The organism is Saccharopolyspora hordei, assembly GCF_013410345.1.
Classification (GTDB): Bacteria; Actinomycetota; Actinomycetes; order Mycobacteriales; family Pseudonocardiaceae; genus Saccharopolyspora; species Saccharopolyspora hordei.
Window position 1 is genome coordinate 3007917 of record NZ_JACCFJ010000001.1, and the last position, 54945, is coordinate 3062861.

General features: G+C 72.2%; 54 protein-coding genes and 1 riboswitch (2 of these 55 running past the window's edge). Of the genes, 23 read left to right on the forward strand and 31 right to left on the reverse strand.

Annotated features, from left to right (window positions below):
- The 3 genes in view from HNR68_RS14015 to HNR68_RS14025 are tightly spaced (each overlapping or abutting the next) and all read right to left on the reverse strand, a layout consistent with a single transcriptional unit that may run on beyond the window.
- A protein-coding gene (locus HNR68_RS14015; protein WP_179721146.1) for an ABC transporter permease subunit crosses the window boundary here: on the reverse strand, positions 1-670 show its 5' portion. It extends 113 nt beyond the left edge of the window; only the first 670 of its 783 coding nucleotides appear in the window; the start codon lies at positions 668-670; its stop codon lies off the left edge, out of view.
- On the reverse strand, positions 667-1614 hold the full coding sequence (locus tag HNR68_RS14020) for an ABC transporter permease (protein ID WP_179721148.1): 948 nt from the start codon (positions 1612-1614) through the stop codon (positions 667-669). The genes HNR68_RS14015 and HNR68_RS14020 overlap by 4 nt, the downstream gene beginning before the upstream one ends.
- On the reverse strand, positions 1614-3134 hold the full coding sequence (locus HNR68_RS14025) for an ABC transporter substrate-binding protein (RefSeq protein WP_179721150.1): 1521 nt from the start codon (positions 3132-3134) through the stop codon (positions 1614-1616). The genes HNR68_RS14020 and HNR68_RS14025 overlap by 1 nt, the downstream gene beginning before the upstream one ends.
- A gap of 355 nt (positions 3135-3489) precedes the next feature.
- Positions 3490-3661: riboswitch (cobalamin riboswitch) on the reverse strand.
- A gap of 110 nt (positions 3662-3771) precedes the next feature.
- On the opposite strand from HNR68_RS14025, the gene lexA reads away from it, so the two are divergent.
- Positions 3772-4425 carry a transcriptional repressor LexA gene (gene lexA / locus HNR68_RS14030; protein ID WP_179721151.1) on the forward strand — a complete coding sequence of 218 codons (654 nt, stop codon included), beginning with the start codon at positions 3772-3774 and terminating at the stop codon, positions 4423-4425.
- A 15-nt stretch (positions 4426-4440) separates the two neighbouring features.
- Here lexA and HNR68_RS14035 read toward each other — a convergent pair whose 3' ends face one another.
- Complete coding sequence (locus tag HNR68_RS14035) at positions 4441-5778, reverse strand: enolase C-terminal domain-like protein (RefSeq protein WP_179721153.1); 1338 nt, start codon at positions 5776-5778, stop codon at positions 4441-4443.
- A gap of 62 nt (positions 5779-5840) precedes the next feature.
- A complete protein-coding gene (gene kdgD / locus HNR68_RS14040) occupies positions 5841-6764 on the reverse strand; it encodes a 5-dehydro-4-deoxyglucarate dehydratase (protein WP_179721155.1) in 924 nt (307 codons plus the stop codon).
- Positions 6765-6915: 151 nt separating this feature from the next.
- Between kdgD and HNR68_RS14045 the strand changes: the two genes are divergently transcribed.
- From HNR68_RS14045 to HNR68_RS14060, 4 genes are all read left to right on the forward strand, one after another.
- On the forward strand, positions 6916-7791 hold the full coding sequence (locus tag HNR68_RS14045; protein ID WP_179721157.1) for a LysR family transcriptional regulator: 876 nt from the start codon (positions 6916-6918) through the stop codon (positions 7789-7791).
- A 148-nt stretch (positions 7792-7939) separates the two neighbouring features.
- Positions 7940-9304, forward strand: coding sequence for an MFS transporter (locus tag HNR68_RS14050; protein ID WP_179721159.1), 1365 nt, complete (start codon positions 7940-7942; stop codon positions 9302-9304).
- Between the two features lie 15 nt (positions 9305-9319).
- Entirely contained in the window at positions 9320-10462 is a 1143-nt protein-coding gene (locus tag HNR68_RS14055) for an L-talarate/galactarate dehydratase (RefSeq protein ID WP_179721161.1), read from the forward strand.
- A 115-nt stretch (positions 10463-10577) separates the two neighbouring features.
- Positions 10578-10898: a nucleotide pyrophosphohydrolase gene (locus HNR68_RS14060; protein ID WP_179721163.1), complete on the forward strand. Its 321-nt coding sequence runs from the start codon at positions 10578-10580 to the stop codon at positions 10896-10898.
- Positions 10899-10914: 16 nt separating this feature from the next.
- On the opposite strand, the gene dctA is transcribed toward HNR68_RS14060, so the two are convergent.
- Entirely contained in the window at positions 10915-12324 is a 1410-nt protein-coding gene (gene dctA / locus HNR68_RS14065) for a C4-dicarboxylate transporter DctA (protein WP_179721165.1), read from the reverse strand.
- A gap of 37 nt (positions 12325-12361) precedes the next feature.
- Positions 12362-13498: a glycerate kinase gene (locus tag HNR68_RS14070; protein ID WP_179721167.1), complete on the reverse strand. Its 1137-nt coding sequence runs from the start codon at positions 13496-13498 to the stop codon at positions 12362-12364.
- Between the two features lie 143 nt (positions 13499-13641).
- Between HNR68_RS14070 and HNR68_RS14075 the strand changes: the two genes are divergently transcribed.
- Positions 13642-14541: a LysR family transcriptional regulator gene (locus tag HNR68_RS14075; RefSeq protein ID WP_179721170.1), complete on the forward strand. Its 900-nt coding sequence runs from the start codon at positions 13642-13644 to the stop codon at positions 14539-14541.
- A 112-nt stretch (positions 14542-14653) separates the two neighbouring features.
- Positions 14654-15739, forward strand: a complete 1086-nt coding sequence (locus HNR68_RS14080; protein ID WP_150069827.1) for a tartrate dehydrogenase — start codon at positions 14654-14656, stop codon at positions 15737-15739.
- Between the two features lie 72 nt (positions 15740-15811).
- On the opposite strand, the gene HNR68_RS14085 is transcribed toward HNR68_RS14080, so the two are convergent.
- Entirely contained in the window at positions 15812-16216 is a 405-nt protein-coding gene (locus HNR68_RS14085; RefSeq protein ID WP_179721171.1) for a DUF5997 family protein, read from the reverse strand.
- 61 nt (positions 16217-16277) lie between these two features.
- Between HNR68_RS14085 and HNR68_RS14090 the strand changes: the two genes are divergently transcribed.
- Positions 16278-17021: a LysR substrate-binding domain-containing protein gene (locus HNR68_RS14090; protein WP_179721173.1), complete on the forward strand. Its 744-nt coding sequence runs from the start codon at positions 16278-16280 to the stop codon at positions 17019-17021.
- 10 nt (positions 17022-17031) lie between these two features.
- On the opposite strand, the gene HNR68_RS14095 is transcribed toward HNR68_RS14090, so the two are convergent.
- Positions 17032-17916, reverse strand: a complete 885-nt coding sequence (locus HNR68_RS14095; RefSeq protein WP_179721175.1) for an NAD(P)-dependent oxidoreductase — start codon at positions 17914-17916, stop codon at positions 17032-17034.
- A 75-nt stretch (positions 17917-17991) separates the two neighbouring features.
- Positions 17992-18729 (reverse strand): alpha/beta hydrolase, encoded by a 738-nt coding sequence (locus HNR68_RS14100; RefSeq protein WP_179721177.1) that lies wholly within the window; start codon positions 18727-18729, stop codon positions 17992-17994.
- 38 nt (positions 18730-18767) lie between these two features.
- Between HNR68_RS14100 and HNR68_RS14105 the strand changes: the two genes are divergently transcribed.
- On the forward strand, positions 18768-18977 hold the full coding sequence (locus tag HNR68_RS14105) for a hypothetical protein (RefSeq protein WP_179721179.1): 210 nt from the start codon (positions 18768-18770) through the stop codon (positions 18975-18977).
- 78 nt (positions 18978-19055) lie between these two features.
- Here the strand turns inward: HNR68_RS14105 and HNR68_RS14110 are convergent, their stop codons facing one another.
- From HNR68_RS14110 to HNR68_RS14125, 4 genes are all read right to left on the reverse strand, one after another.
- Positions 19056-20330: an SLC13 family permease gene (locus tag HNR68_RS14110; protein ID WP_179721181.1), complete on the reverse strand. Its 1275-nt coding sequence runs from the start codon at positions 20328-20330 to the stop codon at positions 19056-19058.
- Between the two features lie 121 nt (positions 20331-20451).
- Positions 20452-21705: an MFS transporter gene (locus HNR68_RS14115; protein ID WP_179721183.1), complete on the reverse strand. Its 1254-nt coding sequence runs from the start codon at positions 21703-21705 to the stop codon at positions 20452-20454.
- Between the two features lie 50 nt (positions 21706-21755).
- Positions 21756-23063 (reverse strand): FGGY-family carbohydrate kinase, encoded by a 1308-nt coding sequence (locus tag HNR68_RS14120; protein ID WP_218888301.1) that lies wholly within the window; start codon positions 23061-23063, stop codon positions 21756-21758.
- Positions 23064-23145: 82 nt separating this feature from the next.
- Positions 23146-23928 (reverse strand): class I fructose-bisphosphate aldolase, encoded by a 783-nt coding sequence (locus HNR68_RS14125; RefSeq protein ID WP_179721187.1) that lies wholly within the window; start codon positions 23926-23928, stop codon positions 23146-23148.
- Between the two features lie 160 nt (positions 23929-24088).
- On the opposite strand from HNR68_RS14125, the gene HNR68_RS14130 reads away from it, so the two are divergent.
- From HNR68_RS14130 to HNR68_RS14140, 3 genes are all read left to right on the forward strand, one after another.
- Positions 24089-25084, forward strand: coding sequence for a dihydroxyacetone kinase subunit DhaK (locus tag HNR68_RS14130; RefSeq protein WP_179721189.1), 996 nt, complete (start codon positions 24089-24091; stop codon positions 25082-25084).
- Positions 25085-25094: 10 nt separating this feature from the next.
- Entirely contained in the window at positions 25095-25766 is a 672-nt protein-coding gene (gene dhaL / locus HNR68_RS14135) for a dihydroxyacetone kinase subunit DhaL (protein WP_343050141.1), read from the forward strand.
- Positions 25767-25905: 139 nt separating this feature from the next.
- Positions 25906-26670 carry a GntR family transcriptional regulator gene (locus HNR68_RS14140; RefSeq protein ID WP_179721191.1) on the forward strand — a complete coding sequence of 255 codons (765 nt, stop codon included), beginning with the start codon at positions 25906-25908 and terminating at the stop codon, positions 26668-26670.
- Between the two features lie 41 nt (positions 26671-26711).
- On the opposite strand, the gene HNR68_RS14145 is transcribed toward HNR68_RS14140, so the two are convergent.
- The 3 genes from HNR68_RS14145 to HNR68_RS14155 all read right to left on the reverse strand — a co-directional run bounded on the left by HNR68_RS14145 (position 26712) and on the right by HNR68_RS14155 (position 30313).
- The gene (locus HNR68_RS14145; RefSeq protein ID WP_179721193.1) at positions 26712-28013 is read right to left on the reverse strand and encodes an MFS transporter; all 1302 of its coding nucleotides are present in this window, start codon (positions 28011-28013) and stop codon (positions 26712-26714) included.
- A 19-nt stretch (positions 28014-28032) separates the two neighbouring features.
- Entirely contained in the window at positions 28033-29031 is a 999-nt protein-coding gene (locus HNR68_RS14150; protein WP_179721195.1) for an alcohol dehydrogenase catalytic domain-containing protein, read from the reverse strand.
- A gap of 235 nt (positions 29032-29266) precedes the next feature.
- On the reverse strand, positions 29267-30313 hold the full coding sequence (locus HNR68_RS14155; RefSeq protein WP_170301633.1) for a LacI family DNA-binding transcriptional regulator: 1047 nt from the start codon (positions 30311-30313) through the stop codon (positions 29267-29269).
- 236 nt (positions 30314-30549) lie between these two features.
- Between HNR68_RS14155 and HNR68_RS14160 the strand changes: the two genes are divergently transcribed.
- The gene (locus HNR68_RS14160) at positions 30550-31986 is read left to right on the forward strand and encodes an Nramp family divalent metal transporter (RefSeq protein WP_179721197.1); all 1437 of its coding nucleotides are present in this window, start codon (positions 30550-30552) and stop codon (positions 31984-31986) included.
- Entirely contained in the window at positions 31983-32342 is a 360-nt protein-coding gene (locus HNR68_RS14165; protein ID WP_179721200.1) for a hypothetical protein, read from the forward strand. The genes HNR68_RS14160 and HNR68_RS14165 overlap by 4 nt, the downstream gene beginning before the upstream one ends.
- Before the next feature lie 53 nt (positions 32343-32395).
- On the opposite strand, the gene HNR68_RS14170 is transcribed toward HNR68_RS14165, so the two are convergent.
- Positions 32396-32707 (reverse strand): putative quinol monooxygenase, encoded by a 312-nt coding sequence (locus tag HNR68_RS14170; RefSeq protein WP_150069835.1) that lies wholly within the window; start codon positions 32705-32707, stop codon positions 32396-32398.
- A gap of 26 nt (positions 32708-32733) precedes the next feature.
- Positions 32734-33747 carry a LacI family DNA-binding transcriptional regulator gene (locus HNR68_RS14175; protein ID WP_150069836.1) on the reverse strand — a complete coding sequence of 338 codons (1014 nt, stop codon included), beginning with the start codon at positions 33745-33747 and terminating at the stop codon, positions 32734-32736.
- A 149-nt stretch (positions 33748-33896) separates the two neighbouring features.
- Between HNR68_RS14175 and HNR68_RS14180 the strand changes: the two genes are divergently transcribed.
- Entirely contained in the window at positions 33897-35237 is a 1341-nt protein-coding gene (locus tag HNR68_RS14180) for a Gfo/Idh/MocA family oxidoreductase (protein ID WP_179721202.1), read from the forward strand.
- Between the two features lie 27 nt (positions 35238-35264).
- Positions 35265-36239: an NAD(P)-dependent oxidoreductase gene (locus tag HNR68_RS14185; RefSeq protein ID WP_179721204.1), complete on the forward strand. Its 975-nt coding sequence runs from the start codon at positions 35265-35267 to the stop codon at positions 36237-36239.
- Here HNR68_RS14185 and HNR68_RS14190 read toward each other — a convergent pair.
- From HNR68_RS14190 to HNR68_RS14235, 10 genes are all read right to left on the reverse strand, one after another.
- Complete coding sequence (locus HNR68_RS14190) at positions 36200-37597, reverse strand: Nramp family divalent metal transporter (protein WP_179721206.1); 1398 nt, start codon at positions 37595-37597, stop codon at positions 36200-36202. The two genes, HNR68_RS14185 and HNR68_RS14190, sit on opposite strands and share 40 nt — an antisense overlap.
- 246 nt (positions 37598-37843) lie before the next feature.
- Positions 37844-38785 (reverse strand): phosphoglycerate dehydrogenase, encoded by a 942-nt coding sequence (locus HNR68_RS14195; RefSeq protein ID WP_179721208.1) that lies wholly within the window; start codon positions 38783-38785, stop codon positions 37844-37846.
- Positions 38782-39951, reverse strand: coding sequence for an exo-alpha-sialidase (locus HNR68_RS14200; RefSeq protein WP_179721210.1), 1170 nt, complete (start codon positions 39949-39951; stop codon positions 38782-38784). Before HNR68_RS14200 ends, HNR68_RS14195 begins: the two co-directional genes overlap by 4 nt.
- On the reverse strand, positions 39948-40715 hold the full coding sequence (locus tag HNR68_RS14205) for an HpcH/HpaI aldolase family protein (RefSeq protein WP_150069842.1): 768 nt from the start codon (positions 40713-40715) through the stop codon (positions 39948-39950). Before HNR68_RS14205 ends, HNR68_RS14200 begins: the two co-directional genes overlap by 4 nt.
- Before the next feature lie 91 nt (positions 40716-40806).
- Positions 40807-41754 carry an aldo/keto reductase gene (locus HNR68_RS14210; RefSeq protein ID WP_179721212.1) on the reverse strand — a complete coding sequence of 316 codons (948 nt, stop codon included), beginning with the start codon at positions 41752-41754 and terminating at the stop codon, positions 40807-40809.
- Positions 41751-42584 carry an ABC transporter ATP-binding protein gene (locus HNR68_RS14215; RefSeq protein WP_150069844.1) on the reverse strand — a complete coding sequence of 278 codons (834 nt, stop codon included), beginning with the start codon at positions 42582-42584 and terminating at the stop codon, positions 41751-41753. Before HNR68_RS14215 ends, HNR68_RS14210 begins: the two co-directional genes overlap by 4 nt.
- Complete coding sequence (locus HNR68_RS14220) at positions 42581-43387, reverse strand: ABC transporter ATP-binding protein (RefSeq protein WP_179721214.1); 807 nt, start codon at positions 43385-43387, stop codon at positions 42581-42583. The genes HNR68_RS14215 and HNR68_RS14220 overlap by 4 nt, the downstream gene beginning before the upstream one ends.
- Positions 43384-44286 carry an ABC transporter permease gene (locus HNR68_RS14225; protein WP_179721216.1) on the reverse strand — a complete coding sequence of 301 codons (903 nt, stop codon included), beginning with the start codon at positions 44284-44286 and terminating at the stop codon, positions 43384-43386. The genes HNR68_RS14220 and HNR68_RS14225 overlap by 4 nt, the downstream gene beginning before the upstream one ends.
- On the reverse strand, positions 44283-45218 hold the full coding sequence (locus HNR68_RS14230; RefSeq protein ID WP_150069847.1) for an ABC transporter permease: 936 nt from the start codon (positions 45216-45218) through the stop codon (positions 44283-44285). Before HNR68_RS14230 ends, HNR68_RS14225 begins: the two co-directional genes overlap by 4 nt.
- 1 nt (position 45219) lies before the next feature.
- The gene (locus HNR68_RS14235; RefSeq protein WP_343050143.1) at positions 45220-46665 is read right to left on the reverse strand and encodes an ABC transporter substrate-binding protein; all 1446 of its coding nucleotides are present in this window, start codon (positions 46663-46665) and stop codon (positions 45220-45222) included.
- Positions 46666-47108: 443 nt separating this feature from the next.
- On the opposite strand from HNR68_RS14235, the gene pdxA reads away from it, so the two are divergent.
- The 4 genes from pdxA (at position 47109) to HNR68_RS14255 (ending at position 50305) form a co-directional block, all read left to right on the forward strand.
- A complete protein-coding gene (pdxA, locus tag HNR68_RS14240; protein ID WP_211840661.1) occupies positions 47109-48113 on the forward strand; it encodes a 4-hydroxythreonine-4-phosphate dehydrogenase PdxA in 1005 nt (334 codons plus the stop codon).
- Positions 48114-48125: 12 nt separating this feature from the next.
- Complete coding sequence (locus HNR68_RS14245; RefSeq protein ID WP_179721218.1) at positions 48126-48935, forward strand: DeoR family transcriptional regulator; 810 nt, start codon at positions 48126-48128, stop codon at positions 48933-48935.
- Between the two features lie 93 nt (positions 48936-49028).
- On the forward strand, positions 49029-49661 hold the full coding sequence (locus tag HNR68_RS14250; RefSeq protein ID WP_150069850.1) for a maleylpyruvate isomerase N-terminal domain-containing protein: 633 nt from the start codon (positions 49029-49031) through the stop codon (positions 49659-49661).
- A 56-nt stretch (positions 49662-49717) separates the two neighbouring features.
- Positions 49718-50305, forward strand: a complete 588-nt coding sequence (locus HNR68_RS14255) for a DUF1707 SHOCT-like domain-containing protein (protein ID WP_218888304.1) — start codon at positions 49718-49720, stop codon at positions 50303-50305.
- A gap of 15 nt (positions 50306-50320) precedes the next feature.
- On the opposite strand, the gene HNR68_RS14260 is transcribed toward HNR68_RS14255, so the two are convergent.
- Positions 50321-51163, reverse strand: a complete 843-nt coding sequence (locus HNR68_RS14260) for an SAM-dependent methyltransferase (protein ID WP_150069851.1) — start codon at positions 51161-51163, stop codon at positions 50321-50323.
- Positions 51164-51272: 109 nt separating this feature from the next.
- On the opposite strand from HNR68_RS14260, the gene HNR68_RS14265 reads away from it, so the two are divergent.
- Positions 51273-52211, forward strand: coding sequence for an aldo/keto reductase (locus HNR68_RS14265; RefSeq protein WP_343050144.1), 939 nt, complete (start codon positions 51273-51275; stop codon positions 52209-52211).
- A gap of 9 nt (positions 52212-52220) precedes the next feature.
- Here HNR68_RS14265 and HNR68_RS14270 read toward each other — a convergent pair whose 3' ends face one another.
- On the reverse strand, positions 52221-52676 hold the full coding sequence (locus HNR68_RS14270; RefSeq protein ID WP_211840664.1) for a MarR family winged helix-turn-helix transcriptional regulator: 456 nt from the start codon (positions 52674-52676) through the stop codon (positions 52221-52223).
- Between the two features lie 317 nt (positions 52677-52993).
- On the opposite strand from HNR68_RS14270, the gene HNR68_RS14275 reads away from it, so the two are divergent.
- Both HNR68_RS14275 and HNR68_RS14280 read left to right on the forward strand, forming a co-directional pair.
- On the forward strand, positions 52994-54340 hold the full coding sequence (locus tag HNR68_RS14275; protein WP_179721220.1) for an MFS transporter: 1347 nt from the start codon (positions 52994-52996) through the stop codon (positions 54338-54340).
- Positions 54341-54425: 85 nt separating this feature from the next.
- Positions 54426-54945: the 5' portion of a 4-hydroxyphenylacetate 3-hydroxylase family protein gene (locus tag HNR68_RS14280; RefSeq protein WP_179721222.1), read on the forward strand. 920 nt of this gene lie beyond the right edge of the window; 520 of the gene's 1440 nt are visible here — the first part of the coding sequence; its start codon is at positions 54426-54428; its stop codon lies off the right edge, out of view.

Below are 54945 nucleotides of genomic sequence, written 5' to 3' on the forward strand. Positions count from 1 at the left end.
CGTCAGAGTTGCGCTCCACCAGCACCGCCCAGTCGCTGGCCGAGGGGGCCAGCCCGAGCCCGAGGAAGTTCGCCGAGGCCAGCAGGTACAGCACCAGGCTGAGCCGGGTCCCGGCGTCGACGAGGACCGGGCCCAGCACGCACCGCCCGACGTAGCCGAGGTGGATCCGCCACCACGGTTCGCCCTGCATCGCCATCGCCTCCACCGCCGCGCGGCAGCCGGGCGCCAGCGCGGCGCTGCGGACGAGGCGCACCACGGCCGGCAGCTGGAGCAGCGCGATGGCCAGCGCCAGCGGCGCCGCGCCCCGCCACCCGGCGGCGGCCAGCACCATGAGCACCAGCAGCCCGGGGAGCGCGAGCAGGAAGTCCAGCACCCGCAGCAGGGGCGTGTCGACGCCGCGGCTGGTGACCAGCAGCGCCAGCGGCACCCCGACCAGGTAGGACAGCAGCAGCGACGCCCCGGTCAGCGCGACCAGCGAGCTGCCGCCGCTGAGCGCGAGCGCAAGCACGTCGCGCCCCAGCACGTCGGTGCCGAGCGGGAACTGCGCGTCAGGTGGCCGCAGCGGCCCCGCCGCGGAGTCCACCGAGCCCGCCAGCAGCGGCCCGACCACCGCGGTCAGCCCGGGCACGCCGAGCAGCACCGCACCGACGACCGCCGTCACCGACCTCATGCGACCACCTCGCGCTGCGGGACGAGCCGGTGCGACACGACGTCGGCGACGAGGTTCACCGCGATCGTGGTGGCGGCGAACACGAGGGCGTAGCCCTGCACCGCGGGCAGGTCGCGGGCCATCACCGCGTCGACGAACCCGGAACCGGTGCCGGGCAGGGCGAACACCGCCTCCACGACCACGACCCCGCCGAGCAGCCCGTCCACCGCGCGGGCCAGCTGCTGCACCGCCGGGGCCAGCCCGTTGGGCAGCACGTGCCGGAACAGCACCGCGCGCTCGGGCAGGCCGTGCATCCGGACGTGCGTGGCGAAGTCGGCGCCGTCGGCCTCGGCCACGCCGACGCGGACCTGGCGTGCCAGCGCGCACAGCTGCCTGCACACCAGCACGCCGACCGGCAGCACGAGCACCGCGGGCTGCGCCAGCAGCTCCCAGCCGGAGGCGCCGGCCGCGGTGGCCGGCAGCCAGCCGAGCTGCAGCGAGAACAGCGCGACGAGCAGCAGGGCGAGGGCGAACTCGGGAACCGAGTCGAGCACCACGACCGCGCCGGTGAGCACCACGTCCAGCCGGGAACCGCGGCGCCGCCCCGTCACGACGCCGACCGCCACCGCGAGCGGGACCACCACCGCGAGCGCGAGCAGCGCCAGCACCGCCGTGGTGGCGAGCCCCCGGCCGATCTCCTCGGCCACCGGCACCCCGGTCAGCAGCGAGCGTCCCAGGTCGCCGTGCACCGCGCCGCCCAGCCATTCCAGGAACCGCTCCCACACCGGCCGGTCCAGCTGCAACTGCGCGCGCAGCACCGCCACCTGCTCCTCGGTCGCGTGCTCACCGAGCACGACCACCGCGGTGTCGCCCGGCAGCAGCGAGGTGAGCGCGAAGACGGCGACCGCCACCGCGACCAGTTGCAGCGCGGCGACCACCAGCCGCCGCAGCACCAGCACCGCCATCAGCCCAGCGCGGCCCGCTCGAACCGCGCCCAGTCCAGCGAGTTGGGTGGGGCCGCCCGCAGCCCGGACACCGAGCGCGACACCGCCACGTTCCAGTCGCTGAAGCCCCACACCAGCAGCCCGCTCTCGTCCCGCGCCAGGCGCTGGGCGTTCCCTAGCAGCCGGGCACGCTCGGCAGCGTCCACTGTGCTCAGCGCCCGGTGGAACAGCGCGTCGAACTCCGGCGACCGGTAGCCGGTGTAGTTGGCAGTGCCCGCACCGCTGCGCACCCGTTCCGCCAGGAACGTCGTGACGGGCAGCGACGCGGTCCGGGTGAGGGCGGCGACGCCGTGGGTGCGGATGTCGGAGAAGTACGTCTCCGCCGGGCCGATCCGCGGGGCGACCCGCAGCCCGATCTCGGACAGCTGCTGGGCGATGAGCGTCGCCGCCGATTCGAAGCAGGGGTCGACAGAGCTGGTGAGCAGGTCGACCGCGAGCCCTTCGGCCCCGGCCTCGCGCACCAGCGCCCGGGCGCGGTCGACGTCGCGCTCGCGCTGCGGGAGGTCCGGCGGGTAGTGCTCCAGGCCCTTGCCGAACAGGTCGTTGCCGACCTGCCCGTGCCCGTTCAGCGCGACCGCGACCAGCGCGTCGCGGTCCACACCGGACAGCGCGGCCCGCACCAGGCGCGGGTCGTGGAACGGGGGCCGGTCGACCTTGAGCGCCACGGCCTGCATGGTGCCGTGCGGCGCGGCGAGCAGCTCGGCCCGGCTGTCGCCCTGCACCAGCGCCGCGGAGTGCGCGCTGATGTCGTGCACGTAGTGCACCTGGCCGGACAGCAGCGCGGCGACGCGCGCGCTCTCGTCGTTGATCGGCACGAACTCCAGCTCGTCCAGCGTCGGCCTCCCGGCCCAGTGCCCGTCGAACCGGGTGAAGACGGCGGGCCGACCCGGCTGGAAGGAGACGAACCGGAACGGCCCGGAGCCGACCGGGGCGGTGAACTCGGTGGTGCCGGCCGGGACGATCTCGGTGGCCGGGGCGCCCCACGCCGAGGGGAACTCGAAGTTCGGGGCGCGCAGCACGAGTTCAAGCTCGGTGGCCGAGCGGGCCCGGCTGGCCGCGAAGTCCACGTCGAGGAACTGCTTGCGCGCCGGTGATGCCGTGGCGGGGTCGGCGATGCGGCGGTAGCTGTAGAGCACGTCCTCGGCGGTGACCGGGCGGCCGTCGTGGAAGCGGGCCTCGCGCAGGCGGATCGACCACCGCGTCCCGGTGGCGTCCGGCTCCCACCACTCGGCCAGCCGCGGCACGACGCTCATGTCGTCGGCGTAGCCGACCAGCGTGTCGAACAGCGCCTTCGCCCGGGCCTGGTCGACGAACAGCGAGCTGGTGTGCGGGTCGAGCGACTCCTCCCCGCCGCCGATCGGGAACGCCGCGCGCAACCGCCCGTCCGGTCCGCTCGCGGCACCACCGCAGGCGGTGAGCGAGGCGGCCGTGAGCGTGCCCAGGGCGCCCTTGAGCAGCGTGCGCCGGGTGACGGTGGTCATCGCTCCCCCTCCTCGGGCCGCACCTGGTCCGGGTCGGCGGCGCGGCGGTCGCGCGTGGTCAGGACACGGTGGACGGTCGTTCCCCGGCCGCGCCGCACGGCTGGGCGCAGCGGGGGCGGGGTGGGCTGGACGAGAGGCACAGGAGTTCTCCACGGATGGCGAGCGGGTCCGAGCGCACTGGGGCCTCGGCCGGGCACGGGCGCGGTCCGTCCGCAGTGGACGACCCACGGCGGGGAAGGCGTGCTGGTGCTACGTGGTGGGCAGCGTGGGGTGGTGCCAGCTGTGCCGGACGGCGAGATCGTGAGCAGCGCGCCGCTGCATGTTCCGCGTACCTCCTCCGGGGCTCCGCGACCCCGTGCGAATCGGCACGACGGCGTCAGTCTCCTGACTCGTGGATCGTCGCTGCGCGCCTGCCTTCCCACCGCGGCAGCGGCAGTGGCGCACGTGGCGGCAGCTCCCCACTCACAGTGGCGGGACCGTGCCGGATTCGCACCGGCTTCCTGCGCACCGTCGCATGAACTCCAGCGGCGACGGTGGCACCGGCGGGGACGGGTGTCAAGGGCGGTGGACGGAGATCACGCGCACCCCTGCCGGGCCAGTGCGCCGGGCGGCGGTGCCGACCTCTACCATCCGGAGGGTGGCCGCCTACGACTTCGACGCCTTCGAGCACCTGGACCCCTCGTCCCTGCCGCTGCGCCAGCAGCGGATCCTGGCCGCCATCCAGGACTTCGTGACCAGGCACGGGTACTCGCCGAGCACCCGGCAGATCGGCGACGCGGTGGGCCTGCGCTCGACCTCGTCGGTGTCGAAGCACCTGAACGCGTTGGAGGAGAAGGGGTTCCTGCGCCGCAGCCCGTCGGTGTCCCGCCCCATCGACGTGCGCGCGTTCCTCCAGCCGTCGGCGGTCCGCGAGGGCGACTCGGTGCCGGTGCCCGTGGTCGGCGACATCGCCGCCGGCACCCCGATCACCGCGGACGAGCACCTCGACGAGGTGATCGACCTGCCCCGCGAGCTCACCGGCCGGGGCACCGTGTTCGGGCTGCGGGTGCGCGGTGACTCGATGGTCGACGCGGCCATCTGCGACGGCGACATCGTGGTGGTGCGCCAGCAGCAGGAGGCCCACTCGGGGCAGATCGTCGCCGCGATGATCGACGACGAGGCGACGGTGAAGGTCTACCGCCGCCGCGGCGGTCACGTCCTGCTCGAACCCCGCAACCCGGCCTACGAGGTCATCGACGGTGACGACGCGGTCGTCCTCGGGGTGGTCGTCTCGGTCCTCCGCAGCGTCTGAGGTCCCGTCGGCGCGCTAGTCGCGGTCCAGCGCCGGGCGCTTGGGGTCGAAGGTCCAGCCCGGGACGAGGTGCTGCATCGCCGCCGCGTCGTCGCGGGACCCGAGGCCGTGCTCCAGGTGGAGCTGGTGGGCCGCTTCGACGCGGTCGAGGTCCAGCTCGACGCCCAGGCCGGGGCGGTCGGGCACCTCGATGCGCCCGTCGGTGATGCGCAGCGGCTCCCGGGCGATGCGCTGGCCGTCCTGCCAGATCCAGTGCGTGTCGATCGCGGTGATCTCGCCGGGCGCGGCCGCGGCGACGTGGGTGAACATCGCCAGCGACACGTCGAAGTGGTTGTTGGAGTGCGAACCCCAGGTCAGGCCCCAGTCGTGGCAGAGCTGCGCCACCCGCACCGACCCGCTCATCGTCCAGAAGTGCGGGTCGGCCAGCGGGATGTCCACCGCGTCGGCGCGCACCGCGTGGTGCAGCTGCCGCCAGTCCGTGGCGACCATGTTGGTGGCGGTGCGCAGCCCCGTCGCGCGGCGGAACTCCGCCATCGTCTCGCGACCCGAGCAGCCGGCCTCGGCGCCGCACGGGTCTTCGGCGTAGGCGAGGACGTCGCGCAGCGCGCGGCCGAGGTCGATCGCGGTGGCCAGCGGCCACGCGCCGTTGGGGTCGAGGGTGATCCGCGCGTCGGGGAACCGCCGCGCCAGCGCGGTGACCGCCTCGGCCTCGACCGGCCCCGGCAGCACCCCGCCCTTGAGCTTGAAGTCGCGGAACCCGTAGCGCCGCTGCGCCGCCTCCGCCTGGCGCACGATCGCCTCCGGTGTGAGGGCTTCCTCGTGGCGCAGCCGCAGCCAGTCGTCGTCGGGCTCGTCCGCCGGGCTCCGGTAGGGCAGGTCGGTGCGCTCCCGGTCACCGACGAAGAACAGGTACCCGAGCACCGGCACGTGGTCACGCTGCCGGCCGTCACCGAGCAGCTCGGCCACCGGCACCTCCAGGTGCTGGCCGAGCAGGTCGAGCATCGCCGATTCCAGCGCGGTGACCGCGTGGACCGTCACGCGCTGGTCGAAGGTCTGCACCCCGCGGCCGCCCGCGTCGCGGTCGGCGAACCGGGTGCGGACCGCGGTGAGGACCGCACGCACCCGGCCCACCGGCTGGCCGACGACCAGCTCCGCGGAGTCCTCGAGGGTGCGGCGGACCGTTTCCCCGCCGGGCACCTCGCCGACCCCGGTCCGGCCTTCGGAGTCGGTGAGCACCACCAGGTTCCGGGTGAAGTGCGGGGCGTGCGCCCCGCTGAGGTTGAGCAGCATGCTGTCGTGCCCGGCGATCGGCACCACCCGCATGCCGGTGACCACGGGCTGCGTGCGCGCCATCCGTCCCTCCGTCCTCGGTGTGCGTGGCGCCGGGAACCGCCGCGGCGCCGGGGGTTGCCGCCTCAGCGCAGGTCCGTCACGCGCTCGACCAGGTCGCGCAGCGCGCTGAGCTCGGCGTCGTCCAGGTCGACCAGCGGCGGCCGCACCGGGCCCGCCGGGCGGCCGACGACCCGCATGCCGGCCTTGACGATGCTCACCGCGTACCCGGCGCGCCGGTTGCGGATGTCGCAGTACGGCAGCACGAACTCCTCCAGGTACCGGTACACGGCCGCGCGGTCGCGGTCGCGCACCGCCTGGTAGAAGCGCAGCGCGAACTCGGGCACGAAGTTGAACATCGCCGAGGAGTAGGTGGTCACGCCCAGCTCCAGCAGCGGCAGCGCGAACGTCTCCGCCGTCGGCAGCCCGCCGACGTAGGTGAGCCGGTCACCGAGCCGCGCGTACAGGCGGGTCATCTTCTCCACGTTGCCCACGCCGTCCTTGAACCCCACCAGGTTCGGGCACTGCTCGGCCAGTTCGGCGACAGTGGTGTCCGCGAAGACCGCGTTGGCCCGGCTGTAGAGGACGACCCCGAGCCGGGTGGCCGCGCAGACCGCGCGGACGTGCGCGGCGAGCCCGGCCTGGTCGGCCTCGGTCAGGTAGGGCGGGAACAGCAGCACCCCGGCCGCCCCGGCGCGTTCGGCGGCGCGGGCCATCTCCACCGCCATCGCGGTGCCGTACCCGACCGGGGCGATCACCGGCACCCCGTCCGGGGCCTCCTCGACGGCGGCCCGCACCACCTGCTCCACCTCAGCGGGGGTCAGCGAGAAGAACTCCCCGGTGCCGCCCGCCGCGAACAGCCCGGCCGCGCCGAAACCGCCCAGCCGGCCGATGTTCTCGCGGTAGGCGGCCTCGTCGAAGCTGAGGTCGGGCCGGAAGTGGGTCACCGGGAACGACAGCAGTCCGCTGGCCAGCTGCCGGGCCATGTCGGTGGGCGAGTACGCGGACATCGGCGATCTCCTCCGTGGGCGTGCGACCTCGTCGCGGCGGGGCGGTGACGAGCCGGAGCGGGGCTCAGGCGTCGTCGCGGTCGACAGTAAGGTGACCCATCGATGCCCGTCCAACTCAAACAAAGCATCCACTGATACCGGGTCAGCATCGATGTTCACGCTCAACCAACTCACCGGTTTCGTCGCCGTGGCCGAGGAGCAGCACTTCGGCCGGGCCGCGCAGCGGCTGCGCATGACCCAGCCCCCGCTGACGCGGCAGATCCAGCAGCTGGAGAAGGAGCTGCAGGTCCAGCTGTTCGACCGCACCAGCCGCACCGTGCGGCTGACCCCGGCCGGGCGCGCGTTCCTGCAGGACGCGCGACGCCTGCTGCACGAGGCGGAGAACGCCGCGCTCTCGGTGCGACGCGTCACCCTGGGCCAGAGCGGCGTCATCCGCGTCGGGTTCACCGCGACCTCGGCCTACGGCGTGCTCGGCGGTCTGCTGGCGACGGTGCGCGAACACCTGCCGCACGTGGACGTGGTGCTGCACGAGCTGGTGACCCGGGACCAGGCGGAGCGGCTCTCGGGCGGTTCCCTCGACCTCGGGCTGGCCCGCCCGCCGGCCGCCCGGCCCGAGCTGGAGTCCCGGCTGCTGCGCGCGGAACCGCTGCTGGCGGCGCTGCCGGAGGGCCACCCGCTCGCTGCGGGGTCGGACCCGCTGGACCTCAGCGAGTTCCACGGTGCCGACGTGGTGATGTACTCGCCGACGGAGGCGCGGTACTTCCACGAGCTGCTCGTCGCGACCTTCGGCCGGGCCGGGGTGCAGCCCACCTACGTGCAGTACGTCAGCCAGATCCACACCGCTCTCGCGCTGGTGCAGGTCGGCCTCGGCAGCGCGCTGGTGCCCGCCACCGCGGCGCGGCTGCACCTCGACGGCGTGCACTTCCGCCCGCTGCAGCTGCCCGAACCCGACCCGGTGGAGCTGCACCTGGTCTGGCGCCGGGCCAACGACAACCCGGCCCTGCACGCGCTGCTCGACCTGCTCTGACGCTCCACCGTGGACTGCGTCGCGGGTCGTGCGCGACCGATGCGGTCAGGGTATTGATCGATGTCCATTCGGTGTTGGACCGGAATCGGTGCACCGCCTTACTGTCCTGGTCACTGCGGAGCGCTCCGCAGCGACCGGGAGGACACCGATGTCTGACACCGCAGCAGCTCCCGAGGTCGGGCGGGCCGGCACGACGACCGGCCGCCGCGTCCCGACCCGGTACTTGGTCCTGGCGCTGATCTTCATCATCACGGCGCTCAACTACGCCGACCGCAGCAGCCTGTCGATCACCGGCACCAGCCTGCGAGCCGACCTGGGCTTCAGCAGCGTGCAGCTCGGCTACATCTTCTCCGCGTTCAGCTGGGCCTACGTGATGGGCCAGCTGCCCGGCGGGATCCTGCTCGACCGCTTCGGCGCCCGCCGCGTCTACGCCCTGAGCCTCGCGCTGTGGACGGCGGTCACCGCCGCGATCAGCCTGGTCGGCCTCATCACCACGCCGGTGCTGGTGTCGGTGGCGGTCGTCTTCGGGCTCCGGCTCCTGCTGGGCGTCTTCGAATCGCCCGCGTTCCCGGCGAACGCGCGGGTGGCCACCGCCTGGTTCCCGACCGCCGAGCGCGGCCGGGCGACCGCGGTCTTCAACTCCGCGCAGTACTTCGCCACCGCCCTGTTCGCCCCGCTGATGGGCTGGATCACCCACCAGTTCGGCTGGCGCTGGGTGTTCGTCGTGCTCGGCGCGCTCGGCCTGGTGCTGGCGGTGGTGTGGCTGCGCTGGATGGACACCCCGCGGAACCACCGGCGGGTCACCCCGGACGAGCTCGAGACGATCCGCTCCGGCGGCGGGCTGGTCGACCTGGACGCGCCGAAGGGCTCCGTGCAGCGGGCCCGGCTGGACCGGCGCACCATGGCCCGGATCTTCTCCACGCGCCCGCTCTGGGGCGTCTACCTCTCCCAGTACGCGGTGAACGCGCTGACCTACTTCTTCATCACCTGGTTCCCGGTCTACCTGGTGGAGGGCCGTGGGCTGTCGCTGCTGGAGGTCGGGTTCGTCGCGGCGCTGCCCGCGCTGTGCGGCTTCGCCGGCGGACTGGCGGGCGGCTTCCTCTCCGACGCCCTGCTGCGCCGCGGGCACTCGCTCACCTTCGCGCGCAAGCTGCCGTCGGTCGTCGGCATGGTGCTGGCGACCAGCATCGCCCTCTGCAGCCTCACCGACAGCAGCGCGCTGATCGTAGCGATCATGACGCTGGCCTTCTTCGGCAAGGGGATCGGCTCGCTGGGCTGGGCCATCACCACCGACCTCGCGCCCCCGCAGGCCGCCAGCTTCGTCGGCTCGACGATGAACGCGTTCGGCAACGTGGCGGGCATCGTGACGCCCATCGTCATCGGTTACACCGTGCAGGCCACCCAGTCCTTCGACGTGGCGCTGTGGTTCGTCGCCGCGCACGGAGCGCTGGCCCTGGTGGGCCTGGCCGTGATGGGCACCATCAAGCGCATCCAGTTCGACGAGCCGGACTGAGACGGAAGGAAGTCCATGACCACGACCGGATCCGCCACCCTGGACCGGATCGAGCGCGTGCGGATCTCCTCGGTGACCGTGCCGCTGCCGACCGCGATCAGCGACGCCAAGGTGTTCACCGGGCGGCAGCAGCCGATGACCGAGGTGGCGGTGCTGTTCGCCGAGATCACCACGGCCGAGGGCCAGGAGGGCGTCGGCTTCAGCTACTCCAAGCGCGCGGGCGGCCCCGGCCAGTACGCGCACGCCTGCGAGATCGCCCCGGTGCTCCTCGGCGAAGACCCCAGCGACATCGGCAAGATCTGGGACGAGCTCGTCTGGGCCGGCGCCTCCGTGGGCCGCAGCGGGCTGTCGGTGCAGGCGATCGCGGCCTTCGACGTCGCGCTGTGGGACCTCAAGGCCAAGCGGGCCGGCCTGCCGTTGGCCAAGCTCCTCGGCGCGCACCGCGACTCGGTGCGCTGCTACAACACCTCCGGCGGTTTCCTGCACGCGCCGATCGAGGAGGTCGTCGACCGGGCGGCGGAGTCGGTGGCGCGCGGCATCGGCGGCATCAAGCTCAAGGTCGGCCACCCGGACAACGCCGTCGACCTGGCCCGGGTGACCGCGGTGCGGGAGGCGGTCGGCGACGGCGTGGCGCTCATGGTCGACGCCAACCAGCAGTGGGACCGCCCCACCGCGCGGCGCATGTGCCGCGCCCTGGAGCCGATGGACCTGGTGTGGATCGAAGAACCGCTGGACGCCCACGACTTCGAGGGCCACGCCGTGCTCGCGTCCACCTTCGACACCTCCATCGCCACGGGGGAGATGCTGACCAGCGTGGCCGAGCACCGCGAGCTGATCCGGGCGGGCGGGGCGGACGTCGTCCAGCCCGACGCCCCGCGCGTCGGCGGCATCACCCAGTTCCTGAAGGTGATGGCCCTGGCCGACGACCGGAACCTCCAGCTGGCCCCGCACTTCGCGATGGAGATCCACATCCACCTGGCGGCGGCCTACGCCAGGGAGCCCTGGGTGGAGCACTTCGAGTGGCTGGACCCCCTGTTCGACGAGCACCTGCGCATCGAGGGCGGCCGGATGCACCTCTCGCCGCGCCCGGGCCTCGGCGTGACGATCAGCGACCAGGCCCGGTCCTGGACGGTCGCCGACCACGAGGTCCACGCCTGATCCCGCTGCGCAGGTCGACGCCCGTGAGCACTTTCCGGGGCTGTGGCACCGGAAAGTGCTCACGGAAAAGCGACCTGTGCGCGCTGCGGAGGGGCTGCCGACTACGGTGGTCGGCATGGACAGCGTTGACGGGCTCCGGGACAGGTTGCGGGACTTCGCGGCGGCGCGGGACTGGGAGCAGTACCACACGCCGAAGAACCTGGCGATGGCGCTCAGCGGGGAGGCCGGGGAGCTGGTCGCGGAGCTGCAGTGGGTGGACGACGCCGGTGCCGTGGCGGGCCTGGCGGAAGGCGGGCTCAAGGACCGGCTGGCCGACGAGGCGGCCGACGTCCTGCTCTACCTCATCAGGCTGACCGACGTCTGCGGCATCGACCTCGTCGAAGCCGCCAACGCCAAGATCGACCGCAACGAGACGCGCTTCCCCCCGACCGCCTGAGCCGGGCGGTCGGGGCTCAGCTGCTCGCGCTCGTCGGGGTGAGCCCGTCCGCCGACGTCTGCTTCGGCACGTCGGAAGACCGGGGCGGTGCTTCAGGTTCCTGCGCCGTCGCTCGCTCTGCGGAGGTCCGGTCGGCGAGGACGCGGCGGGCGCGCTCGACGTCGAGTGCCCCGTCCCACTTGGCGATCGCCAGCGTCGCCACCGCGTTGCCGTAGAAGTTGACCAGCGCTCGGCACTCGGACATGAACTTGTCGATGCCGAAGATCAGCATGATGCCCGCCGCGGGGACGGTGCCGATGGTCGACAGGGTGGCGGTCAGCGCGATGAATCCGCCACCGGCCACCCCGGCCGCGCCCTTCGAGGTGAGGAGCATGACCGCGAGCAGGCCGATCTGCTGGCCGACGCTCAGCGGGGTGTTGGTGGCCTGGGCGATGTAGACGGCGGCCAGCGACAGGTAGATCGCCGCGCCGTCGAGGTTGAAGCTGTAGCCGGTGGGCACGACCAGGCCCACCGTGGTGCGGTCGGCGCCCATGAAGGTCATCTTCCGCATCAGGCCGGGCAGCGCCGGTTCGGCGGTGGAGGTGCCGAGGACGAGGAAGAACTCGTCCTTGAGGTAGCGGAACAGCTGGAAGATGTTGAGCCGGACGTAGAGCGCGAGGAAGCCGCCCAAGACGACCACCACGAACAGGACCGAGGTGGCGTAGAACAGCGCGATCAGCGAGCCGAGACTGGTCAACGTGGACAGTCCGAACGCCCCGACCGCGTAGGCCATGGCGCCGAAGGCGCCGAGCGGGGCGGCCTTCATCACGAAGCTCAGGACCTTGAACACGACCTCGGTCAGCCGCTTGACCCCGGCGGCGATCGGCTCGCCGATCGGGCCGACCGCCTTGATCGCGATGCCGAAGAGCACGGCCAGGAAGATGATCTGCAGGATGTCGCCCTCGGCGAACGCGCCGAAGAAGCTCTCCGGCACCAGGTGCGTGAAGAACTCCCACCACTGCTGGGTTTCGCCGGTCTCGACGTACTGCTGCGCGGTCCCGCTCACCTGGATCTTCGACGGGTCGGCGTTGACGCCTTCGCCGAGCCGGACGACGTTGATCGCGACGAGCCCGATCACCAGCGCGACGATGGTGCCGATCTGGAAGTAGGTCAGCGCTTTCAGCCCGGTGAGCCCGACCTTCTTCAGGTCGGCGACACCGGCGATCCCGCCGATGATGGTCAGGAAGACGATCGGCCCGATGAGCATCTTCATCGCGGCGATGAAGGTCGTCCCGATCGGCTGCATCGCCTCGCCGAGATCCGGCCACCGCCAGCCGAGCAGGATGCCGACGACGATCGCGACCAGGACCTGGAAGTAGAGCTGCCGGTACCAGGGCTTCGCCCCGGTTCTCCCGGGCGGCAGCGGTTTTTGTGCGGTCTGCGCCATTGCATTCTCCTGCACGTGGTCGAGCGGCGGTGGTCGGTCATCCGAAAGCTGGTTCGGGAGCGAGGAGTTCAGCGGCGATCCGTTCGCCGAGCTGTTCCAGCAGCGGTTCGGCCTCGCGCAAGCAGCGGTTGGCGTCCGCTTCGACGTCGGTGAGCGCGAAAGCCGCGGTGAAGCCCGCTGCGGTGAGCTCTCCACGGGTGAGCTGGTTGCGCCCGGCTGCTGCCACGACGGGGATTCCGGCCGCGCGAGCGGCCGAGGCGACCCCGGCGGGCGCCTTGCCGCGCAGGGTCTGGTGGTCCAGCGAGCCTTCCCCGGTGACCACCAGGTCCGCGCCCGGGAGCTGCTGGGCGAACCCGGTCAGCTCGAGGACGAGCTCGATCCCGGAGCGCAGCTGCCCGCCGAGGGCCAGCAGCGCGAATCCGGCGCCGCCCGCCGCTCCGGCACCCGGGTGGCCCGAAACCGCCGTGCCGGTGGCGTTCTCCAGCAGCTCCGCCCAGCGGCCGAGGGCGGGTTCGAGTTCCGCGATCGCGCCCGCGTCGGCGCCCTTCTGCGGTCCGTAAACCGCTGCGGCGCCGTTCGGTCCGAGCAGGGGGTTGTCGACGTCGCAGGCCACGACCAGCCGGGCTGCGTCCGGCCCGGTCAGGCGCGGGTGCAGACTGCTGAGATCGACGGCGCGGACGGCGCTCAGCAGCGAGGTCCGGTTTCCCGCCCGGTCGAACAGCCGACCGCCGAGCGCGGCCACGATGCCCGTTCCGCCATCGGTGGTCGCGCTGCCGCCCAGCCCGACGACGACGGTGCGGTGGCCCGCGTCGAGGGCGGCGGCGATCACCTGGCCGGTGCCGTGCGAGGAGGCCGCCATCGCGGTGGCAGGTGTGGTTCTCGGGATCCGGCCCAGGCCGGAGACGTCCGCGAGCTCCACGACCGCAACGCCGTCACGTTGGACGTAGCCGGTCTCGACGGGGCGACCGAGCGGGTCCGCGGCCGTGACCGGGACGCGGGTGAAGCCCGCCGCTTCGAACGCGTCCAGGGTGCCTTCACCGCCGTCGGCCACGGGCCGTTCGCGGACGGCGGGGAGGGAGTGGTGGCGCCGCAGTCCGCGGGAGAGCGCGGCGGTCGCGCGGGCCGCGTCGATGGAACCCTTGAACGAGTCGAGAGCCACGACCACCTCGTGCATGCATCCTCCTCGCCCTGCGAACGTGGGCACCACAGTGACCGCGGACGCGGTGCGCCGTCCAAGAGAAAGTCGCTACCCGACTGATAGGTTCTGCTGATCAGTGGGCTCTGACCTGCCCATACGTCGCGTGGAGGAGTGCGCCCATGGACGTGCGCCAGCTCGAGTACTTCCTGGCGATCGTCGACCACGGCGGTTTCGGCAAGGCGGCGCAAGCGCTGCACGTCGCCCAGCCCTCGCTGTCGCAGGCCATCTCCGGTCTGGAGCGCGAGCTCGGCGTGCAGCTGTTCCACCGCATCGGCAGGGGTGCCGTCCTCAGCAGCGCCGGAACCGAGCTGATCGGCCCGGCCCGGCAGGTCATCCGCGACCTGCGCACGGCCCGGTCGACGATGGACTGGGTCCGGGGAGCCCGTCGCGGCCGGGTCGAGCTCGTGACGATGCCGTCCCCCGGGATCGAGCCCCTCGGCACGCTGACCCGCCTGCTCGCCCAGCAGCACCCGGGAGTCACGGTCGGCGCCGACGCGGCCTTCACCCCCGACGAGGTGGTGCAGAAGATCAAGCAGGGGGCCTGCGAGCTCGGGCTGATCGGAACGCCCGGACCGCTGCAGGCCCCGGGCGTCGACGTGCTGCCCCTGGAAGCGCAGGACTTCGTCCTCGTCGGGGCACCGGACGCGGACTTCCCGAGCGGTGATCCGGTCCAGCGCTCGGCGCTGACCGGTGCGCGCCTGATCGTCTCGCCGCCGGGCAGCCACATGCGGCAGATCGTCGACGAAGTGCTGGCGGACGGCGCGGACCTGCAGATCGTCGCCGAGGTGGCCCACCGCACGTCGATCCTCCCGCTGGTGATGCACGGCACCGGTCTGGCCGTGCTGCCGTCCGCGTGGGCCCCGCTGGCCCGGCGCGCCGGTGCCCGCGTCGCCCGCATCGACCCACCGGCGCAGCTGCACGTCGCCCTGCTCAGCCGGTCGGCCCCGCTGACCCCCGCGGCGCGGGCCTTCCTCGCCGTGGCCCGCTCCTACCGGCCCGCGGACCACCTGGGTGCGTGACCAGCCGGGATAACCGGAACCTATGAATGGCATCGCGAAAGCGTGTTGGACGTCCGCAGCCCCGCCGGGCTTGACTCGGTGCACCAGCACCCGACACCAGGGGAGTCGCTCGATGTCAGCTCAGCCCACGACCCGCACCTTCAAGATCGCGGCGGTTCCCGCTGACGGGGTGGGGACCGAGGTCGTCGCCGCCGGGCGCGCGGTGCTCGACGCGCTGGCCGCGGGATCGGGCGGTGCGTTCGCCTTCGACTGGACCGAATTCCCGTGGGGCTGCGGGTACTACGAGCGCACCGGCCGGATGATGGACGAGGACGGTCTGGAGGCGCTGCGCGAGTTCGACGCCATCTACTTCGGTGCCGTCGGCTGGCCCTCGGTGCCCGACCACACCAGCCTCTGGGGATTGCGGCTGAAGATCTGCCAGAACTTCGACCAGTGGGCCAACATCCGGCCGGTGCACTTCCACCCCGGCATCACCTCGCCGCTGCGCAAGGCCGACCACACCCCGCTGGACTGGGTCGTCGTCCGGGAGAACAGCGAGGGGGAGTACGCGGGCCTCGGCGGCCGCAACCTCTCCGGCCGCGGTCCGGGCAACGAGGTCGCGCTGCAGACCGCGCTGTTCACCGAGCGCGGCTGCGAGCGGATCATCCGCTTCGCCTTCGACCTGGCGCGCACCCGGCCCCGGAAGAAGGTCTCCTCGGTCACCAAGAGCAACGCCCAGCAGTACGGGATGGTGCTGTGGGACGAGACCTTCGTCCGCGTCGCCGCCGACTACCCGGACGTCGAGACGGAGAGCGTGCTGGTCGACGCGATGTCGGCGAAGTTCGTGCTCAAACCGGAGGACCTCTCGGTCGTGGTGGCCTCCAACCTCAACGCCGACATCCTGTCCGACCTCGGCTCGGCGCTGGCCGGGAGCCTCGGCCTGGCCGCCAGCGCGAACCTGAACCCGGAGCGCCGGTTCCCGTCGATGTTCGAACCCGTCCACGGGTCCGCGCCGGACATCGCCGGTCGAGGTCTGGCCAACCCGATCGGTGCGATCGGCAGCGCGGCGCTCATGCTCGACCACTTCGGACTGCCCGACGAAGCGGTCCGCGTGAACAAGGCGATAGAGGCGACCACCGCGTCCGGCGTGCTGACCCCGGACGTCGGCGGGACCGCCAAGACCTCCGACGTCGTCGCCTCGGTCATCGACCACCTCTGACCGGCCGCGGGTGCGCGACGCCGTTGCGCACCCGCACATTCCCCGCGCTGAACCGACGGGGAGGACTAAGGATCAGGCGCGCCGCTGGTCGGCCCTGGCGCGCTTCGCCTCGGCCTTGTCCTTGATGCGCGCGGCTTCGCGCTTGACCTCCAGCTGGGTGGCGCGCTCCTGCTGGAGCCACTCGGGGTTCTCCTCGCGCAGGGCGTTGATCTCGTCGGTGGTCAGCGGGTCGGTGATGCCCGCGCGGGTCAAGCCGCCGATGGAGATGCGCAGCCGCGCGGCCACCACCTGGCGCGGGTGCGGGCCGTTGCGGCGCAGCTCGCGGAGCCACTCCGGCGGGTCGGCCTGCAGGGCGTTGAGCTCCTCGCGCGAGATGGCGCCCTCCTGGAACTCCGCGGGGGTGGCTCCGAGGTACACGTTGAGCTTCTTCGCCGCGGTCGCGGGCTTCATCGTCTGGGAGGTCTGGAGCGCCTTCATGCCCTCCAGGGTATCGACCGCACCCGCACCACCTGCGGTGACGCCCGGTAACCTGGCCCGCGTGACTGGTTCGGACGAGCAGCCCCCCTTCACGCTCGCCTACGTGCCGGGCGTGACGCCGGGCAAGTGGGCGCGCAAGTGGGCGGAGCGGGTGCCCGAGGTGCCGCTGGAGCTCGTCCAGGTGCCCGCCGCCGGTGCCGCCGACGTGGTGCGCCGCGGCGAGGCGGACATGGTGCTGCTCCGGTTCCCGACCGACCGCGCGGGCCTGCACGCGATCCCGCTCTACACCGAGACGACCGTGGTGGTGGTCCCGAAGGACCACGTGGTGGCCGCGGTCGACGAGGTCTCCGGCGACGACCTGGCCGACGAGGTGGTGCTGCACCCCCTCGACGACACCCTCGACTGGTCGGGCCCGCCCGGACGACCGGCGATCGAGCGCCCGGCCACCACCGGGGACGCCGTCGAGCTGGTGGCGGCCGGGGTGGGCCTGCTCGTGGTCCCGCAGTCGCTGGCCCGCCTGCACCACCGCAAGGACCTCACCTACCGGCCGGTGACCGACGCCCCGCAGTCCCGCGTCGCGCTGTCCTGGCCGGAGGAGGAGACCACGGACCTGCAGGAGCAGTTCATCGGGATCGTGCGCGGCCGCACGGTCAACAGCACCCGCGGTCGCCCGCCGACACCGCCGCAGGACAAGCGCAAGCGACCGGCCGAGGCCAAGAAGCCCGCTGCCAGGGGATCGTCCGGCCGGAACCGGTCGCGCGGCTCGGCCGGACCCCGGCGCGGGAAACCGCGCCGCCGTTCGTAGTCCTTGCCGGTCAGCGCCGGGGGGTTTCCTCGAAGCTGGCGAAGTAGGCGGCTGCCATGTCCTCCGCGGAGTGGCCCTGCTCGGCGGCGCGGTTGAAGCGCCGCGCTCCTGCTTCGGCGACGTCGAGGCGGACGCCGCACGCCTTCCCCTCCTGGACGATCAGCTCGGCGTCCTTGGCGGCGGTGGTCACGGCGAAGCTCGGCGGGGTCAGCCGGTCCTCGAGGATCGCCCTGGCCTTCGCGTGCAGGTAGCCCATGTCGAGCGGGCCGCCGCTGATGATGTCGAAGAACCGCTGCGGCTCCACGCCCAGGCCCTTGGCCAGTGCGAGGGCTTCACCGGCGGCGTTCGTGACGGCGAGCACCCAGCTGTTGGCCACGAGCTTGAGGCGCGTGGCGCTCGCCTCGGCACCGTCCTCGCCGGTCCACACCGTGCGGGAGCCGATGGCCTCGAACACCGGCGTCACCACGTCCCGGCTCCCGCTCGGCCCGGCGGCCAGGACGACGAGCTGCCCCTCCTCCGCGGGCTGGCGGGTACCGAGGACGGGGGCGTCGAAGAAGACGAGCTGCTGCTCGCGGGCCAGCGCGGCCAGCTCGCCGACGGCGTCGATGCCAGCCGTGGTCGACTGCACCCACGCCGTGCCGGGGCGAGCGCCCGCTCGCCGCATCACGTCGAGCGCCGCGGGGCCGTCGTGCACCATCGTGAGGACCACATCAGCGCCTCGGACGGCCTCGGCGGGCGTGTCGGCGACGTGCGCCCCGTCGGCGGCCAGCGGCTCGGCCTTCGCCCGCGTGCGGTTCCAGACGCGCACGGTGTGACCGGCGCGAGCGAGGTTGCGGGCGATCGCCGCGCCCATGATCCCGGTGCCAAGAACGCTGGTGGTCAGCGTGTCGGTCATGTCGATCTCCTCGGTCTGGCGGTGCGTGCACCGCCAGACAAGCAGCCGGTCGGTGACCGTGCCAGGCAGGGTCCGTCAGGGTTGGGCGTCGATGCGTCGGAGGCAGTCGAGGGTTGCGGCGACGATCTGGCGCTGGGCGTCCGCGCGGCTGGTGGCGGGTTGTCCGTCGCCGGACTGCGGGCCGTAGTCGCCGAAGTGCGTGTGGACGGCGCCCTGGACGGCGACGAACTCGGTGCCCGGCGGCAGCGGTGCCCGCCGGACGTCGGCGGGCGTGGAGAGCCCGTCGCGGGTGCCGTAGACCGAGGTGACGTCGAGGTCGCGAGCGCCGCGGAGGTCGATGTCCGGGTAGGAGGCCCACAGGAGCAGGCCGTGGACCTGATCCGGGTGGTGGGTGGCCAGCCGGGCCGCGGCCGGACCGCCGAGCGAGTGCCCGCCGACCACCCAGCGCTGGGCGCGGCCGAGCACCTGCTGCCCCTGCTCGGCGTGGAGGATCGCCATGCCGAACGGCGGTTTGAGCACGACCACCGGGTAGCCCGCCTCGGCCACGGGACGCAGCAGGGGCAGGTAGGCGCGGGAATCGACGCGAGCCCCCGGGTAGAACACCAGCCCGGTGTCGCGGTGCCGGGCCCGGGGGACGAGCTCGATCTCGGTGGCGCGGTCGACGACCGCGACCGCCGCGTCGGAGCGCATCGCGTCCTGCGCGGCAGGGGTGGCGGCCAGGGGACGTGCGTAGAGGAGGACCGCGCACGCGGCGGCCGCGGCCAGCACGGCCAGCGAACGCGTGATCCAGCGGCGGTGTTCTGCGAGGTGCATGGGGTGGGGTCTCGTGAGGTGTGCGTAGGGTCGACGGCGTGGTCGTTCAGTTGCGCCCGGGTCGGCGCTGGTTCAGGGTGGTGCTCTCGGCGATCGTCCTGGGAGTGGTGGTCGGCATCGGGCTCGGTGCGTGGGAACCGATCGCCGCGATGCACCCGGCCTACGCGACGACTCTCGTCGGGACCGGTGCGGTGGCAGCGGTCGGTGTGATCACCGGGTTGCGGCGGCGCGGTACCAGCAAGCGGTGATCCCATGCTACGCCGCTGATCAGCAGTCTCGAGCGCCGCTCCGGCGCCTGGAGAGTCCGATGAGGACAGCGCCCTGGGTCACCCCAGACCGGGCAGCACGAACACCACCCACAGCGCGGCCGGGACGGCGGCGACGATGATCGCGCCGTAGCGCAGCAGCTGCCGGAAGAACACGTCGCGGTCGACGCCCTTGGCGTTGGCGAGCACGATCGCGCCGTTGGTGGAGAACGGGCTCACGTCCACCACCGTGGAGGCGACCGCCAGCGCGGTGATCATGCCGACCGCCCCGATGCTGCCCTCCTGCAGGAACGGGACGGCGAGCGGGATGAGCGCGCCCATGAGCCCCACCGACGAGGCGAAGGCAGACACGATGGCGCCGATGTAGCAGAGCAGGAGCGCGGCGAGCAGCGGCACGCCGATGTTGGCCACGGAGTTGCCCACGTAGTCGATCGTGCCCATCGTCTCCAGCACGCCGACGTAGGTGAGCACCCCGCAGATCAGCAGCACGGTGGGCCACGCGACCTCGCCGGGAGCCTGCTTGCACATCTTGGGCGAGAGCACGCTCAGGACCACGGCGATGGTCATCGCCACGAGCCCCACGTCGAGGCCGAACCCGAGCGTGGTGACCACCAGGACCACCAGGCCGACCAGCGTGAGCACCCGGTCCCGGTTCAGCCCGATCTCCTCGACGGGCTCCTCACCCCCGGCGCCCGCGCCGACGGTGACCAGCTGCTTCACCTCGGCCGCGCGCCGCAGGCGCAGCCCGCCGAACACCACGAACACGACCGCGGCGATCACGGCGTTGACCACCAGGCTGCCCAGGAACAGCACCACCGGGTCGCCCGGCAGCCCGCTGCGGTCCAGCACGCCGTTGACGATCGTGCCGTAGATGCTGATCGGGGAGAAGCTCCCGGCCTGCGTCCCGTGCACCACCATCGCGCCCATGAGCAGCGGGTTGATCCGGTACTGCGCGGCGAGGTTCAGCGCGATCGGCGCGACGATGGCGGCCGCGGCCGGGCTGACGGCGCCGATGGCGGTCAGCACCGCGCCGATGCCGAACATCACCCACGGGATCAGCGCGATCCGCCCGCCGACCAGCCGCACGGCCTGCCGCACCAGCCAGTCGGTGGTGCCGTTGGCCCGCGCGATGGCGAACAGGAAGGTGACGCCGACCAGCACGACGAACAGGTCGCCGGGGAACCCGGCGAAGATGTCGTCCTCGGACATCCCGCCGACCAGCGTGCCGACCAGGAAGGCCGCGGCGAACGCCAGCACGCCCATGTTGATCGAGAGCGTGGTGGCGATGACGAACGCGGCGACCAGCACCAGGATCGAAATCAACTCGGGCGGCACCGTTGCCTCCTTGCCGGGCGAGCGACCGAGCACCGTGGTGTGGTGCGCGGCACAGTGGCTGACTGGCCAGGCCACTTTCAGCGATCCGCCCGCCGAAGTCAATACCGAATGGCCAACTGGCTCAGCCACTGCCGGGGTCGGTCGGGGAGGTCAGGGTCCTGCTGAGGATGGCCGCCAGGAGGTAGAGGGCCGCGAAGGTCCAGATGATCGCGGTCATGTTCGCCGTGCCGCCGAGGAGGCCGACGACGGCGGGACCGACGAAGGCCGACAGGCCCGCCGCCAGGCTGTAGACCGCCAGCGCGCTACCGGTGTCGCCCGGGCGCACCAGGCCGGGCATTAACGCGGTCAGCGGGACGAACCCGGCCAGGCCGATGCCGAAGACGGCCCAGCACAGCAGGGTCACCGCGAAGTTCGGCCCGACCAGTTGCGGCACGTAGTAGAGCAGCAGGATGCCCACCGCGCACATCGCGCAGCCGAACCAGGTCACCGTGCGCCGCCAGCCGAAGCGGTCGCCGACGACGCCGAAGAGCAGGTTGGCGAAGACGTTCGCGGTGTAGACGCAGGTGACCAGGAGCAGGTAGCTGCTCTGGGAGAAGCCGATGGTCTCGGTGAAGTGGATCGGCGCGACGACGAACAGCGCGAAGTTCGGCGCGGTGTTCACCAGGCGCACGAAAGCGCCTGCGCTGACCCGCGGTTCGCGCCAGAGGATGGTGACGCCCTTGACCAGTTCCCGCAGCGACGAGCCGTCCTCGTCCTTGGTGGGTCCCGCGTCGGCGAGGTCGCGCACGCCGAGCAGGGCGCACAGCGCCCCGAGGACGACGAGCCCGAGGCCGATCCAGAAGGTGCCCATCTCGCCGACGACGGGGATCGCTGCGCTGGCCACCAGCGAGCCGAGGGTGGGCAGCCCGGTGCCGAAGACGAACCAGAACCAGCCGACGGAGGTGCCGAGCTGGCGGGCGGGGGCGGCCTTGGTGAGCCAGACGAGGAAGGCGTAGGCGAAGAACGGGTAGCCGACGCCGCGGAGCCCGTACACGACGGTGACGAAGACCTCCGAACCGCTGGGGATGGCCAACGTCAGCAGGACTGCTTCGAAGGCGACCCACAGCACCGCGCCGACCAGCATGACGCGCCGTGGCCCGAGCATCGCCGAAAGCGTTCCGGCGAACCAGGATCCGAGGGCGACGAACACGCCGTACGCGCTGATGGTCACGGCCACGTGGCTCTCCCCGAAGCCCTCGCCGATCAGGAACGGGGAGAGGTAGTTGCTCTCGACGCCGTCGCCGATCATGAACAGCAGGACGCCGAGGAAGCCCCAGGCGAGGTGCGCGGGAAGACCCAGCCGGTCGAGCGGGGACTGACGTGCAGAGGACGGCATCGACCATCCTCCTTTCGTTGCGGGAAAAGGAGGTTCTGCTTCGGAGCGGTTCAGCGGGAGCTGGCGGTGTTCAGCGATGCGTGCTGCGCGAGCGCGGCCGCGGGGTCGACTTCCCAGCCGATCGCGGAGGCCGCGAGCAGTGCGGCGCCGACGGCGGTCACTTCGGGCTCGGCGATGGTTTCGACGGCGGTGCCGGTGACGGCCCGCTTGGCCTCGACCCACCCCCGGGAACGCGCCCAGCCGCCTGCGGCGTAGACCGGGGCGCCGGGGGAGTGCGCTGCGACGGCTCGGATGGCGCGCCCGCCGAGAGCGGCCAGCGCTCCGAGGACGGCCGACGCCCGGGAGATCGGTGCGGCCGGGGCGTCCGGCGCGTAGCTGGGTGCGCCGCCGCCGGGGCCGCCCGGGGTGAACGCGGTCGAGAACAGGTGGTCATCGGGTTGCAGATCACCGGCGATGATCCGCTGGAGCGCTTCGGAGACCGCGGGGTCCTGCGCGGCCCACTGCACGTTCCGGGCCAGTTCCTCGACCCGCAGCAGGGTCGTGCCGCGGTGGCGGATGCCGGGCGCGGTATCGATGCGCTCACCGGGATCGAGCGCGGGCTCGGGCGACTGCGCGACCACGACCTCGGCGGTACCCATGGAGTCGAGGACCGCCCCGGGGCGCAGCCGGTCGACGCCCCAGCCGCCGACCGGGTGGTCGTGCCCGCCCGCGACGACCACCGCACCCGGGGTCAGGACGTCGCGCAGGCGCTCCGAGCGCAATTCGCCGACCACCGCGCCCGTCGGCAGCACTTCGGGGAGCAGGTGCGGCGAGCCCAACGTCAGCCGGACCCGTTCGGCGACCCAGGACCGGGTCGTGGTCCGCCAGGCCGCGGTGCGCGCGGCCAGGGTGTCGCTGAGGAAGCGGGTGCCGGTCCACCGGGAGGAGGCGAAGTCGGTCAGCGCCACCCACGACGCAGCTCGTTCGGCGCCCGGCTGCCGCATCGCCCACGACCAGCCGACGAGGGTGCGGGCGGGATCGGTCGGCACGCCGATCCCGCCCGCCGACCCGAGCTCGGCCCGGAGTTCCCGGAACACCCCGGCGCGGCGCGGGTCGAACCACGCCAGCGCGGGCGTCAGCGCTCGTCCGGCCGGGTCGACGAGGACGCCGTCCTCCCCGACGCCGGCCGCGCTGATCGCGGCGACCGCGAAGCGCTGCCCGCAGGCCTCCAGGACCAGCTCCTCGACGAGGTCGAGCAGGGCGTCGGCGTCGATGGACGGGTCGTCGTCCGGGCGAGGGGTCGCTCGGCGCACCCGGGCCACCGCGCGGCCCGTCACGTCCAGCGCCACGACCTTGACGTTGGTGCTGCCGACGTCCAAGCCGACGACGACGCGAGCCCGTGCCGACGATGTGCCCACTTCCCGCCATCCCCTCCGATCGACCGGTGGCCGTCCCGCTCCGTCAGTCGGCGAACTCGACGCTGCGGGTCAGCGTTGCGATCTCGGACATGACCTTCTCCGCCGCGGTGCGCTCCCGCTGCCAGATGTTGCGCCCGACGATAACGCCGCGGGCACCGGCGCGGATGGTCTGCGCGACGGCGTCGACGGTCTCGGCGGGTTCGCCGGACAGCGGGCCGCCGGCGATGACCAGCGGGACCTGGAGCTCCTCGACGAGGCGGCGGGTGCGCTCCTCGCCCGGGAAGGCGATCTTGATGATGTGCGCGCCGAGGTCGTAGGCGATGCGGGCGACCTTCTCCTCCTCGACGACGACCTCCTCGGTGCGCGGGGCGCCGATGAGCACCGGCTCCAGGACGAGCGGGATGTCCCAGGCGTCGCAGGCGGTCACGACCTTGCCGACCCGGTTGCACAGCGCGGCCCGCTCGGCGCGCGAGATGTTCCAGGGGAACAGCATCTTGACCGAGTCGACGCCCATCCGGACCGCTTCCTCCACGGTCGTGATCAGGCTGTGCGAGCCCCCGCCGTCGAGCTGGGTGTGGTCGTAGTAGGTGTCGATGGTCAGCACGCGGGTCAGCTGCGGGTTGCGCGCGAAGAAGGCTTCGGTCTGCTTGACCTGGCCGGGGGTCATCATGAACCCGGTGATGTCGCTGCCCGCCCACGACTCGAACGGTGCCGACGGCGTTTCCAGGCCTTCGATCCGGTTGAAGATCAGGCCGTGGTCGACGGGCATGATGATCGCGGCGCGATCGCTGGGGAGCGTGCGGCGCATCCGGTATTCCATGGACATCCCAGGTCCTGCTTCCTCTTTCGGAGCTGCCACCTCGGGCCCGCGTCGGCCGGGGGTGGGAGATCTCGATGGATCTGACTTGTACGTACAGTCTGTACTGTACGAACAGTAAGCGCTAGCGTGGGGTCGGTCAAGACGCTGACCGAAGGAGGACCGCGCAGTGCGCCGTCAGATCCTGAACAACCCCGAAGACCTGGTGGACGAGGCGTTGGAGGGCCTCGCGCTGACGCACCCGTCGACGATCGCCTACGACCGCGAGGCCGGGATCGTCAAGCGGGCGCACCCGGCCCGCGACAAGGTCGGCCTCGTTTCCGGTGGCGGATCCGGGCACGAACCGCTGCACGCGGGCTTCGTCGGCGCGGGCATGCTCGACGTCGCGGTGCCCGGCGCGGTCTTCGCCAGCCCGACCGCGCTGCAGGTGCACGAGGGGACCATCGCCGCCGACTCGGGGCGCGGTGTCGTGCAGATCGTCAAGAACTACACCGGGGACGTGCTGAACTTCCGGATCGCCGGGGAGCTCGCCGACGACGACGCGGTCCGGACCGAGGTGGTCCTGGTCGACGATGACCTGGCCACCGACACCGCCGATGGCGGTCCCGGCCGCCGGGGCACCGCAGCGGTGCTCGCCGTCGAGAAGATCTGCGGCGCGAGCGCGGAAGCCGGTGCCGAGCTCGGCGAGGTGGCCGAGCTCGGGCGGCGGGTCGCGCGCAACGCCCGGACGTTGAGCCTCGCGCTCAGCGCGGGCACCCACCCCGGGGAGACCGAGCCCGCTTTCGAGCTGGGTGCCGACGAGGTGGAGCTGGGCGTCGGCATCCACGGCGAGCGGGGCACCGGCCGGGTCCCGTTCGCCGACGCGGACGCGCTGACGGAACTGCTGGTGGAACCGCTCGTCGCCGAGCTCGGACCGGCTCGCGGCTCGTCGGTCATCGCGATCGTCAACGGTCTCGGCGGGACCTGCCCGCTGGAGCTCAGCGTCGCCGCGCGCGCGGTGCACCGCTCCCTGGCCGGCCGCGGTATCGCCGTGGCCCGCTCGCTCGTGGGCAGCTACGTGACCTCGCTCGACATGCACGGCATGTCGGTGACGCTGCTGCCCGCCGACCTCGACCTGCTCCCGCTGTGGGACGCCCCGGTGCGCACCCCCGCTCTGACCTGGTGAAGGAACTGCTGTGAACAACGCGGACATCGCACTCGCCCCGGACTTCGGCCACCGCTGGGTGGACGCCCTGCTCGAGACCTTCCTCGGCCGCGCGGACGAGCTGGGGGACCTGGACCGCCGCTCCGGCGACGGCGACTTCGGCACCAACATCGCCTCGGCCCTGCGCCGCGCGCAGCGCAACATCGACGCCGACCGACCGCAGGACTACGCGGGCTGGCTGACCGCCGTCTCGCGCGGATTCCTCGGTACCGGCGGCACGAGCGGGCCGCTGTTCGGGATGTTCTTCCGCGAGCTGTCGCGGTGCGCGGCGGGAGCCGAACCGACCCTCGCGGAGTTCGCCCGCGGGCTGGCCGCCGGTCTGGCGACCGTGCAGCGCTACGGCGGCGCCGAAGTCGGCCACAAGACCATGGTCGATGCCATCGCCCCGGCGGCCGAGCTGCTCGAAAGCCAGCTCGGCTCGAACGACTCCCCGGACCTCCTCCTCGCGCGGGCCGCGCAGGCCGCAGTGGACGGTGCGCGCAGCACCGCCGACCTGCTCGCCAAGCGAGGTCGGGCCAGCTACGTCGGCGAGGTCGCGCGCGGCGTGATCGACCCGGGCGCGGCCGCGGCCGCGATCGTGCTCCAGGCCGCTGCGGCGGCGCAGGTCGGCGGCCGGGCGGACACCTCCTGGCTCAGCAGCTGAGCACCCGTACGGCCGGATGCGGACGTTGGCCGCATCCGGCCGGACAGGACGTCGAGTCGACCGCCTCGGTCCGGACTGTACGGACTAGGATGGTGCGCACCCCCGGGCGACCGGTCGGGGCAGCGGAGGGAGTGCGCGGATGACAGCCGAGGCGATCGACCGCCAGTCGACGACGCCGTACTACCAGCAGCTCGTCGCCGTGCTGGAGCAGCGGATCGCCAAGGGTTCGATCCCGCTCGGGGATCGGCTGCCGAGCGAGAACGAGCTGTGCGCGGAGTTCGGCCTGTCGCGGGCGACCGTGCGCCAGGCGCTCCAGCTGATGGAGTCGCGGGGGCTGGTCACCCGGGTGCCCAACCGCGGCGTGTACGCGAGCGAGCCGACCGGCGAAGGTGGCTGGGGCATCCAGGGACCGGAAGGGTTCCTGGAGAACGCGATCGGGCACCAGAACCGCTCGGTGCAGACCGAGGTGCTGCGCCACGGCCCGGTCATCCTGCCCGCCCACGTCTGCCGCGCGTTGCAGGTGCCGACCGACTCGGCCGGGTTCGAGCTGGTGCGGCTGCGCTCCCTCGACGGGGTTCCCGCGCTCTACAGCATCAACTACAGCCCGTCCGATCTCGTCCCCGTCATCGCCGGTGCCAAGGACGTCCTGGCCGGGCAGGCCTCGCTCAGCGAGCTGCTTTCGAGCGCCGGGTACGCCCTGGGCGGAGCGCACCGGGCGATCCGCGCCGTGTCGCCGTCGCCGGAGATCGCGGAGGCGCTCCAGGTGTCCGAGTCGGAGCCCATCCTGCACATCCGGTCGACCTCGTGGACGCCCGCCGGGAAGCGCTTCGACATCTACGACACCTGGGTGTGCAGCGACGTCATCCCGCTGGAGGTCAACGTCAGCGTCACCGGCGCGAAGTGATGCCCCGCCCCGCCGACGAGCAGGGCGGGGCGGGAGGTGGGTCAGCTGGTGGTCAGGGCCTGGCTCTCGGCGACCGCGCGCTGGGACTCCTCCGGGATCTGCAGCCACCGGACGGCGATGCCCGCCACGACGTAGAGCGCGGCGAAGATGATGGTCACCCCGCCCGCTCCGACGAGGTCGAGGAACACCGCGACGATGAGCGGTCCGACGAAGGTCGCGGCTCCGGCACCGAGGTTGAGCACGGCGATCGCGTTGCCCTTCTGACCGGGGGCCATCAGCGACATGAGCACCGAGATCGGCGTGAACCCGGCGAGGGTGACGCCGAAGAACGCGGCGCACGCGACCGAGACCCAGTAGTGCTGACCCGCGTACTGCGGGAGGAAGTAGAAGCACAGGGCGCTGATCGCCGATCCGATGCAGCCGAACCAGCGCAGCGTGCGGTGCCAGCCGAACTTGTCGCTGAGCAGGCCGAAGAACAGGTTCGCGAAGATGTTGGCCGCGCCGAGCACGAACACCAGCTGGAGCCAGCCGGACGCGCCGAAGCCCAGGTCGGTGGCGAAGACCGTCGGCAGGAACACCAGGAACCCGAACTGCGGCGCGGTGTTGACGATCCGGACCAGGCAGCCGACGGCGATGCGCGGGCTGGCGAAGGCGATCGCGACGCTGTTGAGCACGCTGCGGCCGGTGGAGACCTCGGGCGGGGCCAGCCGGTCGCCGCCCTTCGCGCGGCGGATGCCGACCAGCGACACCGCGCCGCCGAGCAGCACCAGCACCAGCGACAGCCAGAAGGTGGCGTACTCGCCGATCAGCGGCTGCGAACCGCTGGCCACCAGCGAACCCAGCGTCGGCAACCCGCCGGTGAAGGCGAAGTAGAACCAGCCGACCGCCGAACCCAGGCGGTGCGCGGGACTTCCGGCCAGCACCCACACCAGGAACCCGTAGGCGAAGAACGGGTACCCGAAACCGCGCAGGCCGTAGGTGATGACCATCAGCGCGTAGTTCTCGGTGGGCAGCGCCACGGCGAGGAAGACGACCTCCAGCACGCCCCAGAGCGCCAGGCCGAGCAGCATGACGCGGCGCGGCCCCCACACGTCGGAAAGCGCGCCCGACAACCAGGAACCGGCCGTCACGACGGCGCCGTAGACGGTGATGACGACCGCCGCGCGGGTGGGGGTGCCCGCGCCGTGCTCGACGAGGTAGGGCGAGATGTACCCGGATTCGACGCCGTCGCCGATCATGAACAGCAGGAGGCCGACGAAACCCCAGAACAGCGGTCTGGGCAGACCGACGCGGTCGATCACTCCGCCGCGGTCGACGCGCGCGGCAGTCGCGGAGGTGGACATCGTTGTCCCTTCAGGGGTTTCAGAGCTGCTGGGGCAGGACGTGGACCTTGCGGGCGCTGTCGGAGCCCGCGGCTTCGAGCGCTTCGGCGTACTCGCCGAGGCCGAAGGTGTGCGTGACCATCCGGGACGCCAGGTCGGGCAGGTCCGCGATCGCGCGGACCGCCTCCGGGTACGCGGTGGCCAGCGACTGGGAGCCCACGATGGTGAGCTCGCGGTCGAACAGGTCGTAGGGGAACAGGTCGATGCGCTCGGTCGGGCTGACCACCCCCATCTGCAGCAGCGTTCCGCGCTTGTCCAGGCGCAGCAACGCATCCGCGGCCGCTGAGGGGTGGCCGCTGGCTTCCACGACGAGGTCCACGTCGCGCTCGCCGGGCCGCTCGCCCGGTGCGTGGACCGCATCGGCGCCGAACTCGAGCGCGGCGGCGCGCCGCACGGGACTGGGCTCGACGACGTCGATCGAGTGCGCCCCGCGGGCCTTGGCGTAAGCGGCGGCCAGCAGGCCGATGGACCCGGCGCCGTAGACGAGCACGCGCTGCCCGTCGACGGGACCGATGCGCGAGGCCGCGTGCAGAACGCACGCCAGCGGCTCGATCAGCGCGCCGGTGCGCGCGTCCATCCCGTCGGGCAGCCGGAAGGCGACCTTCGCGGGGACGCGCACGAGTTCGGCGCACGCCCCGTCGGTGGCGACCCCGATGGGCACCAGGTTCGGGCAGAGGTTGGTCGCTCCGGCCCGGCACTGCCCGCATTCGCCGCAGGACACGTTCGGGTCCGCGCACACGCGGTCGCCGGGGGCGAAGTCCCGGACGGCGGAGCCGACCGCGACGACCTCGCCGGCGAACTCGTGCCCGGGCACGACGGGGAACGATCCGGTCGGGTAGTCGCCGACGGCCAGGTGCAGGTCCGTGCCGCAGATGCCCACCGCGGCCGGGGCGATGATCAGATCCCCGTCCCCCGGTTCGGGATCGGGCAGCTCCCGGACCTCGATCGATCCGCGTCCGTCGAGGACAACAGCACGCATCTTCGCGTCCTTTCGGGTCGGAGGCGGCGGGCGGGGGAGCCCGGCCGCCGGGCTCGCCGGTGCGCGGTGCGGGTGGCGAGTGCCCAACAAGGTACGCCCGATGGTCTGTACTGTCTAGACGTTACGGTCTGTACGTACAAGCGACGTCGAGCTGGTCCGGAACCGTTCGGCGCCGGGCGCGAAAGTGGACCCGTGGTGGGCAGAGCTGGCGTTCTGCCCACCGTCGGGAGCGCGCTCAGGTGTTCAGGAGGGCGCGGCGCTTCCGCGGGGGCGCGAGGCTGCTCCTGATCACGAGTTCGCTGTCCAGGCGGATCTCGCGGCGGCGCAGCGGCTCGTCGGAGTTCATGCGGCTGTGCAGCATCTCCACGGCGGTGCGGGCGAGATCGTCGAGCTGGTGGCGGACGACGGTTATCTGCGGCGTCATCAGCGTCGTCCACTCCGCGTCGTGGAACACCACCACCGAGAGGTCCTCGGGCAGGCGCACGCCGCATTCCTGGAGGTATCGCACGACGTGTGCGGATACCGCGGTGTTGCCGACGATGAGCGCGGTCGGGGGCTCGTCCAGCCCGGCCATCGCGCGCACCGCGTTCTCCACCCCGGCGCGCTGGAAGGCCAGTTCCGCCACCAGCGCCGGGTCTGCGGCGACGTCGTGCTCGTCCAGTGCCCGGCGGTACCCGTCGATGCGCTCATGCCCAGTCGAGGTGGTGCTCGGTCCGCTCACCAGCGCGATGCGGCGGTGGCCGCGCTCGAGCAGCGCTGTGGTCGCTGCGTGGGCGGCGCTCTCGTTGTCCATGCCGACGACGTCGATCCCCGGGATGCGGTCGATGACCCGGTCCACGAAGGTCAGGTCGATGCCGAGGTCGCGCATGTGCCGCCAGGCCGCCGCGTTGCCGGTGCCCGGCGCGGCGATCACGCCCCGCACCCGCTTCTGCATCAGCAGCTCGATGCTCCGCAGTTCCATCGCGGGATCTTCTTGCGTGGTGGTGAGCAGGACGCCCAGGCCGACCTCGGCGGCGTGCCGGACGACGTGCTCGGCGAGGTGGGCGAAGAACGGGTTCGCCACGTCCGCCAGGACCAGCCCGATGGTGTTCGTGGTGCGGGTGCGCAGTTCCCGGGCCGCGCTGTGCGGGCGGTAGTCGAGCGCCTTGATCGAGGCGAGCACCCGCTCGCGGGTCCGCTCCGAGACCGAGCCGTTGGCGTTGACGACTCGTGACACCACGCCCGGCGACACCCCGGCGTGCTCGGCCACGTCCTTGACCGTCGGTGCCCGGCCGCGTGCCATGGTCCTCCTCCGCATTCCGCCATCTTTCCGGAGCTTCGCCGCTCGGTCGATTTCACCTCGCGGGTTGACACCGATGTGGCCGGATGGCACAAAGTACAACGTTGCACATCTCGTATAACGTTATACATGACTGACGAGGGAGTCAGCATGACAGGCGTCCGAACTGCCCGAGCTCGCGTCCGCGGCGGGCGAAATCGGCCTCTCGAAGACCCCGCGCCCGCAACGGGGACCGGATCATGAGCGCTCGGGAGGTGCCCGCCGAGCGGGCGTGCTTGCCGGAGGTCCCCACGGAGCTCGCGCGGCGCCGGCTGAGCCTGGCCACGATCGTGAAGTTCTTCGGGCCGGGCGCGATCATCGCGTCGTTGACCGTGGGCAGCGGGGAAACCGTTCTCGCCTCCCGGATGGGCGCGGTCTTCGGCTTCGCAGTGCTGTGGGTGGTGGTGGTCGGCACGGTGGCGAAGGCCGCGGTGATCTACTCCTCCAACCGCTACATCGTGCTGACCGGGGAACACCCGATGAGCGGGCTGGCGCGGGTGATCCCGGGGCCGCGCGGTTGGTTCCCGCTGCTCATCGGCGCCTTGGCGGTGCTGTCCTTCCCGTTCGTGGCCAGCGCCCTGGCGTCCGGGATCGGCGGCTACCTGAACAAGGTCGTCGGCGGGGCCGCGGTCGCCTGGGGGTTGGTGCTGCTCGTCCTGGCCGCCGCGATCGCCTGGTTCGGCTGGTACGCGCTGCTGGAACGCGCCCAGATCGCGATCGTCGCGCTGAAGGTGGCGCTGGTCGTGGTCGCGGTGTTCGCCGCGAACCCGCAGTGGCTCGACGTGCTCGGCGGCTTCGTGCCGCAGGGCCTCGGCTACGAGCCGTTCGTCTTCGCCGAGTACCCGGAGATCGCCGAGCGGTCCGCGTGGGTGGAGGCTGTGGTCTTCATGGGCGGTCTCGGTGGCGGCATGTACGACTACATCGGCTACGCGGGCCTGATGCGGGAGAAGCGGTGGGGTGCGCTGGGGCTGCCCGGTCGCGACGGCGCGGCGTCGACCGCCGGGCCGCTGGAGCTGGCCGACACCCCGGAGGAGCGCCGCCGGGTGCGCGGCTGGGCCCGAGCGCCGCTGGGCGACGTCGTGCTGAGCTTCGCGACCATGGGGTTGACCGCGGTCGCCTTCATCATCACCGGCAAGGAGATCCTCGGGGCCGCGCACAACGTGCCCAGCGGGAACAACGTGCTGACCTACCAGGGCGACGTGCTGGGCATCATCCACCCGGTCCTGCGCTACTTCTACATCGTCGCGATCATCATGGTCTTCCTCGGCACCATGTACGCGATCTGGGAGGTCTACACCCGCACGACCCACGAATCGCTGTCCGCGGTCTCGAAGCGGGTGCGCGAGGGCGGCGTCGCGCGGACCCGCCGCTGGGTCTACGGCTACGTGCTGGTCGGCGGCCTCGCGCTGATTCTCACCGGGGCGGACCTGGTGTCGCTGATCAGCCCGGCGAACATCGTCGGCGGAACCGTCGCGGTGGGGATCTACGGGTTCGGCCTGCTGGTGCTGGAACGCCGGGTGCTGCCGAAGTCCTTCCGGGTCGGCCGCACCGGGCGGTTGCTCATCGCCGCGTCCTCGGCCGTGCTGCTGGTCGCCGGGCTCATCGCGCTGGCCCAATACTCAGGGTTCCTGCGATGAGCGCGGCGCGGCAGATCACCCCCGGACACCTGCTGGGCGCCGGATGTTTCCTGCTGCTGGCCGGTTTCCGGGCAGCCGAGGGATCGTGGCTCTGGGCCGCGATCTTCGCCCTGGCGGCCGCATCGCAGGTCTACCTCGGGTGGCGAGCCGCGCCCGCGCGGCCCGCAGAAGGGGCCCGGCAGCGCCGGGCCAGCGGCGAGGTCCAGCGGAACGTGCGGATCTGGCGGGCGATGACCGCGTCGTCCTGCCTGCTCACCGTGGCGCTGCTGGTCGTCCAACCGGCGTTGTCCGTGATCGCGGCCGCCATCGGGCTCTGCTGCTCGTGGATGGTCGTCCGGACGCGAGCCGAAGCCTGATGCGAGAACCGGTGTGCCACCGGGCCTTCGCGGCTCGGTGGCACACCGGTTCGTCAGATCTGGCCCTTGGCCGGGTCCCCGCCGGGCAGCGGCGTCATGAGCGTGACGGTCGGGGCTGATCGGAGGAGTCCGGCCAGGGAGTCGTTGAGCCGCGCCACCGGCGCTCCGGCGGAGTGGGCGTCGAGGAGCTCCTGGGACTCCCACTTCTCGATGAGGACCAGCGAGCCGTCCGCCGCGTCGTGCAGCGCGTAGTGGACGCAGCCCGCTTCCTCGTGGACGGCCGGGAGCGCGGCCTGGATGGCCTGCTTCGCCGCGGCTCGGGAGTCGGGCAGCGGTTCGAAGACGGCGGTGACGATCACTGGCATGTTCGCTCCGATCTGGTGCTGACAGGTCACACTCGTGCGGTGCTGGCCCGCTCCGAGAACTCAGCGGCGACGCGGACGTGGCGCGGCCGGGGGGCGAGCTTCTGCCGCATGCGCGCGTGGATGAGCTCCACGGCGTGCAGCGCGAGCAGCTCGATCGGCTGGCGGACCGCGGTCAGCGGGGGGTGGATCAGCTCGGTCCACGGGTTGTCGTCGAAGACCACCACGGACAGGTCGTCCGGAATGGACACCCGGGCCTGGAAGAGCATCCGTAGCACCACGCGCACCTGCGCGGTGTTGGCGACGATGAGGCCGGTCGGCGGTTCGTCCAGGGCCAGCATCTGCGCCACCACGTCGGCGCCCTGGTCGCCGCGGAACGGCACCGGGCGCACCAGGCGGTCGTCCACGGGCACCCCGTGCTCCTGCAGCGCCCGCTCGTACCCGCGCACCCTGTCGGACCCGGTCGTGGTGTCCAGCGGGCCGGAGACGAGGCCGATCCGCCGGTGCCCGCGGGTGAGCAGGTGCGCCGTCGCGGTCGCAGCGGAGTCGACGTTCTCGATGCTGACCACGTCGACCTGGTCGAGCCCGTCGATCGCCCGGTCCACGAATGCCACCGGGATGTCCAGCGCGGCGAGCTTCGCCCAGCGCTCGACGTTGGCGCTGGTCGGCGTGCCGATCAGGCCTCCGACGGAGCGGTCCAGCAGGGTGTCGAGCGCCTGCGCCTCCAGGTGCGGGTCCTCCTGCGTGGTCATGAGCACGATCTGCAGCTCGCGCGAGCGAGCTTCGGCGACCACGCGGTCGGCCAGCCGGGCGAAGAACGGGTTGGTCAGATCCGCCAGCAGCAGGCCGACGGTGCTGCTCTGGCCCTGGCTCAGCTGCCGCGCGGCGGCGCGCGGCCGGTAGGCGAGGGCGTCGATCGCCGCGAGCACCTTCGCCCGCTTCTCCGGCGCGACCGGGCCGGTGTCGTTGAGGACGCGTGACACCACCGAGACGGACACGCCCGCCCGCGCGGCGACGTCTCGAATGGTTGCCGCCTTCTTCATGGCACTCCTTCCCGAGCTCGGACCCTAAGCCACCGCTGCGGGTGGGCCGGGGCGGGAGGTGATCGGCGCGGTCGGGCGTTGACGGCCGGAAACCCGGGGTGGTACAAAACTGGAACCGTTACCACATGTTACCACCTCGGGAGTTTCCGGTGAACTTGCACGATTTGCTGCTGGCGCGCGAACAGGACGGCAAGCCGATCCGGGTCGGGGTCATCGGCGCTGGTCGCTTCGGCACGATGTTCCTCGCCCAGGTCCGGGCGACTCCGGGTGTGCACGTGGCCGCGGTGGCCGACATCGACCTCGACCGCGCGCACCGGGCCCTCAAGCTGGTCGACTGGCCGCAGGAAGCCGTCGTGACCGATCTGGCCGACGCGCTGTCCAGCGACCGGACCGCAGTCCTGCCCGAGGCGAGCCAGCTGTTCACCCCGGATATCGACGTGGTCGTGGAGGCCACCGGGAACCCCATCGCGGGGACCTCGCACGCGTTGAAGGCCATCGAGACCGGCCAGCACATCGTCATGGTGACCGTCGAGGCCGATGCGCTGCTGGGACCGGCGCTCGCCCGGCGGGCCGCCGACCGCGGGCTGGTCTACTCGCTGGCCTACGGCGACCAACCGGCGCTGATCATGGAACTCGTCGACTGGGCGCGGACTTCCGGGTTCCAGGTGGTGTGCGCGGGCAAGGGCGCCAAGTACCTCGAGCACTACCACGAGATGAACCCGGACAACGTGTGGGAGAACTGGGAGTTCTCCAAGGAGCTCACCGATTCCGGGCAGCTCAACCCCTACATGCACACCGCGTTCCGGGACGGCACGAAAGCGGCGATCGAGATGGCCGCCGTCGCCAACGCCGCGGGCCTGGTGCCCTCCGACGACGGGCTCACCTTCACCCCGGGCGACGTCGAGGAGATCGCCACCATCTGCCGACCGAGGGAATCCGGCGGTGTGCTGGCGCACGAGGGGTCGGTGGACGTGATGTCCAGCGTGACCCGCGACGGCGACTGGATCCCGCACAACACGCAGGAGGGCGTCTTCGTCGTCGTCAAGGCCACCAACGACTACGTCTCGGGCTGCTTCGCGGAGTACCCCTGGCACCCGGACCCGACGAAGCAGTACGCCGCGCTGTACCGGCCCTACCACTACGTCGGGCTGGAGCTCGGGATCACCATCGCCAACGCCGTCCTGCGCGGGGTGCCGACCGGTGCGCCGAAGGGCTTCTTCGGCGACGTGGTGGCGACGGCGAAGAAGGACCTGAAGGCGGGTGACGAGCTCGACGGCGAAGGCGGCTACACGGTGTGGGGCAAGTTGATCTCGGCCCGGGCCTCGGTGGAGCGGGGCGCGCTGCCGATCGCGCTGGCGCACCACGTGAAGCTGCGGCGCGACATCCCGAAGGGTGCCGTCCTCACCCGCGACGACGTCGAGCTCGACGACTCCTTCGCGCAGGTGCTCGAACTCCGGGCGGAAGCCGAACAGCTCCTGGCCCGGGACTGACCGGCCGCGCGAGGATTGCGAGCAACGATGACGACATCCGCCGCACGTTCGGTGTCCCTGCTCGGGCTGGGGCCGATGGGTGAGCCGATGGCGGCCAACCTGGTTCGCCGCCTCGGCTCGCTCACCGTGTGGAACCGCACGCCCGAACGCGCGTCGCGCGTGGTGGAGCTGGGGGCCCGGCAGGCCGCGTCACCGGCCGAAGCCGCCTGCGACGTGGTCCTCACCGCGCTGCCGGACCTCCCGCAGGTCGAGTCCCTGCTCACCGGCCCGGAAGGCCTGCTGGCGGGGTGGCGCGGCCGCGGCGCGGTGGACCCGATCCTGGTGGTGCACGGGACCGTTTCGCCCGTCGCGGTGCGGGAATTCGCCGAGCGCCTGCGGGCCGACCACGGGGTCCGGGTGGTGGACGCGCCGATGAGCGGCGGGGTGCCCGGTGCGGAACGCGGCTCGCTGAGCCTGATGGTGGGCGGCGATCCGGACGCGGTGGAGGCGCTGGAACCGGTGTTCGCCGCGGTCGCGGAAACGGTGGTGCGCATGGGGGAGTGCGGCTCCGGGCAGCTGGCCAAGGCGTGCAACCAGGTGGTGGTGGCGGGCACGATCGCGGCGTTGTGCGAGGCGCTCTGCTTGGCGCAGCGCGGCGGTCTGCCCCGCGCGGACCTGCTGCGGGCGCTCGGCGGCGGTCTCGCCGGATCCGAGGTGTTGAACCAGAAGTCGGCGCGCTGGCTGAGCGAGGACTTCACCGGTGGTGGCAGCGCCCGGAACCAGCTGAAGGACCTCGTGTTCGCCGTGGAAGCGGCGAACAGCGCCGGTGCGCCGTCGGAGGTGGCCGAGCTCCTGCGCGCCCAGTTCGGCAGGATGGTCGTCGCCGGCGACGGCGACCTGGACCACTCGGGCCTGCTCCGAACCGTCGCGAACAGCACCGCCCACCGCGAACCGGCGGGCGGTGCTGTTCGGGACGGATCCGGTCAGCTGATCTCGATGCCGAAGACCTCCAGGGCGGAGTAGACGCCGAGGGCGGCGATCGCCAGGCTGCTCAGGATCAGGGCTGCGGTGACCAGCGGGTGGGGGCGGAGGTGCTTGTCCGGTTCGTGCGCTCGGAGGTACCACACCGCGATCACCACCGCGACGAGGAAGACGCCGCCGCCGAAGCCGCCGATCTGGACCATCAGCACCGGGGACTGGACGAACAGGTAGGACGCCGCCCACAGCGGTGGCAGGCAGTACGTCAGGATGCGGATCGTCCGCTTGCGCACCTCGGGGTTCTTCCAGTCCAGGACGCCGAGGATGCCGAGCGTGTTGGTCCACAGCCGGGGGACGCTGGCCGTCGAGCCGATGATCGTGGAGAACAGGACCGCGATGGCGCCGAGCAGGAACAGCACCTCCGCCCACGGGCCGAGCGTGTCGGTGTACATCCGGGAGAGGGTGGTGATCATGTCGTTGCCCTCGGGCACCAGCTGCTGCGGGTGCAGCACCGAGGCGCCGATGACGTAGAACGACAGCGTGCAGAGGGTGCACACCAGCCACGACACCGCGACGTCCAGCCGCATCACCTTCAGCCAGCCCACCGCGCGGCGGTCCCGCTCGGGGGTGCCGTCGGCGGGGCCGGTCCAGCGGGCGTAGCCCTTCTCCATGCACCAGTAGGTATAAGTGGTCATCTCGTCGGCACCGACGCCGGTCAGGCCGAACATCGCCACCGCCATGCCCAGCGCTCCGACGGGCACCGCCAGCTCGAGGCCGCTCGCGAGATCGCCCGGCGTCCAGCCGAACTCGGTGAACGGCAGCGCCAGCGCCAGCGCGACGGTGATCAGGGTGAACACCGCGACCGCGATCACCGAAGCCGTTTCCACGACCGAGTAGCGGCTGCTCTGCAGCAGCGCGACCGTGACCGCGACGATGATCAGCGACCACACCGCGGTCGACGTCCAGCTCAGCGGGGCACCCGCGATCGGCCACAGCACCGAGCACGCCGCGGCCGTGCCGCCGATGATCCCGCCGCGCTGGAACATCTTGGCGAAGTCCATGCCGATCCACAGGAAGTTGATCCAGCCGCCCCGCCGGGTGCGCGGCTTGACGTCGCTGAACGCCTCCAGCGCTGGTCGTCCGTACAGGACGGTGAGGCGGCCGAGCTCCAGCTGCACCCAGACCTTCACCGTGGTGGCCACGATGATCAGCCACAGCAGGGCAAAACCGGCGCGGGCGCCGAGCGAGGTGGTCAGGATCAGCTCGCCCGAGCCCACCACCGCGGCCGAGAGGATCATGCCGGGGCCGAGGTGGCGCAGCCTGGCCCGGAACGTCGCCGGCGGCTCCTTGACGTCGTCCGCGCTCAGCGCGTACAGGTCCGTCGTCGTGGCGGTGGCGCTCATCGGGCTGACTCCGGGAAATCGTTGCGGTGCTTGGCGAAGTCGATCCCGATCAACCTCGTTCGGCGGGTTCTGGCGTGCTCGATCTCCATGGATTTCCTTGCTTCCTGCGCGGAGCTGAACGCCCGGCGCTCCAGTGCTGCGGATCGTCAGGGGAGCGGTTTCAGTTGAAACTGCGATCCCCGGCCACGGGTTTCCGCAGTTTCAACTGAAACCGCGGTTGACCGAGGGCGGATGTCTCAGATCGGTTCACGCGGCGGCGTGCGGTGGTTCGGTGCCGTTGAGCACTGCGAGCACGCCTTCGGCGACGGCGACGCCCATCGTCCGGTTGGCCTCCCGGCTGCACGCGCCGATGTGGGCGGTGAGGACCACGTTGGGCGCGGTGCGCAGCGGGCTGTCGGCGAGCGGTTCCACGGCGAAGGCGTCGAACCCGGCCCCGGCCAGGTGCCCGCTGCTCAGCAGTTCGGCGGCGGCCGACTCGTCGACCAGCCCGCCGCGCGCGGCGTTGAGCAGGATCGCGCCGGGGCGCATCGCGGCGAGGCGGTCGCGGTCCAGCAGCGGTTCCGCCCCGGGCGTCGCGGGCAGGTGCAGGCTCACCACGTCGCTGTCGAGCACGGTGTCCAGGTCGACCGCCGGGACGTCGCCGAAGGCCTCGGCGGGCAGGAACGGGTCGTGCGCGGCCACGGTCATGCCGAACGCGGTCGCGTACCCGGCCACGAGCCTGCCGATCCGGCCGAACCCGATGATGCCGAGGCTGCGCCCGGCCAGCTCGCCGCCGAAGGTCTTGGGCCAGCCCCCGGCGCGCACGCCCCGGTCGTTCGCGGTGATCCCGCGCGCGACGTCGAGCAGCAGCCCGAAGGTCAGCTCGGCGACCGCGCGCGAGTTGCTGCCGGGCGCGTAGACCACCCGGACTCCAGCCTCGCGCGCCGCGTCGAGGTCGATGTTGTCGTAGCCGACGCCGTGCTTGGCGACGACCTTGAGCCGGGGTGCCGCCTCGAACACCTCGCGGTCGATCCGGTCCATGCCGACGATCAGCGCTTCGGCCTCCGGAACCCGGTCGAGCATGTCGGCGCGGGGCAGCGCGCCGTCCTCGCAGGGCCGTTCGGCGCGCACGCCCGCGTCGCACAGCATGTCCCACGGTTCGGCGGAGAACCGGCCGAACGTCGGTGTGGTGATCAGGACCAGGGTCATGCGGTCTCCTGCCATCCGGGCCAGTCCGGGTCGAGCCGGACGTGGGAGATCGACGAGCGGTGGTGGGTGAACGCCACGTGCACGCGGCCGCGGTCGTCCTGGACGATCGACGGGTAGGACAGCTCCTTGTTGAGCCCGTCGCGGGAGTTGTTCGTCAGGCAGGTGCCCTCACCCCGGGCGAGGTCGGGGTGCCGGTGCCAGGTGCGTCCGCCGTCGGCCGAGGTCGCCAGCGCCAGCGGTGCTCGCGGCGCGCCCCAGAACGCCTCCCGGTCGTCCCAGCCGCCGTCGACGGCGACCGCTGCGCGCTCCTGCCCGGCGAGCGCGCCGTGCTCGTCCACCTCGTCGTAGAGGCCCGCCCGGCGGTGCGTGGCGTCGGCCGCGCTGCTGGCGTTGTAGACCAGCGCGATCCGGCCGTCGGCGAGCCCGGTCGCCTGGATCGACGAGTTGTTGTTGGGCAGCTGCGTCGGTTCCGGGACCGTCCACTTGAGACCGTCCGGGGAGGTGCTGGTGCGGATCACGTCGGCGAAGCGGCTCCGGTAGAACGCGACGTAGCCCGCGTCGGACGGCAGGACGTTCATGTGCACCGATCCGCGGCTGCTCGGCACGTCGTAGCGCGTCCAGGTCGCGCCCGCGTCGTCGCTGGCGTACACCGCGCTGGTGTCGTCACCGCCGGACCACGTGCCGGTGGCCGCGGTGATGCAGCGGAAGGCGGGCAGCAGCCAGGTGCCCGCCGCGGTGACCTGGACCGGTTGCCGGATGAACACCCCGCCCAGCTCGTCGGCGGGCAGCAGGACCCGCGGTTCGTCCCAGGTCCGGCCGCCGTCGGCGGAGCGGCGGGACCGCACCTCGGCGGTGTCCTGGCGGCCCGCGCGCTGCGCGGTCCACAGCAGCCACAGCACGCCGTCCGGTGCGGTGAACAGCACCGGGTTCTGCTCGGAGCGGTCCGGGTCGCCGGTGAGCGCGATGGGTTGCGACCAGGTGTCACCGTCGGGCGCGAGGCGGGAGAACCAGATCCGGATGTCGTGCACGCCCTCCTGGGTGCCGCCGAACCAGGCGCAGCCGATGTCACCACCCGGCAGCACGGCGAGGTTCGCCGCGTGGCACTGCGCGACCGGGGCGGTGAGCGTGGCGTCGGTGCGGCCGGGGCCGTTCTCGCGCAGCTTCACCGCTCGCCCCGCGCTGCCGACAGGTGCGCCTTCGCCGCCTGCTCCAGGTGCACGAGGTCGCAGGCCACCGTCGCGTAGGTGTAGCCCTGCGCGAGCCTGCGCTGGGCGACCTCCCCGCTGGGGGTGTGGATGCCCGCGGCGATCCCGGCCTCCGCGGCGGTCTCGGCGATCTTCTGCACCGCGGCCTCGAAGACGTCGTCCACCGCAGGGTCGGTCGAGGTCGCACCCCCGACCGCCAGGCGCAGGTCGGACGGGCCGACGTACACCCCGTCCAGGCCGGGGGTCGCGCAGATCTCGGCGACGTTCGCCAGCCCCTCCGGGGTTTCGATCATGGCCAGCACCAGCACCGATTCGTTCGCCTCGGAGGGGTTCGGGCCGACGCGCAGCTGCGAGCGCATCGGCCCGTAGGACCGGCGGCCCTCCGGCGGGTAGCGCGTGGCGCGGACCGCTGCCGCGGCGTCCTCGGCGGTGTCGACCAGCGGCACGATGACACCGGTCGCGCCCGCGTCGAGCACCCGGCCGATGGCGAACGGGTCGTTCTGCTCGACGCGCACCACGGCCGCGGACGTGGCACCGGCGTCGATGGCGAGCATCGCGTTGCGGATGCCGGTGTAGCCGAGCAGGCCGTGCTGGGCGTCGACGGCGACGTAGTCGTAGCCGAGCCGGGCGAGGCGTTCGGTGGCGATCGGGTCGTCCAGCACCACCCAGTAGCCGATGGCCTGCTGGCGGCTGCGGACGCGGCGGGCGAATTCGAGTGCGTTCACGGGATCTGCTCCTGTTCTCCGGGCTCGTCGTCCGGGGGACCGCGATTTCCCTTGAAATCGCACCTTCGATTTCAAGGGAAATCGCGTTCGGTCAGCGGTTGTAGGCGGGCATGGGGCCGCGCAGCGCGGCACCGACCTCGTCGCAGGCGGCGGCGACGTCGGCGGGCAGCGGGCCCCTGCGCAGCGCGGCGATGTTGGACGTGAGGTGGTCCAGTTTGGACGCTCCGAGCAGCACGGCGCCGACCACCGGCCGGGTCGGCAACCAGCGCAGCGCGAGCTCGGTCAGCGGCAGCCCGGCACCGTCGGCGATCCGCCCCAGCGCCGACACGGCTTCGAAGAGCCGCTCGTCCCAGTAGCGCTGGCGGTACATCCCGGCGAGCACGGAGTCGCCGAAGCGGCCGCTGCCCGGTTCGCTGCCGAAGCGGTGCTTGCCGGTGAGCAGTCCGCCGCCGAGCGGGTTGTAGACCACGGTGTCCAGCCCGGTGGCCGACGCCATCGCCGCGTACTCGTCGTCGATCCGGCGCGCCAGCAGGTTGTAGAGCTGCTGCGCCACCACCGGCCGGGGTGCCCCGACCCGGTCGGCGACGTGGTTGAGCTCGACGATCTGCCAGGCCGCGAAGTTCGAGACGCCCAGCTCGCGGATCTTGCCCTCCGCGACCAGGTCGGCGACGGTGCGCAGGGTGTCCTCGACGCTCGCCGCGTAGTCGGGCTGGTGCAGGTAGAACAGGTCGATGTGGTCCACCCCGAGTCGGCGCAGGCTGCCTTCGACGCTGGCGCGCAGGCCCTGCGGCGACAGCGGTGAGTGCTCCCCGGCGTCCGGGTGCGGCATCCCGGCCTTGGTCGCCAGCCTGATCCGGTCCCGGCGGGGTGCGATGAGCGGGGCCAGCAGCTCCTCGGTGGTGCCCTTGGCGTAGCCGTTGGCGGTGTCCACCTCGGTGATCCCGGCGTCGAGCGCGGCGTCGAGCATCGCTTCGGCCTCTGCGACCGGAGCGGTGTCGCCGAAGGTCATCGTGCCGAGGACCAGCCTGGGGTCGGTCATGGTTTCCCTCCCGTGTCGGGGTTCGCGCTGATCGCGGTCAGCAGGTGCCGCGGTTTGCGGCCGGACATCGCCGTCGGGTCCAGCGCGGCGTCGCGCAGCGCGCGGGTGTAGTCGGAGGCGGGGTGGGCCAGCACCTCGCGCACCGGGCCGCGCTCGACGACCTCGCCGCGCCGCAGCACGAGCACGTCGTCGCTGAGCTCGTGCACCACGCCGAGGTTGTGCGAGATCACCACGTACGCCACCCCGGTCTCGGCCTGGATGTCCTTGAGCAGGGCCAGGACCTGCGCCTGCACGGACACGTCCAGCGCGCTGGTGGCCTCGTCGCAGACGAGCACGTCGGGGCGGCAGGCCAGCGCCCGCGCGATGCCGATGCGCTGCCGCTGCCCGCCGGAGAACTCGGCGGGGCGCCGGTCCAGCGCGCTTTCCGGCAGCTCGACGCGGTCCAGCAGCTCCCGCGCCTGCCGCCTGCGGTCCCGCACCCCGCGCAGCTTGAGCGGCTCGCCGACGATCTCGGCGGCGGTGAGCCTCGGGTCCAGCGAGCCGTACGGGTCCTGGAAGATCATCTGGACCCGGGCGCGCAGCGGGCGCAGGCGCCGCTCGGACAGCTGCGAGATGTCGGTGCCGTCCAGCAGGATCCGCCCCGAGGTCGGGCGCTGCAGGCGCACGATGCTGCGCGCGATGGTGCTCTTGCCGCACCCGGATTCGCCGACGATGCCGACGGTGCGGCCCGCGTCGAGGCTGAACCCGACGCCGGAGACGGCGCGGAACTTCCCCCTGCCGGGAGCGGGGAACTCGACGACGAGGTCTTCGACCCGCAGGACCTCGCTCATGCCGTCGCCCCCTCGCCGGACAGCCGCGGCACGGCGGCCAGCAGCTGCTTCGGGTACGGGTGCGCCGGTGCGCCGATGACCTGCTCGACCTCGCCGCTCTCCACGAACCGCCCGGCGCGCATCACGTGCACCCGGTCGGACACCATCCGCGCCACGCCGAGGTCGTGGGTGATCATCAAGATCGCCACCCCGGTGCGCTCCTGCAGCTCCATGAGCAGGTCCAGCACCCCCGCCTGCACCGTGACGTCGAGCGCGCTGGTCGGCTCGTCGGCGACCAGCAGCTCCGGTTCGCCGACCAGCGCGCAGGCGATCAGGACCCGCTGCTGCAGGCCGCCGGAGAGCTGGTGCGGATGGCGATCGAGCACGCGTTCCGGGTCGGGCACCCGCACCCGTTCCAGCAGCTCCCGCGCCGCCACCCGGGCTTGGCGGCGGCTGGTGCCCCGGTGCCGCAGGCGGACCAGTTCGACCAGCCGCGAGCCGACGGTGTGCACCGGGCTCAGCGCGGTCATCGGGTCCTGCGGGACGAGTCCCACCACGCGCCCGCGCAGGCCTTCGATCGCGGCGGGATCGGCGATGACGTCGTGCCCGGCGACCGCGGCGCGACCCGACAGCACGGCCAGGCCCGGCGGCAGCAACCGCAGCAGGCCCATCGCCGTGGTCGACTTGCCGGAACCGGACTCGCCGATCAGCGTCACCGTCTCGCCGGGATCGACGTGCAGCGAGATCCCGTCCACGGCGCGGACCACGCCGCGCCCGGTGATGAGTTCGACCTGCAGGTCCTCGACGTCCAACAGCCGGTTCATGCCGTCACCGCTCCCTTCCTGCCGCGCGGGGCGTCCCGCAGTCCGTCGCCGAGCAGGTTCACGCCGACCACCAGCAGCACGATCACCAGGCCGGGCAGCGTGACCAGCCACCACGACGTGGTGACGTAGTCCTGGCCGTCGGAGATCAGCCGCCCCCAGGTGGGGAACGGCCGCTCCGGGCCCGCCCCGAGGTAGCTCAGCGCGCTCTCCAGCAGCACCGCCTGCGCCAGCAGCAGGAGCACCACCAGGCTGGTCTGCCGGACCACGTTGGGCACCAGGTGGCGCAGCAGCACGGCGCGGTGCGCGAGACCGAGCGTGCGGGCGGCGTCCACGTAGGGCTTCTCGCGCTCCACGAGCACCATCGACCGCGTCATGCGGGCCACGTCGGGCCACTGCGCGACCGCGATCACCGCCGTGATCACCGGCACCGACGGCCCGAACAGCGCCACCACGAGCAGCAGCATCATCAGCAGCGGCAACGACATCTGCGCTTCGAGCAGGCGGCAGACCACCGCGTCCACCCAGCCGCCGAAGTAGCCAGCCGCGGCGCCCGCGGCGAGCCCGATCAGGCCGGAGACGACCACGGCGAGCACCCCGATGAGGATCGACACCTGCCCGCCTTCGAGGACCCGGGCCAGCACGTCCCGGCCGAGCTGGTCGGTGCCGAACAGGTGGCCGTGGGTGAGCGGCGGCAGCCGCCGCGCCCCGAGGTCCTGCTCGGTGGCCCCGGGCAGCGGCAGCAGGTCGGCGAGCGCGACCGGCAGCACCACCAGCGCGGTGAGGACCGCCCCGGTCCAGATCTTCGCCCTGGCGGTGCGGGACCGGCGGGTGACACCGGCTCGCCGCAGCTGGGCGGGGGTGACGCGGCTGGGCCGCTCCTGGGTGGTCGTGGTGTTCATCGCGCCGTGGCCCTTCCGAGGCGCACCCGCGGGTCCAGCAGCGGGTACAGCAGGTCGACGAGGAGTTGAGCGAGGATCGCCAGCGCGGCGGTGACCAGCACCGTCGCCTGGATCAGCGGGTAGTCGCGGGTCTCCAGCGCGCGCACCACCAGCGAGCCGACGCCGGGCCAGTTGAACACGACCTCGACCACGACGACGCCGTTGAGCATCGCGGCGAACCGGGTGCCCAGCGCGGTGAGCACGGGAATGGCCGAGTTGCCCAGCGCGTAGCCCCACAGGATGCGGCGCTCCGGGATGCCGTGCGCGCGCGCCACGGTGACGTACGGCGAGGTCAGGTTGCCGACCATCTCGCGGCGCACCAGCCGGGAGATGAGCGCGACCTGCAGCAGCGCGACGGTGACCGCGGGCAGCACCAGGCCCGACCAGGTGGTGAAGCCGGAGGCGGGGAGCACCGGCAGCAGCACGGAGAAGGCGGTGAGCAGCATGATGCCGCTCCAGAACTCGGGCATCGACTGGGCGGCGACCACCGCGATGTTCGCGCCGGTCTCGCGCGCGGAGTCGGCGCGGCGGGCCATCCAGATCCCCAGCGGCAGCGCGACCAGCGCGGTGAGCGCGATCGCGGCCAGCGCCAGCGTGATCGTGTACGGGACCCGGTCGAGCACCACGTCGAGCGCGGGGGCCCGGAACGAGTAGGACGTGCCGAGGTCACCGGTGAACAGCTGCCCGAGGAACGTCAGGTACTGCGCGGGGATCGAGCCGTCCAGCCCGAGCTGGGTGCGGATCTCCGCCAGGTCCTCGGCGGTGGCGTTGGGCGCGGCGAAGGCGGTGGCCGGATCGCCCGGCGCCATGCGGATGAGCACGAACACGGTGGAGACGGTGAGCAGCACGACCAGCGCGCTCTGGCCGAGCCGGGCGGCGATGTAGCGGATCACCTCACACCCCCAGCCCGATGCTCGCGAGGTCGTAGGAGTTGGTGGCCTCCAGCGCGACGTCGGTGACGCGGGTGCGGTAGGCCAGCACCGAGTTCGGCACGAACGCCCACATCGACGGCCACGAGTCCCACACCACCTGCTGCAACCGGGCGGTGATCTCCTGCCGCCGCGCGGTGTCGACCTCGGCGTAGGCCGCGTCGAGCAGGGCGATCACCTCGTGGTTGACGTAGCCCTGGTAGGTGTCGCGGGTGAGCTCGCGCTCCGGCGTGCCGCCGTACATGCCCTGCAGGATCGGCAGCGCCGCGCCGACGGGGGAGGCGTAACCGTTGCCCAGCACGTCCCAGTCCCCGCCGCGGCCCTGGCGCCACTCGGAGATGTCGCCGCCGGGTTCGAACTGGCGCAGCGCCACCGGAACGCCGATGTCGCCGAGCATCTGCACGACGGCTTCCATCACGCTGGTGTCCCCGGCGAACTCCCCGGTCTCCCAGATCAGCGTGAGCCGCAGGTCGCCGTGGCCGATTCCCTCGGCCTCCAGCATCTGCTTGGCGCGCCGCGGGTCGAACTCGTAGCTGCCGCAGCGGACGGCGCCGTTGAGCGTTTCGGCGACCGGCCCGGTGGCCGAGCGCACCGAACCGGACAGCACCTCGTCGGCCAGCCGCCGCCCGTCCACCGCGAGCGAGAGGGCCTGCCGGACGGAGGCTTTGGCCAGCGGGTGGTCGGCGGGCTTGCGGAAGTTGTAGAAGAGCTGGTTGATCCGGGTGCCGCGGACCTGCTCGATCGCGACCTCGGGCAACCCGCGCAGCTGCACGGCGGAGTCCGGGGAGATGGTGTCGATGATGTCGAGCTCGCCGGAGCGCAGCCCGACCACGCGGTTGGACTCCTCGGGCACGAACCGCACCTGCACCTGGGCCACGCGCGGCGCCGCCGCCCAGTAGTTCTCGTTGCGGCGCAAGGTGTACTCGCCGGTGCCGCGGTTGGACGCGATGACCTCGTACGGGCCGGTGCCGACGCCGCTCTGCAGCTCCTCCGGCCGGTTCGCGGCGGCCGGGGTGATGAGGATGTTGGCCATCAGGTAGTCGAGGACCGGCAGCGGGTGGTCGGTCTCGAGCGTGAAGGTCCGGTCGTCGACGGGCACCACGGTCGGCCACTCCGGGAAGAACGCGGCCAGGTAGGAACCGCTGACCTGCCGGTACATCTCCAGCGCGGTGCTGACGTCGGCGATGCGGACGGGGCTGCCGTCGGAGTAGCGGATGCCCTCGCGCAGCCGCGCCGTCCACTGCGTCGGGGCGGTGCGCTCGAACCGGTCGGCGAGCACGGGAACGGGCGTGAGGTCGGGGCCAATGCGGGTCAGCCCCTGGCGCACCGCGCGCTGCACGGTCACCGCGGCGTCGAACTGGTTGAGCTTGTTGTCCAGCGAGACGAGCGTGCGGTTCAGCCCGAGGCTCACCGAACCGGGCGGAGGTCCGCCGGTGGGACCGGCGCAGGCCGGGAGCGCCGCCGCGCCGCCGACGACGCCCAGCGCCTTGAGCAGTGTTCTTCGGGATAACCGCGCCGATCGTGGCGTCGCCGTCCGCACCTGGAACCTCCCGTGAGCGCCGTTGCCGAGAGCAGCTGTTGGTGCGACACGCTGACATAGTTGCGCGATATGCGCAATATAGATAGCGTGATTCGCGCAAAAAGCGATGTGCGGGGGTGGGCGTGGATCAGCGAAGAACGCTGAACTTTCCGAGTTTCTCCGCCTCCCGGGGGTGCACCGTCGCCGGGGGACATGTGGTCAACATTGCGCGTTTCGCGCATACTTAGGACGTTCAGGTGCGCGTTGTCCGAGCGCGTGACCCGGCTCGGCGGCCTGTTCGCGATCACCCAGCAGCTCGATCTTCAGGAGGCCCAGTGAGTTCGTCGTCGCCCGTCATCGCCGTCACCATGGGGGACGGGGCCGGTATCGGTCCCGAGGTCGTGGTCGGCGCGCTCGCCGACGCGGCCGTGCACGAGCTGTGCCGCCCCCTGGTCATCGGGGACGCCCGCCGCTTGCGGGAAGCCGCCCGGCTGCGCGGCGCGGAGGTCGAGGTCGTCGAGGTCGGCTCGGTCGCCGAAGCGCGCTTCGCGCCCGGGCGCATCGACGTCGTCGACCTCGGTCTGCTGCCAGCGGATCTGCCGTGGGGGCAGCTGAGCGCGGCGGCGGGCGAAGCGGCCTACCAGTACGTGCGCGTCGCCGCGGAACTCGCGGTCGCGGGGGAGGTGCAGGCGATCTGCACGGCCCCGCTCAACAAGGAGGCGCTGCACGCCGCCGGGCACCTCTACCCCGGGCACACCGAGCTGCTCGCCGCGCTCACCGGCACCGAGGAGGTGTCGATGATGCTGTCCACGCCCAAGGTCAAGGTCATCCACGTGACCACGCACATCGGGCTGATCGACGCCATCGCCCGGATCGAGCCCGGCCTGGTGGCGCGCACGGTTCGCCGCGGCCACCAGGCGATCCGCGCCTCGGGCGTCGACTCGCCGGTCATCGGCGTCTGCGGGATCAACCCGCACGCCGGGGAGAACGGGCTGTTCGGCGCGGGCGAGGAGGAGGAGAAGATCGTCCCGGCGCTGGAGCAGCTGCGCGCCGAGGGCGTCGACGCGCGCGGCCCGCTGCCCGCGGACACCGCGTTCTTCCTCGCCAGCCGCGGGGACTACGACCTGATCGTGGCGATGTACCACGACCAGGGGCACGCGCCGGTCAAGGTGCTGGGCATCGAGGCGGGCGTCAACATCACCGTGGGGCTGCCGGTGATCCGCACGTCGGTGGACCACGGGACGGCCTTCGACATCGCCGGGACCGGCACGGCCGAGGTGGGTAGCATGGTCGAGGCGCTGCGCCAGGCCGCGGACCTGGCACCGGTTTCCGTCGGCTGAAGGGGACAGCGAGTGGCCCGCGATTCCAAGCTCCGCCGGGAGGCCATCGTCCAGCTGGCCACCACCACCGGTCTGACCGGCGTGAACGAGCTGTCCGCCCACTTCGGCGTCACCGCGTCGACCATCCGGCGCGACCTCGCCCAGCTGGAGCGGGCGGGCGCGCTGGCCCGCACCTACGGCGGGGCGATGGCGATCGTCGCCCGCCCGGAGGCGAGCCTGCGCCAGCGCGTCGGCGAGGAGTTCGAGGCCAAGCGCGCCATCGCCCGGTGGGCGGCCCGCCAGCTCGCGGCGGGTGAAACGGTGCTGCTCGACGCGGGTTCGACCACCGGCGCGCTCGCCCACGAGCTGCGCAACGGCCCGGCGCTGACCGTGGTGACGACCGGCATGACGGCCCTGCAGGAGCTGGCCTCGGCCGAGGCGGTGACCGTGGAGTGCCTCGGCGGGGTGCTCCGCCCGAAGAGCCAGGGCTTCATCGGCCCGCTGGCCGAAGCCGCGCTGGAACGGCGGACTTTCGACCGGGTCTTCCTGGGCGCGGACGGGGTCACCGCGGAGGACGGCATCTGCGAGGCCGACATCCGCCAGACCCGCCTCAAGGAGCTGATGGCGCGCCGCAGCGACCGCGTGTACGTGCTGGTCCACGCGGCCAAGATCGGCCGCCGCCCGTTCCACGCCTGGGCGCCGCTTCCTCCTAAGTGGACACTCGTGACGGACGTGTCGGCGGCGGAAGCCGACCTGGAGCCGTTCCGCGCCAGGGGCGTCGAGGTGGTCCTCGCCGACGAGAACGGCGACGACGTGTCGGGAAGTACCGCTTCCTCCCGTTAGCGCGTTCTCGTTGCGGGCAGCCGGGAATCGCGCGGAAAGCCGGTGCGCCATACTTGTTCCCGCGATGATCGCGCGTGGTTCGGGAGGCCAGTGATGACCAGCATGAGCCGGGTTTACCTGCGGGCGGCGCAGGCGGCGGTGGAGCTGCTCCGGAATCCGGCGGTGGCCGAGGCCTGGGACCGGCCCAGCTCGCTGCCGGAGTTCAGCGTCCGCGGCCTGGCCGGGCACCTGGGGTCCCAGGTCCTGTACGTCACCCGGCTGCTGGCGGCGGAGCCGGTGGCGGAGCGACCGCTGACCCTGGCCGGGTTCTACGCCGCGGCCCAGGCGTTCCACACCGACATCGATTCGGACGTCAACGTCCGCATCCGCAAGATGGGCGAGGACGCGGCGGACGGCGGCGTCGAGGCGCTGGCCGCTGAGGTCGCCGCCGCCGTCGAGGAGCAGCGCGCCGCGCTGGCCGCGGAATCCGACGACCGGGTCGTCTCCTTCGGGCAGCGGCCGGTGCTGCTGACGGACTTCCTGCTCACGCGCATGATGGAGATCGCGGTGCACTCCGACGACCTGGCCCACAGCGCGGGCATCGCAACGCCGGAACTCCCGGAGGAGGTCGTCGAACCGGTGCTCGGGCTGCTCGCCAAGCTCGCCGTCCTGCGCCACGGCCAGACCTCGGTGCTGCGCGCGCTGAGCCGCGCCGAACGAGCCCCGGAAACCATCGCCGCCATCTGAGCCGCTGGTGCGGCGAAGCGCCGGTGGCCGGATCGCGGCTTGGATATGATCCGCGCATGATGTCCGATCTGCCCGACCGCCGGGGCGAGATGCGCGCTTCCAACGCCGACCGCGATGCGGTCGTGCAGCGTTTGCAGGAGGCCGCGGGCGAGGGCCGCATCGACCTCGCCGAGCTGGCCGAGCGGGTGGACCGGGCGCTGGCCGCCAAGACCTACGCCGAGCTGGAACCGCTCACCGCCGACCTGCCGTCGGCGCACGTGATCGACCAGGGCGAGCCGCTGGTCCTCAAGGGCGGGCTGCACGGCGCTTCGCGGACCGGGCGTTGGCAGGTGCCCGCGCAGATCAGCGCGCACGGCGGGATGGGCGGCGTGAAGCTCGACTTCAGCCAGGTCGACTGCCGACTGCCGGTGATCGAGCTGGAGGCGCACGGCCAGCTGGCCGGGGTGACCATCGTGATCCCCGAGGGCTGGTCCGCCGAGACCGACGACGTGGACCCGGGGTTGGGCGGCCTGAAGGACAAGACCACCCCCGACCGCCACCCCGGCGCACCCGTGGTCCGCCTCACCGGGACCGGCGGGGCGGCCGGAGTGGTCATCCGCCACCCCAACGCCTGGGAACGCCGGAAGCTCCGCCGCAACCGCTGAGCGGAGCGCGGGCGACTAGTTCTTCCGCCCGACGCCGCCGGTCATGAAGCGGGCCGCGATGGAGGTCGCGTCGGTGACCGGCTCGTCCGGGCGCCACAGCGGCAGCGGCACGATCCCGGGGGTGAGGAGTTCCAGCCCGGTGAAGAACTCGGCCAGCTCCTGCGGGGTGCGGACGCGACCGGTGCCCAGCTGGGACAGCAGGACCTTCTCCAGCTCGGCCGATTCCGGTGCGTCGCCGAGCCTGGTGAAGTTGGTGATGAAGAAGAAGGAGCCGGGTGCCACGGCCTCGCGCAGGGCGTCGACGATGCCGCGCGGGTCCTCCTCGTCGAGGAGGTGGTGCAGGATGCCGCACAGGATCACGCACACCGGCTGGTCGAAGTCGATCAGCGCGCGGGTGTCCGGGTGCGCGAGCACCCGCTGCGGTTCGCGGATGTCGGCGGTGACGACCCGGGTGTTGTCGTCGTTGGCCAGGATCGCGCGGCCGTGCGCGAGCACGATGGGGTCGATGTCGACGTAGACGACCCGGGCTTCAGGGTTGGCCTCCTGGGCGACCTCGTGGGTGTTCCGGGCGGTCGGCAGCCCCGAACCCAGGTCGAGGAACTGGGTGATCCCCTCCTCCGCGGCGAGGTGGCGCACCACCCGGTGCAGGATCGCCCGGTTGTGGATCGCGATCTCCTTGAGCTCCGGCATCACCGCGAGGCTGGCCTCGGCCACCGCCCGGTCCACGGCGTAGTTGTCCTTGCCGTCGAGCATCACGTCGTAGACCCGAGCCGCGGTCGGCACCCCGGTGTCCAGGTCGGCCGAGGGCCCGGTGCGGCTCTCGCGGCCACGGGCCCAGCTCAGGTGATCAGACGACATGGAGAACTCCTTCGACGTTCCGGCGACGCGGGCATCGTAACCACCCGGCCACTCCTCGTCACCCGGGCGTGATCATGGAATGATGCCCCGCGTGACCGCGGAGGTGGATGTGCGCGAGCATCGCGCGTTGTACGGGTGCATGGGGCTCGGCGGGAGCTGGGACGGCGAACCGCTCAGCGCCGGGGACGTCGCGGCGGCCGAGGCTGCCGTGCAGGCGGCGCTGGACGTCGGGATCACCATGTTCGACCACGCCGACATCTACCGGAACGGCAAGGCCGAGGCCGCTTTCGGCGAGGTCCTGTCCCGCTCGGCCGGGTTGCGCGAGCGGATCGTGCTGCAGACCAAGTGCGGCATCCGGTTGGCCGACGGCGACCGGCCCGGGATCTACGACCTGCGCGGGCGCAGCATCGTCCAGCGCGTCGAGGAGAGCCTCACCCGGCTCCGGACCGACGTGATCGACGTGCTCCTGCTGCACCGGCCGGACCCGCTGGCCGATCCGGCGGACGTCGCCAAGGCGCTCATGTCGTTGCACGAGCAGGGGCTCGTCCGGCACTTCGGCGTGTCCAACATGAACGCAGCGCAGATCGACCACCTCCAAGCGCACCTCGGGGTGCCGCTGGTCGCCAACCAGCTGGAGATGAGCCTGCACCGGCGCGACTGGTGCGAGGCCGGGGTGCTGGTCAACACCCCGGAAGCCGCGGCCAACGGCTTCCCGGCCGGGACGGTCGAGCACTGCTGGCGCAACGAGATCGCCCTGCAGGCGTGGGGGCCGCTCGCGCAGGGCCGCTTCACCGGTCGCGAGGAGACCGCGACCGAGCGGGCGACCGCGCAGCTCGTCGCGGAACTGGCGGCCGAGAAGGGCACCTCGCCGGAGACGGTCGTGCTGTGGTGGCTGCAGCGCCACCCGGCCGGGATCGCGCCGGTGATCGGCAGCGCGAACCCGGACCGCATCCGGGCCTGCCGGGACGCGGTCCAGCGGGAACCGGAGCTCACCCACGAGGAGTGGTACCGGCTCTGGATCACCGCCCGCGGCGAAGCCCTGCCCTGACGGCGGGACCTATTCGGCCGGTTCGTCCTGCAGCACGCGGTGGACGAAGGCCAGGAACTGCTGGCGCTCCTCGGGGTTCAGCACCGCCAGCATCTGGTCGCTCACCGAGATGACCGACGGGCCCAGCCGCTGGGCCACCGCCCGGCCGTCGGCGGTGAGGCGCACCAGCTTGCGCCGCTTGTCGGCCTGGTCCTTGGTGAGCTCGACCAGGCCGCGCCGCCGCAGCCGGTCGAGCAGCGGCGCCGCGGTGGACTTGTCCAGGTGCGCCAGCGAGCCCAGCGTCCCCTGGTCCAGGTCGCCGTGGATCTCCAGCAGGCTGAGCACGGTGAACTGAGGTCCGGTGAGGTCGCGGTCCACCTGCTCGTACCACAGCCGGGTGTGCAGCTGGTTCAGCCGACGGGCCAGCGGCCCGAGCCCACCGATCGCGGCCGCCAACATCTCGCCGACATCCCGATCGGACGCCACTCCGGCCTCCCCACTCCCACGAAGACGTGCACGAACTATATCGCCGGCGGGGGAGCGGGACGAGTTAGGGCGTACACGGAACAAATTTCGGCGAGAGTCTTGCGGGTCACACCACACGTCGTATACAACAAGTACACCGATTGTTCAGCGAGCTCCGCAGCCGCGAAAAGCGGTGCGGGGCAAGGGGGCTCGGCGGTTGCGCCAACAACCACCGAGCCGGGCAGCACCATCCGCGCACTCGTCCCGATCGCCTACGGCCAGGTAGGCGGACGTTGCGCGGCTCGTCAGATCGCGACGGTTCGACCCAGGAGTCGACTATGGCAACTGCCAGCAGAAATCCTAGCAGTCGAAGAACCCACACCAGCCTCCCGGTGATCGCCGGGTCGAGCCTCGCCGGGACGGCGGTGGAGTGGTACGACTTCTTCCTCTACGGAACAGCCGCTGCGCTGGTCTTCAACGAGCTCTACTTCCCCGCGGAAGATCCGCTGGTCGGCACCTTGCTGGCGTTCGCGACCTACGCCGTCGGCTTCGTCGCCCGCCCGCTCGGGGCCGCGGTCCTCGGGCACTACGGCGACGTCAAGGGCCGACGCGCGACCCTGATCGCGAGCCTGCTGCTGATGGGGATCTCGACCTTCCTCATCGCGTTCCTGCCGCCGTACGAGTCGATCGGCGTTGCCGTGCCGATCATCCTGGTGGTGCTCCGGCTGGTGCAGGGCATCGCGCTCGGCGGTGAGTGGGGCGGTGCGGTGCTCCTCGTGTCCGAGCACGGGGATTCGAAGCGCCGGGCGTTCTGGGCGGCGTGGCCGAACCTGGGGCCACCGCTGGGGAATCTGCTCGCCGCCGGTGTCCTGTCCGTCCTCAGTGGAGTCATGCCGGAGGAGGCCTTCCTGGCCTGGGGCTGGCGCATCGCCTTCGGGCTGTCCGCGCTGCTCGTGGTGATCGGCCTGGTGCTGCGGCTCTACGTCGCGGAAACGCCGCTGTTCGAGCAGATGCGCTCGCAGAACCGGCCGCGGACCGCGCCGCTCGGGCTCGCGGTTCGCGGCCACTGGCGGCAGATCCTGCTCGCCGCCTTCTCCCGGTTCGGGGAGAACGCGGGCTTCTACCTGTTCTCGCTGTTCGTCATCACCTACGTCACGCAGATCCAGGGCCTGGGCCGCGCCACCGGGCTGAACGCGGTGATGATCGGCATGGTCGTCGCGCTGCCCGCGATCCCGGCGTTCGCGGTGCTCGCCGACCGGATCGGCCGCCGCCCCGTCTACATCGGAGCGTCGATCGCCACGGTGGGGTGGGCGTTCGCCTTCTTCGCCCTGCTGGACACCGGGAATCCGGTGGCGATCGCGGCTGCCGTGGTCGGCGGCATGCTGATCTTCAGCGCTTACAGCGCGGTCATCGGCGCGTTCTTCTCGGAGCTGTTCCCCACCGAGGTGCGCTACTCGGGCGTCTCGCTGGCCTACAACCTCGCCTCGGTCCTCGCGGGCTCGCTGGCGCCGATCATCGCCATCGCCCTCTACTCGGCGTTCGGCAGCGGGTACGCGATCAGCGCCTACCTGGCGGTGATGGGTGCGGTGTCGCTCGGCGCGGCGCTGCTCGCCACCGAGACCAGGTCCGTCGACCTGGCCGAGGTCGGCGCGGAGGGCTCCGCCGCGCCAGCGCGCGCTCGCTGATCTCTCCACATCGGACTCTTTTCGCGTCCGGCTGCCCCGCCGGACGACTCGACCCGCATCCACTGCACGACCGAAGGGATTCACCATGCGCACCGGAGCCGACTACCTGGCTTCGCTCGACGACGGACGCGTCGTGCTCGTCGACGGCGAGCAGGTCGACGTCACCACCCACCCGGCCTTCGCGCCGGTGGCCCGCACCATCGCGGAGCTCTACGACATCGCGGCCGAGCCGGGCAGCGGGATGCAGTGCACCGCACCGGAAACCGGTGCCACCGCCAACCGCGTCTTCGGCATCCCGCGCAGCCGGGAGGAGCTGAAGCTGCGCCGGGAGGCGATCGAGACCTGGGCCCGGCACACGCACGGCTGGGTGGGCCGCAGCCCGGACCACGTCGGGACCTTCCTGGCCGCGTTCGCCGCGCACCCGGAGGTCTTCGCCGACTTCTCCGCCAACGTCATGGCCTTCCACCGGCGGCTGCTGGCGGAGGACCTGTACGTCTCCTACGCCATCATCCCGCCGCAGGTCTCCCGCGCCACCAACGCATCCGGCTGGGAGGGCGAGTACCTCCAGGTCGGGGTGGTGCGGGAGACCGAGGAGGGCATCGTGG

What these genes read in the sequence shown, in the direction of transcription:
- HNR68_RS14020 (WP_179721148.1), bottom strand. Translation starts at nt 1,614, where the DNA reads ATGGCGGTGCTGGTGCTGCGGCGGCTGGTGGTCGCCGCGCTGCAACTG.
- HNR68_RS14025 (WP_179721150.1), bottom strand. Translation starts at nt 3,134, where the DNA reads ATGACCACCGTCACCCGGCGCACGCTGCTCAAGGGCGCCCTGGGCACG.
- HNR68_RS14035 (WP_179721153.1), bottom strand. Translation starts at nt 5,778, where the DNA reads ATGGCGCGCACGCAGCCCGTGGTCACCGGCATGCGGGTGGTGCCGATC.
- kdgD (WP_179721155.1), bottom strand. Translation starts at nt 6,764, where the DNA reads ATGTCCGCGTACTCGCCCACCGACATGGCCCGGCAGCTGGCCAGCGGA.
- HNR68_RS14045 (WP_179721157.1), top strand. Translation starts at nt 6,916, where the DNA reads ATGTTCACGCTCAACCAACTCACCGGTTTCGTCGCCGTGGCCGAGGAG.
- HNR68_RS14050 (WP_179721159.1), top strand. Translation starts at nt 7,940, where the DNA reads ATGTCTGACACCGCAGCAGCTCCCGAGGTCGGGCGGGCCGGCACGACG.
- HNR68_RS14055 (WP_179721161.1), top strand. Translation starts at nt 9,320, where the DNA reads ATGACCACGACCGGATCCGCCACCCTGGACCGGATCGAGCGCGTGCGG.
- HNR68_RS14060 (WP_179721163.1), top strand. Translation starts at nt 10,578, where the DNA reads ATGGACAGCGTTGACGGGCTCCGGGACAGGTTGCGGGACTTCGCGGCG.
- dctA (WP_179721165.1), bottom strand. Translation starts at nt 12,324, where the DNA reads ATGGCGCAGACCGCACAAAAACCGCTGCCGCCCGGGAGAACCGGGGCG.
- HNR68_RS14070 (WP_179721167.1), bottom strand. Translation starts at nt 13,498, where the DNA reads ATGCACGAGGTGGTCGTGGCTCTCGACTCGTTCAAGGGTTCCATCGAC.
- HNR68_RS14075 (WP_179721170.1), top strand. Translation starts at nt 13,642, where the DNA reads ATGGACGTGCGCCAGCTCGAGTACTTCCTGGCGATCGTCGACCACGGC.
- HNR68_RS14080 (WP_150069827.1), top strand. Translation starts at nt 14,654, where the DNA reads ATGTCAGCTCAGCCCACGACCCGCACCTTCAAGATCGCGGCGGTTCCC.
- HNR68_RS14085 (WP_179721171.1), bottom strand. Translation starts at nt 16,216, where the DNA reads ATGAAGGCGCTCCAGACCTCCCAGACGATGAAGCCCGCGACCGCGGCG.
- HNR68_RS14095 (WP_179721175.1), bottom strand. Translation starts at nt 17,916, where the DNA reads ATGACCGACACGCTGACCACCAGCGTTCTTGGCACCGGGATCATGGGC.
- HNR68_RS14100 (WP_179721177.1), bottom strand. Translation starts at nt 18,729, where the DNA reads ATGCACCTCGCAGAACACCGCCGCTGGATCACGCGTTCGCTGGCCGTG.
- HNR68_RS14115 (WP_179721183.1), bottom strand. Translation starts at nt 21,705, where the DNA reads ATGCCGTCCTCTGCACGTCAGTCCCCGCTCGACCGGCTGGGTCTTCCC.
- HNR68_RS14125 (WP_179721187.1), bottom strand. Translation starts at nt 23,928, where the DNA reads ATGTCCATGGAATACCGGATGCGCCGCACGCTCCCCAGCGATCGCGCC.
- HNR68_RS14140 (WP_179721191.1), top strand. Translation starts at nt 25,906, where the DNA reads ATGACAGCCGAGGCGATCGACCGCCAGTCGACGACGCCGTACTACCAG.
- HNR68_RS14145 (WP_179721193.1), bottom strand. Translation starts at nt 28,013, where the DNA reads ATGTCCACCTCCGCGACTGCCGCGCGCGTCGACCGCGGCGGAGTGATC.
- HNR68_RS14150 (WP_179721195.1), bottom strand. Translation starts at nt 29,031, where the DNA reads ATGCGTGCTGTTGTCCTCGACGGACGCGGATCGATCGAGGTCCGGGAG.
- HNR68_RS14155 (WP_170301633.1), bottom strand. Translation starts at nt 30,313, where the DNA reads ATGGCACGCGGCCGGGCACCGACGGTCAAGGACGTGGCCGAGCACGCC.
- HNR68_RS14160 (WP_179721197.1), top strand. Translation starts at nt 30,550, where the DNA reads ATGAGCGCTCGGGAGGTGCCCGCCGAGCGGGCGTGCTTGCCGGAGGTC.
- HNR68_RS14165 (WP_179721200.1), top strand. Translation starts at nt 31,983, where the DNA reads ATGAGCGCGGCGCGGCAGATCACCCCCGGACACCTGCTGGGCGCCGGA.
- HNR68_RS14170 (WP_150069835.1), bottom strand. Translation starts at nt 32,707, where the DNA reads ATGCCAGTGATCGTCACCGCCGTCTTCGAACCGCTGCCCGACTCCCGA.
- HNR68_RS14175 (WP_150069836.1), bottom strand. Translation starts at nt 33,747, where the DNA reads ATGAAGAAGGCGGCAACCATTCGAGACGTCGCCGCGCGGGCGGGCGTG.
- HNR68_RS14185 (WP_179721204.1), top strand. Translation starts at nt 35,265, where the DNA reads ATGACGACATCCGCCGCACGTTCGGTGTCCCTGCTCGGGCTGGGGCCG.
- HNR68_RS14190 (WP_179721206.1), bottom strand. Translation starts at nt 37,597, where the DNA reads ATGAGCGCCACCGCCACGACGACGGACCTGTACGCGCTGAGCGCGGAC.
- HNR68_RS14195 (WP_179721208.1), bottom strand. Translation starts at nt 38,785, where the DNA reads ATGACCCTGGTCCTGATCACCACACCGACGTTCGGCCGGTTCTCCGCC.
- HNR68_RS14210 (WP_179721212.1), bottom strand. Translation starts at nt 41,754, where the DNA reads ATGACCGACCCCAGGCTGGTCCTCGGCACGATGACCTTCGGCGACACC.
- HNR68_RS14215 (WP_150069844.1), bottom strand. Translation starts at nt 42,584, where the DNA reads ATGAGCGAGGTCCTGCGGGTCGAAGACCTCGTCGTCGAGTTCCCCGCT.
- HNR68_RS14220 (WP_179721214.1), bottom strand. Translation starts at nt 43,387, where the DNA reads ATGAACCGGCTGTTGGACGTCGAGGACCTGCAGGTCGAACTCATCACC.
- HNR68_RS14225 (WP_179721216.1), bottom strand. Translation starts at nt 44,286, where the DNA reads ATGAACACCACGACCACCCAGGAGCGGCCCAGCCGCGTCACCCCCGCC.
- HNR68_RS14250 (WP_150069850.1), top strand. Translation starts at nt 49,029, where the DNA reads ATGACCAGCATGAGCCGGGTTTACCTGCGGGCGGCGCAGGCGGCGGTG.
- HNR68_RS14255 (WP_218888304.1), top strand. Translation starts at nt 49,718, where the DNA reads ATGATGTCCGATCTGCCCGACCGCCGGGGCGAGATGCGCGCTTCCAAC.
- HNR68_RS14260 (WP_150069851.1), bottom strand. Translation starts at nt 51,163, where the DNA reads ATGTCGTCTGATCACCTGAGCTGGGCCCGTGGCCGCGAGAGCCGCACC.
- HNR68_RS14275 (WP_179721220.1), top strand. Translation starts at nt 52,994, where the DNA reads ATGGCAACTGCCAGCAGAAATCCTAGCAGTCGAAGAACCCACACCAGC.